Raw genomic sequence first — 55,150 nt, 5'->3', positions numbered from 1 at the left:
TTACGCATCGCTTCAGTGGCATTGGCCGGGTTTACGTTCCCGGCCATAGGTATCCGCATGTTTGGATTGTAGGATCAGGGCGTCTCTCAGGCAGGCTTTGGCACCGTAAACCTGAACTCACTGCCTCGGCCCACTTCACTTTCAGCTTCTATCCGCCCGCCGTGGGCCTGCACGATCCCTTGCGTGATGTACAAACCCAACCCGCTGCCAGTGGGGTTGTTCTCGGTCTGCGTCCAGTAGCGGTCAAACACATGCGGCAACTGTTCAGGCGCAATACCCTCGCCGGAATCGCGCACCGAGAACACGATCTCTTCGCCATTGCTCATGGCGCTGATGCCGATGTTGCCCTGGCGCGGGGTGAACTTGATGGCGTTGCCGATCAGGTTCGACAGCACCTGGAACAGGCGCTCCGGGTCGGCGTGAATCTGCAGGCCGGGCTCGGTGTTGAACGACAGGTCGATGCCTTTCTCCATCGCCAGTGGCGCGAGCAGGGAATAGGCCTCCTCGAACATCTGGCTGACGTCCAGCGCAACCGGTTTGACCACATAACGCCCGGCCTCGATTTTCGAGGTGTCGAGCAAGTCTTCCAGCAGCACGTTCATGCGCCCGGCAGCTTGCTGCATGGTGTCGATGGCCGAGGAAATCCGCCGTGAGGTGTGTGGGCCGTCCGAGCTGAAAGCCTTTTGCATCATGCCGCAGAGCATTGAGATAACCGTCATCGGGTTGCGCAAATCGTGGGACACCACCGCCACCAGCTCATCACGCGCACGCACGGCTTGCTGCTCGCGCAACACTTGGCGGGCCAGGTCGTTTTCCAGGGCGGAGCGGCGCAGGTCGTTGGCGGCAAACAAATCGCCATGGCTCCACTTGGTGGAGATACCGGCCATTTCCACTTTCCAGATTTCAAACGAGGTGCGCGGGCGCAGGCGTAAACCGGCGTCGGAGGTTTCCAGGTTCAGGGGTTTGTTCGGGTCGCCGCTCCAGTTGATGTTCTCTTTCACTTCCGGGCGAAACCACAGCACACCGTTATCCACCGGCTTAGGCAGGCTCATGGCCAACACGCCACTGGCGACTTGCTGGAACTCGGCGGCAGGCGGGTACACCGCCACCAGGTTGTGGCTGGAAAACACCGGTTCGCCGCTGGCTTGCAGCCACTTGTGCAGCGCCCGAATCTGCTCCGGGTGCGGGCAGTTGCCGTAACGGTGCAGCTGTTTGTCTTCAATGATCGCCACGCCGCCCGACAGGGTCAGGTCCATCAGCACTTGCGGCTGTTGGGCCAGGCCGTCGAACACGTTTTGTTCAGAGGCTTTCATCGCGCGATCAAGCAGGGCCAGGGCCTCGACTTTTTCTTCGCGCTGACGGCTGAGGTCCAACGCTTCCATGGCGCTGATCTGCAATGACAACACCTGGCCGATGGTTTGGCAGGCGACACGCAGGTCGTTAGGCACCAGCAGCGGCTCGCGGTTACCGCAACTGATCAGGCCCCAGAGCTTGTCGCCCGCCATCAACGAGATGCTCATGGACGACAACACGCCCATGTTCTGCATGTACTGGCAGTGAATCGGCGACACGCTGCGCAGCGTGGCAAAGCTCAAGTCCAATGGCTGGCCGGTGTCCGGGCGCAGTTTGGGCAGCAGTGGCACCGGCTCGTAGGCGGCATTCGGGATGATGCGCAGCCAGTTGGTGCGGTACAGCTCGCGAGCCTGCTCGGGGATGTCGGACGCGGGGAAGAACAGCCCGTTGAACAGCTCCATGGACGGCGCCGACGCTTCGGCGATCACCTGGCCATGGCCTTCGTCTTCAAAGCGATAGATCAGCACCCGGTCGTAACCGGTCATGGCCTGGATTTCATTCACACTGATTTCGTACAGCGCCTGCAGGGTTTTCGCCGACTGCAGGCGTTGCAGCATTTTGCCCAGGTCACTGGTGCGACCATTCAGGGCGCGCGGTTTGAAATCCTCAAGGCGCGGCTCGAATTCCAGTACCAGCACGTTTTGATGGCGATGCAACAGGCCTTCAAACTCGGCGCCGTTGAGGCTGACGTGCAGCGGCGGCGCATCAAAAAAAGTGTTCTGTTCAGCCATGGCTCGCACGGCTTGGGCGTGTTCTGCGCCAATCAACGTGTGCAGCGGCTGGCCCAGCAGTGTCTGGGGCGCGTGGCCGAATAAAGTGCCTACGTTGGCGCTGACCTGGATGATGTGCAGGTCAGGTTCCGACAGCGTCAGCAACACACCGTGGGGCTGAATTGCGCCCGGAAAGCGAATGGGTTCGTCGGCACAGTTGGCAAGCAGCTCTTCAAAATCGTCGGGTTTCATAGCAGTACCTCCTGGCTGGCGAGCCATTGCTCAAAGCCACTGAATGTCGAACAGGCCGCCGCCACGGCACGCTGTTTGGCGTGCGCATCGAGTGGCTGGCGGCCCAGGTAGTCGAGAAAGTCTTTCCAGCGCCGACCGGTCTCGGCCCCGTAAACATTGAGAAACGCGCCGCCGTTGCTCGCGTCGATGCCCAGCCGTTGGGCCATTTCCCGGCGCAGCACTTGACCGCCCAAGGTGGCGCCTTCGAGCACGTACAGGGCGCCGAGGCAGGCGGCGGGGGCGTCAAAAATGGGCAGTTCGGTGCAGCGGGGCAGGGCACTGATCGCAAGGTCATTCAGGCCGAGGGCGTGCAGGTCGCGCAGCAGCGTGGGCGTTTTCACCCGCAATACGGCGTCGTATCCATCGGCGATCAAGCCGCTGTCGTGCAGTGCCGCTTCGATGGGCGCATAAAAGCCGTAGTACGCCTGGAGCAAGCGCCGATACCAATCGGCATCCAGGTCTTGCGCGAAAAACGGCAGGCGTTTTTCCAGCGCTACATGCAGTAGCCCGGTGCCGTCGCGTAACGCTTCCAGTAATGAGGGCGCACCAAGGTCAGGGGCCTGTGACTGCATTCAATGAGCTCGAACTGTGGGCCTTTCGGCCATGAATGACGCGCGTAAATGGGCGACGATTCTACACAACTCATTGCCGTCAACTGTACGCACAAGGCGAAAAGGCTGACCGACGGATCAGAAAAGTCGCTCCTTGCGTGATTAATGACCACGGGGCAGCGCCTCAAGTTCGCTTTAAGTGATATTGCGGCGCTATCAATGCAGCGAAGAGCCCCGCTGGCTCAGCGCCGTTTGCACGCACTGGACCAAATGTTCGGCACTCCACGGTTTGGGCAAAAACCGCACCGAACCGCCCAGCTGTGCTGCCAACTTGGTATTACCGGAAGTCAGCACCACCGGCACCGACGGCCAGCGATGCGCCACCACCTTGCTCAGGTCGTAGCCGTTGAGCAAACCTGGCATCTGGATATCGCTGACAATCAAATCCACAGGGTCATCGCCGCGTTCCAGGTAAATCATCCCTTCGTCCGCCGAAGGAAACGACGTCACTTGCGCCCCGAAATCCTCCAGCACATCCACCATTAACGAGCGAATAATCTCGTCGTCTTCCAGCACTAAAATCGATGGCTGAGCCATGATCCTTACTCCACCATCAGGGTTCAGTAAGGTGGAGTGGGGAGGGTGTGATTAGGTTCGATTGGATGCGTATGAGGCGATGGATGGTCATTTGGAGGGTCTAGGTTGCGCATCCGCAAGGCATCTTGCACGATACCGGCGCTTACCTGCAAAGGACTGGCCTGATCCCTATTGGCCATCGAACAAGGCCGTCAATCATGAACGCTCCTTCCGCGCTGCTGCTCGACCCAAACCTGGGCAACCGCATGATCAAAGTCGACCACGCCGGCGAGCATGGCGCGATCTGTATTTACAGCGGCCAGCTGTTCATGGCGCGGTTGTTTGCCCCGAGCATGGTCGCCGAACTGAAGGAGTTCTTGTCCCACGAACGCCGCCATCGTGCGGTGTTCCAGGCCGAGTTGCAGCGCCGTGGTTATCGCCGTTGCCGCAGTTATTGGCTCTGCGGGCTGGGCGGGCTGGTGCTGGGGTTGCTCACCGGGCTTTGCGGGCGCAAGGCTATTGTCGCCACCACGGTGGCGGTTGAAAGCGTGGTACTCAAGCACCTGGCCCATCAACTTCACACCTTGCACGACATCGACCCGTTGGCGGTGGCGGCGATTGCTTCCATCGTCGAAGAGGAGCAGCACCACCATGACCACTCGGCCGCGCAGATTGATGTGCGTGACCCGTGGTTCAGGGCGCTCACGCCGGTGGTCACGGCGTGGACCGAAACGGTGATCTGGATGGGCATGCGCTCCTGACAAACAGGCATAATCGCCGCAACAAATGCCGTGGAGCCCACCATGAAGTACGCCTTACTGACCCTCGCCCTGATCCTCAACACCGCACCGGCCTTTGCGGCGGGCGATGCCGAGGCGGGCGGCAAGCTCTTCAGCAAGACCTGCGGCGGTTGCCACAGCATCGGCGAAGGCGCGCGCGGCGGCTTCGGCCCACAGCTTAACGGCATCATCGGCCGCCCCGCCGGCACCACCACGGATTACCAGTACTCCGACGCGATGAAAAACTCCGGCGTGGTCTGGACCCGCGACAAACTCGCCGCCTATATAGAGGCGCCGAAGAAAGTGGTCAGCGGCACGCGCATGATCTTCTGGGGCATCAGTGATCAGGAAAAAATTGAAAACATCCTGGCCTACCTCGAAACCTTCCAGCCCAAATGATCACTCGCGCACGTTTTTAAACAGCATCAACCGCGCACTCTCATGCAACCCGCGCGTCAGCCCCTGCAGGCGTTGAAACTCTTCGGGGTACTGCTCGGCCACATCGTCGCGCGGCGTTGGCGAAGCCAGGTCATGCAGGGTTGGCGAACTGCCGTCGTGTTGCATCTGCAGCAGGAAGTCCTTGGTCACGCCGCCGATAATCGGGAACGTACCCTCGTGCAGCACCAGCGGCACCACACGTTCACCTTCCGGCGCCGGCTGCTGGATGTCGCGACCCATCGCGCCATTGCGAAACGGTACACCCGCCATGCCGGCCACGGTCGGTAGCAAATCCGCCAGGCCCACCGCTTCTTCGATCACCCGCGGTTGCAGGCCCGGCGCGTGGATCAGCATCGGCACATTATTGCTCTCCAGGCCCAGTTGCTCGAAGGCCGGCGCCATGTGCGGGATCTGGCTGATCCGCGTGTTGTGGTCGCCGAAGAACACGAAAATGGTGTTGTCGTACCAGCCACCGGCCTTGGCGATGTCCATCAGGCGGCCAATGTTGAAGTCCAGCAGGCGCACGGCGTTGTATTGCTCGACACTGCGCGAACCGGCGGCCTGGGCTTGTTCCAGGGTTACGTTGCTTAATTCAAACCCGTCGTTGTGCTTGGGGATGGTAAACGGGCGGTGGTTGCCGGAAGTTTGCACGTAGGCGAAGAAGGGTTGGTCCTTGGGCACCGCGCGCAGCAATTGGTCGCCTTCCTTGAACAGGTCCAGGTCGGAGATGCCCCACACATCCACCCGTGGCGAGCGCCAGTGGCTTTCGTCAAACAGCTGCACGCCGTCGATGCTCTGGCGGATCAGCGCATTGATGTTCGCCCAGCCGGCATTGCCGTTGATCATGTAGAACTTCTGGTAGCCCTCGAAGGCATTGATCAACGTATGTTGCCGGGTGATCAGCGGGTTGCGTGTGGCGGTCTCCTGGCGGGTGACATCGGGCACGCCGGTGATGCTCGCCCACACGGTTTTGGCCGTGCCGGTGACGGGCACGTAGAAGTGTTTGAAGAACCAGCTTTGCGTCGCCAGTTTATCCAGGTTCGGCGTGGGGTTCAGCGGGTTGCCGTAGGCACCGACGGCGCTGGTGCCGAGGGATTCGAGCATCACGAAGACCACGTTCGGCGGGCGCTCGCCTTGCAGACGATAGGGCTGCACGCCTTGCTCGCGGATGAAGTTCAGTCGCTGGGGATCGGGTTGGTCAACGCCCAAATACTCGGCAACTTGCGAGTAATGCTCGCGCACCTTGCCTTCATCGAATTGCGATTGGCCGACCTTGAGCGTGTCGTACAAAAACAGCACCGGGTTCAGGCCCACGGCGGCGACCTGGCTGTTGCCGGAAAAGAACGCATCGCTCCAACGCAGCGGCACCGGGTTTTCCAGGTTGAGGTTGGCCACGCGGCCGAGCAGCGCCAGCAGTACGGCGACAACGCCGACCACGGCCACAGAAGCCACCGCCCATTTGCCGATGGGTTTGGCTTCGCGGTCCAGGGTCAATCGTTCCAGGCACACCAATGCCCATACCCACACAGCGACTGCCGCCAGCCAACAGGCAGTTATCCACAGCACCGGGTAGGTTTCCCACACCATCTGCTGAGAAATCTGCGCGTCTTGCACGTAGCGCAATACCGTGGCGTTGATACGCACACCGAGGTAGGCGTAGTGGCCGAAGTCGATGATGTACACCAGGCCGACCACGGCCAGTGCCACCACCAGATAGCCGCGCGCCAGCCAGCGCAGGGCGGGCAGGGTGGTGAGGTTCCAGCGTGGGAACCAGGCCAGCAGCGCCAGCGGCAGCAGGATCAACACCGCCAGGCGCAAGTCGAAACGCAAGCCGATGCCCAGGGTTTCCAGCAGCGCCGGCGTGTTCAAATCCAGACCGGAAAAGCTGATTAAAAACACCAGCCGCAGCGCGGCCAGCAACCCAAACACCAACCCAATAGCGCCCACGCCGTAGCGCAGGCGGCGTGATTGCAACACACCCATCATTGACCTCTACTCAATCTCACAAACACCACCAAGCCAATGTGGGAGCGGGCTTGCCCGCGAAAGCGCTGGTTCAGTGCCACATGTGCTGCCTGACCCAGCGCATTCGCGAGCAAGCCCGCTCCCACAGTTTGAGTTGCATTCATCCAGTGCCCAGCGGATCGCCCCGCCATCATTGACCTCTACTCAATCTCACAAACACCACCAAGCCAATGTGGGAGCGGGCTTGCCCGCGAAAGCGGTGGTTCAGTGCCACATGTGCTGCCTGACCCGCCGCATTCGCGAGCAAGCCCGCTCCCACAGTTTGAGTTGCATTTATCCAGTGGCGAGCGTGTCTGATCGCGCCATCCTTGATCTCGACTCGGTCTCTCAAACATCACAAAGCCAATGTGGGAGCGGGCTTGCTCGCGAAAGCGCTGGTTCAGTCACAGATATGCCGCCTGACCCGCCGCATTCGCGAGCAAGCCCGCTCCCACAGGTTGAATTGCATTAATCCAGCGATTACGCAGTAGCCCGTTAAAAGCGGATCCACCAAGTAATCCCAATAGTTTTCCGAAGCCTTCAGCCGCAGCGCGAACGCCAAGGTGCCCAGCGCCAGCATCCATACTGCCAGCGCATTACGCAGCCACAGCATCAACAAGGCCGCCGCGCCCACCAGCACAATCATCGGCCGAGGGTTAAAGCCCCAGCGGTAGGGGTCGTAATAGGTCAGGCCCATCGTGGCCGGGTACAACAACAGGCTCAGCACGCCAAACAGCACCAGCACTTGCACCTGCTGTGGACGACCAAGCGGCTGCACCACCCCCAATCGACACAGGCTTACCCACGCCAACAACACCAACGTGCTGATCGCCAGGTCATCGGTAAAGCTGCGCACATACGCCGCCAGGGACAGTTCATTCACCGGGATAAAACTCAGCACCACCAACAGCGGCAGCAACCACGGGCGCCACGGCGCGGTAAACCGAAACATGCTCAAGAGTACAAACCCCAGCAGCACAAAACTCAAATGGGCCTGCCACACAGAAACCATCACAGATGCTCCGCCAGCCAGGCTTCGTTGAAGCTGACATGTTTGATAAACGTGTTATTCCACGAGTACACCAAGTGGTACGTGCCGTCCGGGCTGCGGCTGAAATACGGGTATTCGTACTCAAAATCGCAGCCACGTGGTTTGCACACGCGGTAGTCCAGGTTGCTCAAGAAGCGTTGTTCCAGCGGCAGGCGTTTGGCGCCGCTGGAAGCGCGGAAGCCTTCGCCGATGATTTCTTTGTAGGCCTCGTGGGAGAAGGGCTGGCCGAGCGGGTCGGGCGATTGGTCCAGCTCGATCACCGTGCGCCATTGGCTGAACTGCGCGTTGGTGCCGTAGAGGCTGAGCTTGAAGCGCCCGTCCTGCAGGTCGTTGAGGGCGACCAACAAACCGTCGTCCTCGGTGGCCACTGCCGCCAATGATGAATTGGGGTTGGCCGGCTCCAACGGGTACGGCTCGCTCCAGGTTCGCCCGGCATCTTCGGTGCGGCTGGCGAGCACGCGGTGATGGGTTTCGCCGGCGTAGCGCAACATCGCCACGGCGCGCTGGCCGTCCTGCGGCACGATGGTCGGTTGCAGCGAATGCTTGCCACGACTGATGCGGAATTTGTCGATTACCGCGCCGTCCGCGCTCAAGTACAGGTACTCGGCAAACTTGCCCATGAACTCGTGGTACACCGGCAGGCCGATGGAGCCATCGGCATGAAACACCGGCGCGGCACGCACCAAAGTGCTGATGTTGAAGAACGGCGAGGTGACCAATTGTCGAGGCGCCGACCAGTTCACGCCGAGGTCATCGGAGACCATCACGTTGATCGCACTGGTGGCCCAACCGCCGACCGACACCGACACATAAAACATCCACAGGCGCTTGTCCGGCCCCAGCGCAATCACCGGGTTACCGAGTTTGCGAATGTAACGCTGGGTGCCGTCGCGGGTGCTTTCCCGCGTGGCCAGCACGTGTTCGGCGCCCCATTCACCACTGCGTGCATCAAAGCGCGCGGTGCGCACCTGCACGTCCGCAGCGCCTTCGCGCGAGCCTGCAAACCACACGGCCATCAAGTCGCCACCGGGTAGCGCGGTGACGGAAGATGAGTGCACAAAGTCAGTCAGTTGCGAGGACACGAAGCGGCTGGTGTATTGCGGCGCCGTCGCGACCTTCGAGGGTGGCGGGCTCGCTTGGGCAAACGGCGCCAGCACATGGGGCGGATGGCTCAGCCAGGCGGCGATGAATACCCCGAGCAGGCTGCAGATCAGTAGGGCGGAGCGCATAGAGAACCTGTCAGAGAAAAGGATTACTGCGCACGCTCATCCGGCAGGCGCTTCCTGCGACCGGTGAGCATGGATAACGGCAGGTTGTCCTTGACCTGGATACTTTCAAACACGGCGGCCAGCACATGCACACAGACCAGACCCAGCAGCACATTGGCGGCGGTCTCGTGGACTTGCAGCGGCCAGTCGGCGCCCCATAACGCGTCGACTTCCTGCATCAGGAAGCCGCTGATGCCGAGGGTCAGCAGCGCCGACAACATCAACAGCATCACCAGCGCGCCGATAGGCGAATGGCCGAGGCGATGCAGCGCTCGCCCGCTGAACACCGTACGCACATGCGCGCCGAGACGCGCAGGCGTCGGCCAGAAATCCGACCAACGCGCGCTGCGCGGTCCGACAAAACCCCACGCCGCTCGCACCAGCAGCCAGGCCATGGCGTAATAGCCCAGCCACACATGCCAGTCGTCGCCTGCTTCGTTGAAGAAGTAGTTGGCGATAAAGACTCCGGCGATAGACAGATGGAACAGCCTGACCAACGGGTCCCACAGACGCAGGGTTTCGCCTGGCATCAGCCCTTGATCTCAGTCTTCACGGCTTTGCCGGTCACCGGGTCGTGGTAGATCTCGACCTTGCGCTTGTCCTTGTCGAAGCCATAGATTTCGTAGCAGTTGCCGTCGGTGACCTTGAACTTGCTGATCTCATACCCTTCGGCCTTGAGCTTGTCCTGGAAGGCTTTTTCGTCTTGCCACTGCGAGCGCTCGGCGGTGGTGCACTGCGGGCCGGCGAGGGCCATGGGGCTGGCGATAATCAGGGACAGCAGGAGAATTTTGCGCATGGAAAAGCTCTCAGCAGATGTGGGAGATTTCACAGTGCAAAACCAACCTTAGCGCAACCTTAGTTGGCAACGCGCCGTAACATCTTTACTGGAATAGCCCACACTGGAACCCGGCATGATGCCGCCGTTTCCCACAGAGATTCTGCTATGCGCCTACTCCTCGTCGAAGATGATCGTGCCCTCGGCCAGGGCATTCGCGTGGCATTGGGTGCCGAAGGCTACACGCTGGATTGGCTGCACGATGGCCTCAGCGCCTTGCACGCCCTGCGCACTGAAAACTTCGATTTGCTGCTGCTCGACCTCGGCCTGCCACGCCTCGACGGCCTCGACCTGCTGCAGCAACTGCGCGCCGGGCAGCACGACCTGCCGGTGCTGATCCTCACTGCCCGCGATGGCACCGCCGAGCGCATCGCCGGCCTGGATGCTGGCGCCGACGACTACCTGATCAAGCCTTTCGACGTCGAAGAACTCAAAGCCCGCGTGCGCGCCTTGCTGCGCCGCAGCCAGGGCCGCGCGCAACCGATGCTGGAACACGCCGGCGTCAGCCTCGACCCGGCCACCCAGCAAGTGCGCTACCAGGATGAAGACATCATCGTCACGCCGATGGAATACCAACTGCTGCACCAACTGATGGTGCGCCCCGGCAAAGTCGTGACCCGCGAGCGCCTGGCCCGCGCGCTGTATGGCTGGCAGGATCGGGTCGAGAGCAACACCTTGGAAGTGTTGATCCACAACCTGCGCAAAAAGTTATCCACCGAGCTGATCCGCACCGTGCGCGGCGTCGGCTACGTGCTGGCGCTTAAACCATGAGCTCGGTGCGCGCGCGCATCCTCATTCCGGTGCTGGTGTTGATTTTGCTCGGCGACGCGCTGATCAGCTGGCTCGTACTGCGTGACAGCCACCACGAGATTGAAGAAGTCTACGACGCCCAACTCGCCCAAAGTGCGCGCCTGCTGCAAGGCGTACTGCGCCAGCGCGACCCCGGCGAAGCGGATTGGGACCGCCTGTATCAAGCCTTCGACCACGCCATGAGCCGCGTCGGTGAAGGCGGCGTCGCCCACCCGTATGAAACCCGCCTGACCTTCCAGGTGTGGCGCAGCGACGGCGAGTTGTTGGTGCGCTCCGCCGAAGCACCCGTACTGACGGCACCGCCGACCACCCTTGGCGCCCACGACATCATCGACAACGGCAACGACTGGTGCGCCTTCCTCCTCGCCGACCCGCAACAGGGTTTGCTGATTTGGGTGGGCGAGCGTGATGACGTTCGCCAGGACCTGATCGAACGCATCGTGCGCCACACCCTCTGGCCCACCCTGATCGGCGTGCCGCTGCTGGCCGTGCTGATCTGGCTGACCATCGGCTGGGGCCTCAAACCGCTGCGCGCCATGGTGCTGTCGATTCGTGGGCGCAACACCGACACCTTGCAACCACTGCACCTCAAGCCGCTGCCGAGTGACTTGGAACCCATGCAAACCGCGCTGAACCGGCTGTTGGTGCAGATGGATGATTTGCTCGAGCGGGAGCGGCGCTTCATCGCTGACGCCGCCCACGAACTGCGCACGCCGCTGGCGATCCTGCGCATTCACGCGCAAAACGCCCAAAGCGCCGCCACTGAAGAGCAACGGCGCGAAGCCTTGGATTTTCTGGTGAGTGGCGTGGACCGCGCAACGCGCATTGGCAGCCAATTGCTGACCATGGCGCGCATCGAGCCGCAACTGAACAACCCCGTGTGCCAGCGTGTGCAACTGACGGAACTGGTGCGCGAAGAACTCGCTGAGCTGACGCCGCTGGCGATGGAAAAGGGCGTGGAGCTGGTGCTGGAAGGCCAAGAGCAATGTTGGGTGCAAACCGAGCCGGTCGCCCTGGCGATTGCGTTGCAGAACCTGGTGACCAATGCACTCAACTTTTCCCCGGCCGGTAGTGAAGTACGGGTGGTGATTGGTGCCGATTACTTGAGTGTGGAAGACCAAGGCCCGGGGATTGATGAAGCGGAGCTGGGGCGCTTGTTCGAGCGGTTTTACAGCCGTGACAACGCCAATGGCGCGGGGTTGGGGTTGGCGATTGTGGAGATGATTGTGGGCAAGATTGGCTGCCGGCTGACGCTGCACAACCTGGAGCGAGGCGGCTTGTGCGCGCGTTTGGTATTCAACCAAGCCTGATGCGTGTGAAAAATGTAGGGCCCGAACTGTGGGAGTTGTCGAGCCCCAGCGAGGCTACGATGGCATCACCTCCGTGCACCTGCCCAACCCAAGCGCCCGCATCGCTGCTCCGTTACACAACATTCGTTTAAACTCCGCTCCAGCCATCAAACCCACCCTCGATAAGGACATCCCCCGTGAAGCGAATCGCGCTGCTTTCTCTCGCCTTGGCCCTGTGCGCCTGCCAATCCAACCAGCGCGACTCATCGCCCACCTTGCTCAAGGACGGCATCCAACTGCGCCAAAAAACCGTGGCCGTGGATGCAGACCACGCCAAAGTCGTGATGAAAGCCTACGGCGGCACCGCCCCCGTGGAATTCGCGGTGCGCCGCGAAGGCGACGCCGACCAACGCATGGAAACACTCGGCACCGTGATGGACACCGGCGAAGGCCGGGTTTTCAACTGGATCGCCAAACTCAACCAGACGGTCGCCAGTGCCGGGTTCAAGCGTTTTCCACAGTTGGAAATTCAGGCCGATCCAGGCAAGAAATTGACCGTATCCAGCACCGCCAGAGCCTCGCGACCGGGTATTTACTCAGTTTGCGGGCCGGTGTTCAGCAACTTCGTGCCGGAGCGGGCGAAGGTGTATCTGGTGGAGTTTCAGTTCAAAGGGGATAGGTGTGTGCAGCAGGTATTTGATGTGACGGATCCGGCGAATCGGGTGGTGGTTGAGGGGGCGGGGAGTGAGGGGAAGGCGGGGTGAGGTTTAGCTTTTATGTGGTGGAGCCTGCGGGAATACCACACCGTTGAAGGTGTGGGTGCAGCAGTTGCAAAATGGCGTCATCTGTTCGGGCGTTAACTGCGGGTTGACCTTTTGAAGCAGGCCAGCAGCGTCGACGAACAAGCCGCTGTAGTAGGTAGATTCACCGATTGCCACATACTCGTCCTTGTCGACTTCATGTAACGCGACCATCCAGAACACCGGCTCAGGCCGATCCAACCGGGCGTTGGCTTCGCTGAAAACCTTGTCCCACGGCTGACCGACTTTGGACAGGAGAAAGCGAAATAGCGGTGTGTAGTCAAAACCGTGTCGTTGATGGCTGTGCATTGAACCGCGAGTGGACAGTGTGTTTTTTTCACTTTTGGAGTGTCGTTCATGGCGGTAAGCGCGACAGCTACCGTGGCGCACGCCATGGGTTCGGGTGTTGACTGAGCGATAGAGGAGGGGCTTTTTCATTGCATCAGAACGCCTTCTTGGGCTGCTTTGGAGGTGGCGGCCAAGCGCCTTGGTAGCGGAAGGAAATTTGGTAGTCGAAAAGGTTGGGCTCTATTGCATGCTGGAAATACGGCTGAAGTATGCCTATCCAGCGGGGCAGCACGTTGAATACTCCGGCAAAAATCTGTGGTTCCTCGTGCAGGTCGAGTGAGCAAAGAATGCTCTCCTCATCATCGATGTCCGCCGAGTATTCATCCGCTTTTAAGTCATCGCTGAGCTTTTCGTACCAGTACAGTTCAATTTTCATAACCATTTTTGAAGACCCTACTTCCTTGTGCGAAGAAGTGAGCCTACGAGGGGGAATCAATGGCTGATATTGGCCATGTTCGACTATGAGCGTGGGAAAAGTCACCCGGGCATTAAAGGTCCCGGAGCGAGTAGTTTAGGTTGCTCGCATCACAACCTACGTGCGAGTAGGAACGTTCTGATTTTCATCAGGAGCCATCTTCCGCATCAAAGCGTTTGATACGGTCGCGAGCCAAATACGCGATGGATACGCCGAATGCTCACGTTCAACACGCTGTGGAAAAATCATCCTGAAATCTTCGGAGACGCTGCGCCCTGCCGAACCAATGGCGCCAAGAACTTCAGCGACCAATGCGCGATCAACCTGGGTGTGGCCCTTCGCAGATCCGGCGCCGACCTCAGCAAATTAAGTGGCGTGCGCTATTGTTGGCAGCACCCCAAGAGCGAAGGTCACATACTGGCGGCAGAGGAAATGGCCAAGGCTCTAAGCCGCGCGAACGTCTCTGGTTTACAGCGTGTGCAGAAGGTAAAGCCCGAAGACTTCGAGGATGTGCTGGCAGGACAGCAAGGCATCATTTTCTTCAAAGACTTTTGGCGTCGGGGAAGCGAGACGTTTGGAAATCGCAGTGGTGACCACATCGATCTGTGGAATGGGCGGCGGTTGACGGATTGGCTGAGTTACCCGCGTATTCAGTTGGGGTTCTCGATTGAGGGTACGTTCTCGGATTATCACGAGTCCAGGGAGATTTGGTTTTGGAAGGTTTTATGAAGGTTTTGAAAGGCGTGGTGTTTGTGGTTTTGGTGGTTGCGGTGGCGGTTGGGGTGTTTAACGGAGTCTTTGTGGTGGCCTCGGTTTATTTCGGGCCGTTTTATGAGGGGGACGCGGAGCAGAGTCGGAATTTTGGGATCTGGTTGGTGGGGAATGGGGTGGTTGTTTTGGTTGCTGCGGTGGGTGGGGTGGTTTGGTATTGCAGGTATTTGCGGAGGGGGCAGGTATGAGGTTTCAGATGTTTAGGGCTGTAGTTCAATTAGGTATGTTGGGAAGGCAGCGGCGGCTCCGGTTCAGCCGCATAAGGGGGCTGAAGAAGCAGCGGGCGGATGAGAGTCAGAAGGCCATGGAGTCGTTAGCTTTGCAAGCGCAAGTACTAAGAATGGGGTATGAATAGCAGAGTTTGTATTCTCTTGTGGATCATTAAAACATTGAGTGCGGGCACATCAATAACGAACCTCTGACGCGAGGTCTGGGAGTTTGGCAGCTAGTTGCATCAAGCATTGCTAGAGCATTTTGGCTTCGTGGGTCATGAATTCTGAAAAAAACCGTTCCATCCGTAAAATTCAAGCTCTTTGGGCATTTCCATCAAGGCGTTAATAGCCTCCAAAAAGGCGTCCCAGTTTCGACCGTATCAGCCGGGGAAGTTGAGTTCGTTGCCCTGTAGTTTTTATGGGAAATGAATTTGCCCGTTTTCTGACTTTGTTTAGTAGGCCTCGCCAATTTTCTTCACTGCATAAGCTTTAGGGCCTTTTTTTTCTATTTCTAAAATGAATTCAACTTTGTCTCCCTTGGTCAGATTTTTATCTTCATCGCAAATGTCATCGTAGTAAAAAAATACGTCTTTACCCTCTGCTCTTCGAATGAAACCGTAGCCCTTGAATGGATCGAATGTTGTTACAATGCCGTGGATTGGATTTTTTTTGTGCTCCACTATATCTATTCCCATATTTCTGATTTGGTTGGCATGCTTGAAAAACGTGCCTTGAGGGTTTTTCTAAGGGTTTTAGCTGTCGCTTTGTCTGTGCGGCCTAAAATTCCGAGTCTATAAATTACCTTGTTGTAGGCGTCGATCACACCCGGCCTTACATGTGATGATGTGCTTTTGCGTATTAGTTTCTCAGTCTCAAATATTAGTTGTGATTTTTGACGGTCGTCATATAGGGGGAGAACTAATGATAGTTTAGATCTTAGAGCTTTGGCCTGAGAGTGTTTTAATCGTGTTAATCTGGCCACTTGTCCAGAAACTCTGTTCCATAGCTCATGATAAGAGTCTGAGTAACGATCGGTTTCGTGTTCTTTCTCGCAAATGAAAACTAAGTGTCTGATATGCCTTCGATCTTCTCTACGAACCTTAGGGACTCCATGACCAACCCATACGCCCGTAACCTCGTATTTAGCCTTTAGGTCATCTGAACGTTCAATTCTCGTCTTTTTTGAATTGAGGCGAAGCCCATGTTTTTTGAAAATTGCAGCAACTTCAATAATTAGTTTTGTTGACGTGTTTTGGTCGAGGTGTTGCTTTGAAGATATTGTTACGTCGTCCAGAAGGCGAGTGTAGGTGAAACCTTTACTTCGAAGTCTGCTTACTATTGAATATTCAGAGTTGTGAAGTATCAGGTTTGCCACATAGCTTGATGTGCATGCTCCCTGAGGGACTCTGCCGTTTAAAGTTACGAGCTGCGTGAGTAGTGAGCTAACATCTTCGGGGAATTTGAAAAAATATTTGAATACGTCGAGAACGCTGCTTTGTTTTATGTTGTTGTAGAAGTCTTTTATGTCGAGGCTGATTAAATGCTTGGAGCCTGCGTGTAGTTTGCTGTTTTCAATATAGTCTCGAGGGTCGTCAGCATCTTTAATTCCGCCTTGGAGATAGTGGGGGAAAATCACGTCCTCGAAGATTCTGGAGTTAATTCTTTTTTGTATTTTTTTAATTCAAACTTCGGATTGTATACAGTTCGTTCTTTGCCCTTCTTTGAGGTGATTAAGAATTCTGTATACGAGGAGGTGGTGTCGGCGGCGAGATCTTTTAATAAGGACGGTATCACACCTAAGCATTTTGCTAGTGCTTCAACTGAGCCTATAGAAGATGAGGTGTAGTAAGGCCGATCCTTCGCCATTGTTTATCCCGTTTAAAGCAAAAAAGAAGAGAGTCAGTTATTCTAGAAATTTACCCCCCCAAAAAAGCGGAGATAAAAATCCTTAAAACCCAGCCTAGGACCGCTGAAACAGTCAATCCAGAAGCTACATTTGAGCCAATTCTTTTCGAAGCAGGCCTATCTCTAGGGTCTGCCCGAATGCCCTTCTTTTTGGTAGTCACGTTGATAGTTACATTTACGGTAAGCATTTGTATGTTTTCCTTCTGCTACGCAGGAAGCGAATGCCTCCTGTCAGCCAGACCAAAGAGAAAACTTATCAACACAGGAAATATTAATATTGGCTCAAATGGACTCTCAACTTTTACGCCAGACAACCGTCGCTCCATGCAGCCGTTGAGCGCTTAAAGAGCGCGTTCGGAGCGTGCGGGAGGGCGGGGGGCCGGTCTTGATCCCATGTGGGATCGCCAAAACTGAGGCATCGATTTCCCTGTAACGTGACTTTAAAGAGCGGAGCAGACGAGACTCATCTGCGACTTGGATAGTATTGAGGCGAAATCGTGAAGTCAACGCGAGTTGAGCTCTTTATTGAATTTATTTTTGAGATGGGTGTCTCGTCATGTGGCGTGTATTTATCTTGACGTTGAGAGCGCTTTTGGCGTATGTGATTTGTGTGTTTGTTGAGTGTTGCTTTTTAGTCTTTTTAATAAGAGTGACTTAATGAAAGGAAGCGGATTGCCAATAATGAGTTTTTAATTCAATGTGTTACGTTTGCCCAGCTTTGGATGCTTTGGTTATTGGGGATGCGTAGCGATTTTGTGAATTTTCTCGTCACAAACCTCTGCTTTCTGCATTTACTCATTGCGTCTACCTTTGCAGCCGTCACTGCAAATTCAGTGACCGGGCCTGATAACCCGTGGAACAATAGGCGCTGAAGCGTCTCCAGCACCATGCCGGCGCTTTTTTTGCGTCCGCACATCCGTGTTATGGCGGCTGTGCGCGGGAGGCCTTCGGGCCTGCCGGGTTCCTATTGTCCCGGTTTATCAGCCTGCGCACAGCTGCCACCCTTTCGCCTGATAACGAATGTGGCAGCTTCTCGACATTAGGAGCCAAATCCATGAGCGTTTCTGACAGGTCATACCCTCGCAATATCGCAATTCACACCTCCACACAACCCGGAGGTGCCCAATGATCAACCCACCCCTCAACAAAACCCTCGGCATCATCACCTTCTCCACCTGCGGCCAACAGCCCAACCTCCACCGCCTATTCCGCGTCAATTCCGGCGTACCCATTCGCGACGCCCTGGAACATGCTTCCGAACTACTTCACTGCTCCAAAATGCTCGCGCTGGATGCCGCCATGGACAAGAGCGCGGACCGTTATGCCTGGGCAGCGCATTATTTGGGTGAGATGGCTAAGGCGGTGGTGGATGATTTGGCGAATGGGATGTTGCCGAATGGGGTGATGGAGGAGGGTGAGGCTGTTGGTGTGTAGGCGGGTTAGGTGATGGTGTTTGGGCTGGCGTCTTCGCAGCGATGCGGCGACCCGACAAGCCAGCTCCCACATTTTGATCTTGGTACATCCGTGTAAATCGTTTAGCAGTAAAAGAGACCTTGGGACGCCAAGGTCTTTTTTTTGCCTGCAATTCAGGCCAGCAGGTGCTTGGAAATGATCCGCGAAATTTCCACAATCGAAGTCTTCCCGGTGAACTCAAACTTCACTTTCCCCAGCGATGAAAAGTATATCTCCAGCTCCGAGTCCAGATCAAACGTGCCGGACGTTTCCACTGAGTACGCGACGATGTTTTTGTACGGCAGCGAGGTGAAGTCCTTTTTGCTGCCGGTAATGCCCTGCACGTTCACCGCGATGATGCGTTTGGTGGTGAAGACCACGCCGTCGCGCATGGCTTTGTAGGCGTCGATCACTTCTTCACCGTCGAGCAGCAGGGCCGAGACGCGTTCGGCGTATTCGTTGTTTTGTTTGAGTTTGAAGAAGCCTTTGTTGTTGAAGTCGATCATGTGCCTGTCCTTGGGTGAATGGGGCGGTATGCGCCGGCGTGTGTGTATGACGTTTTGCTCGTGGATCTGTATCTAACGGGCTGCTGTTCAGCGCCTTACCATGGCGCCCAGCACACTATTCAAGGAGCGACACCATGCCCGAACTGTCCAGCTGGCTTGCTTATGGCCTGATCTCACTCGGCATGGTGCTCACGCCCGGGCCGAACATGATTTACCTCATTTCCCGTTCGATTTGCCAGGGCCGCACGGCCGGGTTGATTTCGCTGGGCGGTGTTGCGTTGGGTTTCCTTGTTTATATGTTTTGCGCGGCGTTGGGCATTACCGCATTGGTGATGGCGGTGCCCTTTGCGTACGACGCGCTGCGCCTCGGTGGTGCGTTGTATCTGGTGTACCTGGCCTGGCAGGCGGTCAAGCCGGGTGGCCGTTCGCCCTTTCAGGTTCGCGATTTGCCCCAGGACAGCCCGCGCAAGCTGTTCATGATGGGCTTTGTGACCAACCTGCTGAACCCCAAGGTGGCGGTGATGTATTTGTCATTGTTGCCGCAGTTCATTGACCCGAACGGCCATGGCAGTGTGCTGACGCAGTCGCTGATCCTGGGCTTTACGCAGATTGCTATCAGCGTGAGCGTTAACTCGGTGATTGCCATCATGGCGGGCTCCATCGCGGTGTTCTTTGTCACCCGGCCGAGTTGGCAGGTGGTGCAGCGTTGGGTGATGGGCTCGGTGTTGATGGGGCTGGCCGTGCGTATGGCGGCTGAAGGGCGGCGCTAAGTGGGTGGTCGCAACACGGCGTTTGGTTCCGTGCTCAGCGGGCCATGACGTTGACGATCACATGGAGGATGAAGGCAGGGCCGTAGCAGGGCTGGCCGTGTTCATCCTCGATCCGCCAGATCGACGTGACGGTGCAGGTTTCCTTGGGCGCGGCGAATTCCACGGTGATGTGCACCGGCTGGCCAGGCAGGGTTTCTGCGATGGCAATTTCGTTATTCAGGCTGCGTAGGTGTGTGTCCATCACCACTTCCAATGGCGCGCCCGTGGCGGTGCGCCGGGCGATGACGTATTCGCCGTCTACCCGCACCAACTTTCGGCCGCGCCAGGGGCGAGTGCCAAGGTTCTGGAGCTCCCAGGTTTTCTGAAAAACTTCGCCGGGCAGCACCACGGTTTGATCGGGCGTGGTGACGTCTGCATTGAAGACGGCGATATCACTCGGGTCATTCAGGCTGATAGCGCGGTTGGTGGTGGCCAGTGAGTTGGCGTCAGCCGGAGCGCCTGCGAGGTCGGCGAAGTAGCGGAACAGCAACAGCGGAGAAACCTGCAGCGCCTTGGCGAGTTTGATCAGCGTGCGTACGGATGGGTCTTGGGAAGCACCGCCTGCCAATCCGTAGAGGTAGGTTCTGGAAATGCCGGCTTCCTTGGCCAGAACGGTCATGGATTTACCCAGTTCCCGGCTGCGTCGTACGACCAGCGCTCGGAGGGTGTCGCGCGTCTTGATGCTCATAGTCGATTACTCATCCCCAGTCCTTGGTGAAGGTCGTTACGTTGTTCGCCAAAAAGGACAACCTGCTCGCCGCAACGGGTAGTGGCCCATGCACACTCGCACCCTGCTAGCGACGTTGTGAAGGACATGGATAGTCCGCGTTTTGATTGGCTATATCCAGTGTCGCGGTTTCTCGCATGCTTGCGACCTCGTGTTTGTTGCATTCCTTTACAACTATCTCTGGATATAGCTATGAAACAGATAAAAGCGTGCTGTGAATCCATTGCTCGATCAGGCTTTGGCACCCTGCAGATTTCAGATGCGATGCAGCAGGACTACAAAAAGATCATTGATGGGTACTCGGGCATTTCCCAAACCACCAAGCAATCATTTTCCTTTGCCGAAGACACTGACGGTTTTTTCCCTTTTGGCGCTGAATATTCGAGTATCGAAGACCACCCGGACTTGTGTGAGCGCTTCTGTTACTGGCCCGCGCATGCGTCGAAGCGAATGGATCTGGAATTCACCCAAAGCCCGTTCTTTACCGCGGTGGATAGTTTTGAGCGCCAGATCAGCGAGCTCGCCCAAGGATTAATGGACGGCATTTGTGCAGAGTTTGGCGTTGCGCCATTAGCACCCTTGCGGTTGGCGTCTTATATCCAACTCTGTGTATACGGTGCTCAGGCCACAAACGGCGCGCGTCAATTTGCTCAGGACCCTCATGAAGATGGGCACATGCTGTCGTTTATCAAGCCTACTCGTGAAGGGCTGGTCTTGGTCAAGGGCGGTTCGTTAGAGCCGGTAAGGCTTCTGGAAGGCGAGATTGCAGTGCTGGCAGGCTCCTTGCTCACCGAGCTTTCCGATCAGTCCATTCCGGCTGCCTATCATGCTGTGCTGGCACCTAAACAGCCGGTCGCCAGAAGCTCATTGATTTACTTTGCAAATCCGAGCCCGGAGCAGCTGCCAACCAGCTTTTTCCGCCGCAAACCCATTGACCTGAACGGCGCCGTCAACGCGCGTCATACCGGTTTCGGCAATCAGCCTATCCAACTTCTTTAATCGCCGTGCGGGTTCGAACATTCCATGTTTCCACACTTCAACGCCCTGTACCTCGAAGGCTTGCTCCTGGGCATCGGACTGTTCGCGGCCCCCGGCCCAAAAGACACCTTGGTGATCCGCCAAGGTGTCGGCCGTGGTCCCATCTGGTGGGTGGTCGCTATTTGTGTGCTGGCCGATGTCCTCCTGATCGCTATCGGCGTCACGGGGTTAGGGTCTGTACTGGAAAGTTGGCCGGCGGTGATGGCGCTATTGCTCTTGTCTGGCGCGGCCTATCTGTTGTGGTTCGGTGGCCAACGCTTGCTGGCCTGCATCCACAACCAGTCCATGCCGGACACTCAAGGCGGCAATTCACAACGCGGGCTGTTACGCACGGCGATGGTGCTCGGCTTTGCCAACCCCTATGCCTGGCTGGATACGGTGGTGCTGATCGGCTCTATCGGCGCGGCCAAACCTGCGGGCCAGCAAGCGCTGTTCGCGACAGGCGCGATGACAGCGTCGTTGGTGTGGTTTGTGCTGTTGGCGCTGGGATGCCAGCGTTTGACCTGGCTGTTTCGCGCACCCGTGGTGTGGCGATGTTTGGACGCTGGCGTTGCAGTGCTGATGGTTTACCTGGCCGGCATGTTGATCGTTGATTCACTGGATATCTTTCAGATAGCCCTGGAGGGTGGTCAGCGGCGGGCTTAGCTCATCAAGGCTGCGGACCTGCTGCACAGCGGCGGCCAGCTTATGCAGCTCGCGCCCGAGTACGGTGTCGGCACCGCCTAAAGTAGTCATTGCCTGGGCAATGCATTCGTTAAGTTTGCGTTGAATCGTGGCCAAATCCCCTTGGCGCACCAACAACCCGAACACCTCGCGCTCATACCCATCCATGACCAGATCGTCCCGCAGAATCGGGCTCGCGCCTTCGGTCTCATGCACCAGCTTGAGAGCAAAAAGCGCAACAGCTTCCAGCGTCAATTCCATGGTCCCGGCTCCTCAACGTCTGCGTTCGCCTGTGTTTACTCACTTTTCTACAGACGAAAAAAAAGACCTTGAATTTCAAGGTCTTTCTTTAAGATGGTGCCCCGAGGGAGACTCGAACTCCCACTCCTTTCGAAAACGGATTTTGAATCCGCCGCGTCTACCAATTCCGCCATCAGGGCTCAATGGCGGCGAAGTATAGAGATGAGATTACCGTTGGTCAATCACGTTTCATGGTCTATTTTCACTATTTCCGCTAGACTTCCCGGCCCTGCTAGACGAACCCCATCATGCGCGTTGCTGACTTTACTTTTGAGCTCCCTGATTCGCTGATCGCTCGCCACCCTTTGGCCGAGCGTCGCGCCAGTCGACTGCTGACCCTGGACGGGGTCAGCGGTGCCCTCGCACACCGTCAATTCACTGATTTGCTTGAGCATTTGCGCCCAGGCGATTTGATGGTGTTTAACAATACCCGGGTGATTCCGGCACGGCTGTTTGGCCAGAAAGCGTCCGGCGGCAAGCTGGAAATTCTGGTGGAGCGGGTGCTGGACAGCCATCGCGTGCTGGCCCATGTGCGCTCCAGCAAGTCGCCGAAACCGGGTTCGAGCATCTTGATCGATGGCGGTGGCGAGGCCGAGATGGTCGCGCGCCATGACGCGTTGTTCGAGCTCAGGTTCGCCGAAGAGGTGTTGCCGCTGCTGGAGCGCGTCGGCCATATGCCGCTGCCTCCTTATATAGACCGCCCCGACGAAGACGCGGACCGCGAGCGCTATCAGACGGTGTACTCGCAGCGCCTCGGCGCTGTGGCCGCGCCGACTGCGGGCCTGCATTTCGATCAGCCGCTGCTGGACGCGATTGCCGCCAAGGGCGTCGAAAGCGCCTATGTGACCCTGCACGTGGGGGCCGGCACGTTTCAGCCGGTGCGTGTGGATAACATCGAAGACCACCATATGCACAGCGAGTGGCTGGAAGTCAGCCAGGAAGTCGTGGATGCCGTTGCTGCGTGCAAGGCGCGCGGCGGTCGTGTTGTTGCTGTCGGCACCACCAGCGTACGTTCGCTGGAGAGTGCGGCGCGTGATGGCGTGCTCAAGCCGTTCAGCGGCGACACCGATATCTTTATCTTCCCAGGCCGGCCGTTCCATGTGGTCGATTGCCTGGTCACCAACTTCCATTTGCCGGAATCCACGCTGTTGATGCTGGTGTCGGCATTTGCCGGTTACCCGGAAACCATGGCCGCTTATCAAGCCGCCATCGCCAACGAGTACCGTTTTTTCAGCTACGGTGATGCGATGTTTATCACCCGTAACCCTGCGCCGACTGCTCCTAAAAAAGCGGGCCCTGAGGAACAATCATGAGTCGTATGTCGTTTGAACTGTTGGCCACGGATGGCAAGGCTCGTCGTGGTCGCCTCACTTTCCCGCGCGGCACCGTCGAAACCCCGGCCTTCATGCCGGTGGGCACCTACGGCACCGTTAAAGGCATGCTGCCGCGTGACATCGTCGCCACCGGCGCCGAGATCATCCTCGGCAACACCTTCCACCTGTGGCTGCGCCCGGGCACGGAAGTGATCAAGAAGCATGGCGACCTGCATGACTTCATGAAGTGGCAAGGCCCGATCCTCACCGACTCCGGTGGTTTCCAGGTGTTCAGCCTGGGCGCCATGCGCAAGATCAAGGAAGAGGGCGTGACCTTCGCCTCGCCGGTTGACGGTTCCAAGGTGTTCATGGGCCCGGAAGAGTCGATGCAGGTGCAGCGCGACCTGGGTTCCGACATCGTGATGATCTTTGACGAATGCACGCCATACCCGGCGGACGAAGACGTCGCGCGTATCTCCATGGAGTTGTCGCTGCGTTGGGCCCAGCGTTCGAAAAACGCCCACGGTGACAACACCGCGGCGCTGTTCGGTATCGTCCAGGGCGGCATGCACGAAAGCCTGCGCAAGCGCTCGCTGGAAGGCTTGGACAAAATCGGCTTTGACGGCCTGGCCATCGGCGGTTTGTCGGTGGGCGAGCCCAAGCACGAAATGATCAAGGTGCTGGATTACCTGCCAGGCCTGATGCCGGCTGACAAACCTCGTTACCTTATGGGCGTTGGCAAACCGGAAGATCTCGTAGAGGGTGTGCGCCGCGGTGTGGACATGTTCGATTGCGTGATGCCAACCCGTAATGCCCGCAATGGGCATCTGTTCATCGATACAGGCGTGCTGAAGATCCGTAACGCGTTCCATCGCCATGATGATTCGCCGCTGGATCCCACCTGTGACTGCTACACCTGCCAGAACTTCTCGCGTGCTTATCTGCACCATCTGGACAAGTGCGGGGAAATGCTGGGTAGCATGTTGAATACCATCCACAATTTGCGTCACTACCAAGTCCTGATGGCTGGTTTGCGCGAGGCTATTCAACAGGGTACATTGGCCGCCTTCGTCGATGCCTTCTATGCCAAGCGCGGGCTCCCTGTGCCGCCCTTGGACTGAGTTTTCCGACCCTAAGATTCACTATTTGCAACTGGAGTGCTAAATGAGCTTTTTTATCTCTAATGCCATGGCTGACGCCGCTGCGCCTGCCGCTGCCGGCCCTATGGGCGGTGGTTTTGAGTGGATTTTCCTGGTCGGCTTCCTGGTCATCTTCTACCTGATGATCTGGCGTCCACAGGCCAAGCGCGCCAAAGAGCAGAAAAACCTGCTGGGCAGCCTGCAAAAAGGCGACGAAGTTGTGACCACTGGCGGCATCGCCGGCAAGATCACCAAGGTTTCCGATGCTTTCGTGGTTCTGGAAGTCTCCGACACCGTAGAAATGAAGTTCCAGAAGGGCGCCATCGCCGCCACGCTGCCAAAAGGCACGCTCAAAGCGATCTGAGTAACAACCTTTACCAATCGACGGGGCGCGCAAGGCGCCCCGCGTTATAAGCGGGCGGCGTGATGCTGAACAAATACCCTCTGTGGAAATACGTACTGATCCTGGCGGTGCTGGCGATCGGTTTTATTTATTCCGCTCCCAATCTTTATCCTGATGACCCTGCGATCCAGATCACTGGCGCCAGCACTTCGCTGCAAGTCAATCAGGCTGACCTGGAACGCGCGAGCAAAGCGCTGACCGACGCGGGCATCCAGGTTAAAGCGGCAACACTGGCGTCTGATGCGAAGGGCGGCTTGCTGCGCCTGACCAAGGCAGAAGACCAATTGCCGGCCAAAGACGTTGTGCGCAAGGCCATGGGTGACGACTACGTTGTTGCGCTGAACCTGGCACAGACCACGCCAAAATGGCTGCGCAGCATTGGCGCGCACCCGATGAAGCTGGGTCTGGACTTGTCCGGTGGTGTGCACTTCCTGCTGGAAGTCGACATGGACAAGGCCCTCGACGCACGCCTGAAGGTCTACGAAGGCGACGTGAAGAGCCTGCTGCGTAAAGAGAAGGTGCGTTATCGCAGCCTGCCGCAGCTCAACGGTGCCATCCAGCTGGGCTTCTCTGACGAAGCTACCCGCGAACAGGCCCGTGCGCTGGTGCGCAAGAACTTCAACGATTTCGACATCGTACCGGCTGACCTGAACGGCCAACCTGTACTGCGTCTGGCGATGACCCCGGCCAAGCTGGCGGAAATCCGCGAATACTCCATCAAGCAGAACTTGACCACGGTACGTAACCGCGTCAACGAGCTGGGTGTGGCCGAGCCGATCGTTCAGCGTCAGGGTGCCAACCGCATCGTGGTTGAACTGCCGGGCGTACAGGACACCGCTGAAGCCAAGCGTATCCTGGGTAAAACCGCCAACCTGGAATTCCGTCTGGCTGCTGAGCCGGGGGCTTCCCGCGCGACTGCCGAAGAATTCGAGTTCCGTGAAGGTAACCGTCCTCCAGCGTTGATCGAGCGTGGCTTGATCATCACCGGTGACCAGGTGACCGACGCCAAGGCGGGTTTTGACTCGCAGCACGGCACGCCTGAAGTGAACATCCGTCTGGATGGCCACGGCGGCGACTTGATGAGCCGCGCCACGCGCAGCAACGTCGGCCGCAGCATGGCGGTGATCTTCATCGAGCAACGTCCGGTTACCACTTACACCAAGCAAGTGGTTGACGGCGTCGAGAAAGACGTGCCGGTGCAAACCTTTAAAGAAGAGAAGAAGATCATCAGCCTGGCGACCATCCAGTCGCCGCTGGGTGCTCAATTCCGCATCACTGGCCTGAACGGCCAGGGCGAATCGTCCGAGCTGGCGCTGCTGCTGCGTGCTGGTGGCCTGGCGGCGCCGATGTACTTCGCTGAAGAACGCACCATTGGTCCGAGCCTGGGTGCCGACAACATCACCAAAGGTATCGACGCAGCCTTGTGGGGCATGCTGTTCGTCTCGCTGTTCATCATCGCCATCTACCGCTTCTTCGGCATCATCGCCACCGTGGCCCTGGCGGGCAACATGGTGATGCTGCTGGCCTTGATGTCGCTGCTGGGCGCTACGCTGACCCTGCCAGGCATCGCCGGTATCGTGCTCACCATGGGTATGGCGGTAGACGCCAACGTACTGATCTTCTCGCGTATTCGTGAAGAGATCGCGGCGGGCATGACCGTACAACGTGCAATCAACGAAGGCTTCGGCCGGGCATTTACCGCGATTCTCGACTCCAACTTGACCACTTTGCTGGTCGGCGGGATTCTCTTTGCCATGGGCACCGGCCCGGTCAAAGGTTTTGCGGTGACCATGTCCCTCGGTATCTTTACCTCGATGTTCACGGCCATCATGGTGACCCGCGCAATGGTCAACCTGATCTTTGGCGGGCGTGACTTCAAGAAGTTGTGGATTTAAGGGGCTGCCATGTTACGTACAATCAACTTCATGGGCGTTCGCAACGTTGCGTTCGGCTTCACCATGGTGCTCACCGTTCTGGCGTTGTTCAGCTGGTTCCATAAGGGCCTGAACTACGGCCTGGACTTCACCGGCGGTACGCTCATCGAGCTGACCTACGAGAAGCCCGCCGACGTCACCCTGGTGCGCAATGAGCTGGTCAAGGCCGGCTATCACGAAGCCATCGTGCAGAGCTTTGGTGCCACTACCGACCTGCTGGTGCGTATGCCTGGCGAAGACCCGCAACTGGGTCACCAGGTAGCCGAGGCCTTGCAGAAGGTCGGCGGCGACAACCCGGCGTCGGTCAAGCGCGTTGAGTTCGTTGGCCCGCAGGTGGGTGAAGAGCTGCGCGACCAGGGCGGCCTCGGCATGCTGATGGCGCTGGCCGGCATCATGATCTACCTGGCGTTCCGCTTTCAGTGGAAGTTCGGCGTCGGCGCCATTGTGTCGCTGATCCACGACGTGATCGTGACCGTGGGTATCCTCGCGTACTTCCAGATCACCTTCGACCTGACGGTATTGGCGGCGGTGCTGGCGATCATTGGTTACTCGCTCAACGACACCATCGTGGTATTCGACCGGGTTCGTGAGAACTTCCGCGTACTGCGCAAGGCGTCGTTGATCGAAAACATCAACGTTTCCACCACCCAGACTCTGCTGCGGACCATGGCGACCTCGATCTCCACGTTGCTGGCGATTGCGGCGCTGATGATCTTCGGTGGCGACAACCTGTGGGGCTTCTCCCTGGCGCTGTTCATCGGCGTTCTGGCGGGCACCTACTCGTCGATCTACATCGCCAACGTGGTGCTGATCTGGCTGAACCTCAACAGCGAAGACTTGATCCCTCCTGCCGCTACCGGCAAGGAGGTCGACGACCGCCCTTGATGGGCGTTTGTTGACACGCTGTTACAAAGAAGGCGCGAGTATTGAACTCGCGCCTTTTTTTTTGCTCCAAGGCTGGGTATAGCGCGGATCGTTCGGTCCGTTTGTGATGGTCAGGAGGTTCAACGTGAACAAGTCGTTGCTGGTTGGTGCGGTATTGGGTGCTGTCGGTGTGACTGCCGGGGGTGCTGTTGCCACCTACAGCCTGGTAAAAAGCGGCCCTGAGTATGCGCAAGTGCTGGCGGTACAGCCGGTGAAAACCCAGATTAAAACCCCGCGTGAAGTCTGCAAAGACGTCGCCGTAACTCGGCAGAAGCCTGTGCAGGATCAACACCAAATCGTCGGCACCGTGGTCGGTGCACTGGCTGGTGGCCTGTTGGGTAACCAGGTCGGTGGCGGTAATGGCAAGAAGCTGGCTACGGTAGCCGGTGCGGTCGGTGGCGGTTACGCCGGTAACAAGGTTCAGGAAGGCATGCAGAACCGCGATACCTACACCACCACGCAAACCCGTTGTAACACCGTCAACGACATTAGCGACAAGGTTGTCGGCTATGACGTGCGGTACACCCTGGATGGTAAAGAAGGTTCGGTGCGTATGGACCGTGATCCAGGTGGTCAGATTCCAGTCGACAAAGAAGGTCGTTTGATTCTGGGTCAGAACCAGCAGTAATTCCAAGTCGGGTGCGGTTCAAAATGTGGGAGCGGGCTTGCTCGCGAAGGCGTAGTGTCAATCAACAGATTTATTGACTGACCCACCGCTTTCGCGAGCAAGCCCGCTCCCACATTGGGTATCGGTTGTAGCTGGAATTGCTGTATCGCCCAAATCCCAGGCATAAAAAAAGCACCCCTCGGGGTGCTTTTTTGTGCTTGCTCGCTTAACGCTTCAGCGAAGCCGGCAGGTGCGGCTGGATCGCCGTCAGTACTGCCTTGAAGCATTTGGTGTTGCCGGCAACTACGTGGCCTTTCTCAAGGAAGTCGTGACCACCGGTGAAGTCGCTCACCAGGCCGCCCGCTTCCTGGATCAGCAGGGCGCCTGCAGCCATGTCCCACTCGGACAGGCCCGACTCCCAGAACGCATCGAAACGACCGGCAGCTACGTAAGCCAGGTCCAGGCTTGCCGCGCCAGCGCGACGGATGCCGGCGGTCTGGCCAACCAGGGCGCGGAACATGCCCAGGTAGTTTTCCAGGTTGTCCATCTGGTCGTCACGGAACGGGAAGCCAGTGCCCAACAGGGCGCCGTCGAGGCTGGTGCGGCCGCTTACGCGCAGGCGACGACCGTTCAGCTGGGCGCCACGGCCACGGCTGGCGGTGAATTCTTCCTGGCGAACCGGGTCCAGCACAACAGCGTGTTCCAGACGGCCACGGTATTTGCAGGCAATGCTCACAGCGAAGTGTGGGATGCCGCGCAGGAAGTTGGTGGTGCCGTCCAGTGGGTCGATGATCCACAGGTAGTCTTCGCCTTCGCCGCTGCCTTTGTGCAAACCGGTTTCTTCACCGAGGATGCCGTGGGTAGGGTAGGCCTTGCGCAGAGCGTCGATGATTTTCTGTTCGGCGGCGCGATCCACCTCGGATACATAATCCTTGGCGTCTTTTTCGTCGACCTTGATGGTATCCAGGCGCTCGATGGAGCGGAAGATCAATTCACTGGCGCTGCGGGCGGCGCGCAGCGCGATATTCAGCATGGGCTGCATGGATGTGTCACCTAAGGTTGTTAAAGAAAGCCGAGCATTCTAGCAGAAACTTTCTTCAGGTGAAGGACGACGTTAGCTTTCATGGCATAACCTTAGGCTGTTCTGTAAGATTTGCTCCCCTTTCCCGTGTCCGAGAGCGCCTCCCTTGCTGCAAAACATTCGTGTCGTCTTGGTCAATACCAGTCATCCCGGCAACATCGGCGGGGTGGCGCGAGCCATGAAAAACATGGGGCTGACGCGCCTGGTGCTGGTCGAACCGCGCGTGTTCCCGCACCACGAGGCCGATGCCCGTGCATCCGGCGCCAATGACATCCTGGAAAAAGCCCAGGTCGTCGCCACGTTGGAAGACGCCTTGGTCGGTTGCAATCTGGTGCTCGGCACCAGCGCCCGTGACCGTCGCATTCCCTGGCCACTGCTGGACCCGCGCGAGTGCGGCACCAAGGTGGTGGAAGAGGCCGCCGGCGGTGCTGAAATTGCCTTGGTATTTGGTCGTGAAGACTCCGGCCTGACCAATGAAGAGCTGCAGCGATGTCATTACCACGTGCACATTCCATCAGACCCTGAGTTCAGCTCGCTGAACCTGGGGGCGGCGGTGCAGGTGTTGAGTTATGAAGTGCGCATGGCCTGGCTGGCCGCTGAAGGTCAGCCGAGCAAGGTTGAAAAGGATGAAGTTGCCTCGACCAAAAGTGGCGAGTTGGCCACCATGGACGAGCTCGAGCGATTCTATGAGCACCTGGAGCAAACCCTGGTGGCCATTGAATTCCTTGATCCGGAAAAACCAAGGCACTTGATGGCGCGCCTGCGTCGCCTGTACGGGCGCAGCTCGGTGAGCCGAGCGGAAATGAATATATTGCGTGGCATCCTCACGGAAACCCAAAAAGCGGCCCGTGGCGAGCTTCTTAAGCGGAAGGATTAAAAATGTTCGAGCGTTTGCGAGAAGATATCCAGAGTGTTTTCCACCGTGACCCGGCGGCGCGCAACGCCTTTGAAGTGCTGACCTGCTACCCCGGCATGCACGCGATCTGGATCCATCGTCTGTCCGGCGCGTTGTGGGGCATGGGCTGGAAATGGCTGGCACGGCTGGTGTCGAACTTCGGTCGCTGGCTGACCGGGATCGAGATTCATCCGGGGGCCAAGGTGGGGCGTCGCTTTTTTATCGACCATGGCATGGGCATCGTGATCGGCGAGACCGCTGAGATCGGTGACGATGTGACGCTGTATCAGGGCGTGACCCTGGGCGGCACCAGTTGGAACAAAGGCAAGCGCCATCCAACCCTGGGTGACGGCGTGGTGGTGGGGGCGGGCGCCAAGGTGCTCGGTCCATTTACCGTCGGCGCCGGTGCCAAAGTCGGCTCGAATGCTGTAGTAACCAAGGCAGTGCCGCCTGGCGCCACGGTTGTTGGTATTCCGGGGCGCATCATCGTGAAGCCGGAAGAAGGCGACGAGCAGGAAGCCAAGCGCAAGGCCATGGCTGAAAAGATCGGCTTCGATGCCTACGGCGTCAGCGAAGACATGCCCGACCCCGTGGCGCGCGCCATTGGGCAGTTGCTTGACCACTTGCAAGCGGTCGACGGCAAGCTGGATGGCATGTGTGGTGCGCTGAAAGAGTTGGGCAGCAGCTACTGTGCGAAAGATCTGCCTGAGCTGCGCGAAGAAGACTTCGCAGAGATCAAGAACGAAACCGCCACCAAGGCTGGCTGAGGTCTCGCATTCGCTGCAAACCCCCTGTGGGAGCGGGCTTGCTCGCGAAAGCGGTAGATCAGTCAAGATATACGGCGACTGACACACCGCTTTCGCGAGCAAGCCCGCTCCCACATTTGAACTTCAGTGTGTCAGGCGGTGCTGGTTGTCTGCTGCTGCTGTTCGATCCCACCCCACCCTGCTATGATTCGCGCGCCCTTTTTACGGGTAATCCTGACTAAAGTACTAGGTCTTATAGTTGACTTAAATACTCGGGAATCGCATACTTGCTCCCATTCTGAAACACCTTGGTACTTGTCCATGAGACTGACTACAAAAGGCCGATACGCGGTAACCGCCATGCTGGATCTGGCCTTGCACGCGCAAACTGGGCCGGTGTCCCTGGCCGATATCTCCGAGCGCCAAGGCATTTCCCTGTCCTACCTCGAACAGCTGTTCGCCAAGTTGCGCCGCAGCAACCTGGTTTCCAGCGTCCGTGGGCCGGGTGGCGGCTACCAACTGTCCCGCGACATGCAGGGTATCCAGGTAGCCCAGGTGATCGACGCGGTGAACGAATCCGTCGATGCCACCAAATGCCAGGGTTTGGGTGATTGCCATGCCGGCGACACCTGCCTGACACACCACTTGTGGTGTGACTTGAGCCTGCAGATCCATGAGTTTTTGAGTGGTATCAGCTTGGCTGATCTTGTGACTCGCCGTGAGGTGCAAGAAGTAGCCCAGCGTCAGGACCAGCGCCGTTGCAATACCAAGGCGCCGCGTCTGGACAAGATTGAAGCGTCCGCCGTCGAGTGACAGCCGCAGAGCTAACGGCACGCCAGCCAGCCTGATTTAGGAGAAAGTCCATGAAATTGCCGATTTACCTTGATTACTCAGCGACCACCCCGGTTGATCCGCGTGTCGCGCAAAAGATGAGCGAATGCCTGCTGGTTGACGGAAACTTCGGCAACCCAGCCTCCCGTTCCCACGTGTTCGGCTGGAAAGCCGAGGAAGCGGTCGAGAACGCTCGTCGCCAAGTCGCTGACCTGGTGGGCGCAGACCCGCGTGAAATCGTCTGGACCTCTGGTGCTACTGAGTCCGACAACCTGGCAATCAAGGGCGCGGCGCATTTCTACGCGACCAAAGGCAAACACCTGATCACCACCAAGATTGAGCACAAGGCTGTCCTCGACACCATGCGCCAACTGGAGCGTGAAGGTTTCGAGGTCACCTACCTCGAGCCAACCACCGACGGTATCGTCACCCCGGCGATGATCGAAGCCGCGCTGCGTGAAGACACCATCCTGGTTTCCGTGATTCACGTGAATAACGAAATCGGCACCATCAACGACATAGCGGCCATCGGCGAGTTGACCCGTTCCAAGGGCATCCTGCTGCATGTTGACGCTGCTCAGTCCACCGGCAAGGTCGACATCGACCTGTCGAAGCTGAAAGTCGACCTGATGTCGTTCTCTGCCCACAAGACCTATGGCCCTAAAGGCATTGGTGCCCTCTACGTCAGCCGCAAGCCGCGCGTACGTATCGAAGCCACCATGCACGGCGGCGGTCATGAGCGTGGCATGCGTTCCGGCACCCTGGCGACCCACCAGATCGTCGGCATGGGCGAAGCCTTCCGTGTAGCCAAGGAAGACATGGCTGCCGAAAACATCCGCATCAAGGCCCTCAGCGATCGCTTCTACAAGCAGGTCGAGAACCTTGAAGAGCTGTACATCAACGGCAGCATGACCGCTCGTGTACCGCACAACCTGAATTTGAGCTTCAACTATGTCGAAGGCGAGTCGCTGATCATGGCACTCAAGGACCTGGCGGTTTCGTCCGGTTCGGCCTGCACCTCGGCCTCGCTTGAGCCTTCGTACGTGCTGCGCGCCCTGGGCCGCAACGACGAACTGGCACACAGCTCGATCCGCTTTACGTTCGGCCGCTTCACCACCGAAGAGCAAGTCGACTACGCCGCGCAGAAAGTCTGCGAAGCCGTCAACAAGCTGCGCGTTCTGTCGCCGCTGTGGGACATGTACAAAGACGGTGTCGATATTTCCAAGATCGAGTGGGCGGCACACTAAATATAGAAGCCGCCACCCAAGCTCTGTAAGAACGTGGCGGAAAACGCAGGCGTTTTTACAGGGTTCCAGAGCGGCCCTGATGAGTGAGGATTCAGTACCATGGCTTACAGCGAAAAGGTCATCGACCACTACGAAAACCCGCGCAACGTCGGCAAGATGAACGCGGAAGACCCTGATGTCGGCACTGGCATGGTCGGCGCTCCGGCGTGCGGCGACGTTATGCGCCTGCAGATCAAGGTCAACGACGCTGGCGTTATCGAAGACGCCAAGTTCAAGACTTACGGCTGCGGTTCCGCCATTGCCTCCAGCTCCCTCGCGACCGAGTGGATGAAAGGCAAGACCCTGGATGAGGCTGTCACCATCAGCAACACCCAGCTGGCTGAAGAACTGGCCCTGCCGCCAGTGAAAATCCACTGCTCGGTACTCGCAGAAGACGCCATCAAGGCGGCCGTTCGCGACTACAAGCAGAAGAAAGGCTTGATCTAAGCATTTGGCGACGAGTAAGGAGTCAACGATGGCTATCAGCATGACAGAAGCGGCTGCGCAGCACATTCGCCGCTCCCTGAATGGGCGCGGTAAAGGTGAGGGGATTCGTCTGGGTGTTCGCACCACGGGCTGTTCCGGCCTTGCCTACGTGCTGGAGTTTGTCGACGAGGTGGTTGCGGAAGACCAGGTGTTCGAAAGTCACGGCGAGAAAGTGATCATCGACCCTAAAAGCCTGACCTACCTGGACGGCACCGAGCTCGATTTCGTCAAGGAAGGGTTGAACGAAGGCTTCAAGTTCAACAACCCCAACGTGCGCGGTGAATGTGGCTGCGGCGAAAGCTTCAACATCTGAGGCTATTCGTGGGTACTCCTTGTCATTTCGCTTTATTCGAGCTGCAGCCGAGCTTTCGGCTGGACCTCGAGCAGCTTGCCACGCGCTACCGAGAGTTGGCGCGTGGGGTGCATCCGGACCGCTTTGCTGACGCTTCCGAGCGTGAGCAACGCTTGGCGCTGGAGCGATCAGCCAGCCTCAACGAAGCCTATCAGACGCTGAAAAACCCGCCTAAACGCGCGCGCTACCTGCTCGCGATGAACGGTGGCGAGTTGCCGATTGAAGTCACGGTGCACGACCCGGACTTCCTGATGCAGCAGATGCAGTGGCGCGAAGAACTCGAAGATTTGCAGGACGAGGCCGATGTGGCCGGTGTCGCAGTCTTCAAGCGCCGTCTGAAAGTGGCCCAGGATGAACTCAACGAAAGCTTCGCAGCCTGTTGGGATGATGCAGCGCAACGTGAACAGGCCGAGCGCCTGATGCGGCGCATGCAGTTCCTCGACAAGCTCTCCTACGAAGTGCGCCAGCTAGAAGAGCGCCTCGACGATTAACCCAGTGCTGCCCGTGCACGCCTGATAGACAGATAAGACCTGATTACCATGGCTCTACTGCAGATCGCCGAACCCGGCCAAAGCCCTCAACCGCACCAGCGTCGCCTGGCGGTCGGGATTGACCTGGGCACCACCAATTCCCTGGTCGCCGCCTTGCGCAGCGGCCTGTCCGAGCCGCTGCCCGACGCCGATGGCCAGGTTATCCTGCCGTCCGCCGTGCGCTATCACGCTGATCGCACCGAAGTCGGCGAGTCGGCCAAGCTGGCGGCGTCTACCGATCCTTTGAATACGGTGCTGTCGGTCAAGCGCTTGATGGGTCGTGGTCTGTCCGACGTCAAGCAATTGGGCGACCAGTTGCCGTACCGCTTCGTTGGCGGCGAATCCCATATGCCGTTCATCGACACCGTCCAAGGCCCTAAAAGCCCGGTGGAAGTGTCGGCCGATATCCTCAAGGTGCTGCGCCAGCGTGCGGAAAAGACCTTGGGCGGCGAACTGGTCGGCGCGGTGATTACTGTTCCTGCGTATTTCGACGACGCACAGCGCCAAGCCACCAAAGACGCGGCGAAGCTCGCCGGTCTGAACGTGCTGCGCCTGCTCAACGAACCGACGGCGGCCGCAGTGGCTTACGGGCTGGATCAGCACGCTGAAGGCCTGGTTGCTATTTATGACCTGGGCGGCGGCACCTTCGATATTTCGATCCTGCGCCTGACCGGCGGTGTGTTCGAAGTGCTGGCCACCGGTGGTGATACCGCCTTGGGCGGTGATGACTTCGATCATGCGATTGCCGGCTGGATTATCACCAGCGCCGGTTTGTCTGCTGATTTGGACCCGGGCGAGCAGCGCAACCTGCTGCAAACCGCCTGTGCGGCCAAAGAAGCGCTGACTGATGCCAATTCTGTCGATGTTTCCTACGGTTCCTGGTCGGCGCAACTGACCCGTGAAGCCTTCGATGCGCTAATCGAGCCAATGGTTGCCCGCAGCCTGAAAGCCTGCCGCCGTGCCGTGCGCGATTCCGGCGTAGAGCTGGAAGACGTGGCCGCCGTGGTCATGGTCGGCGGTTCGACGCGCGTCCCACGGGTGCGCGAAGCCGTTGGTGAAGCCTTTGGTCGCCAGCCGCTGACCGAAATCGACCCGGATCAAGTGGTCGCCATCGGCGCCGCGATCCAGGCCGACACCTTGGCCGGCAACAAGCGCGACGGCGGCGAATTGCTGCTGCTCGACGTGATCCCGCTGTCCCTGGGGCTGGAAACCATGGGCGGCCTGATGGAGAAGGTGATTCCGCGCAACACCACCATCCCCGTCGCCCGCGCCCAGGACTTCACCACTTATAAAGATGGCCAGACGGCCATGATGATTCATGTGCTGCAAGGTGAGCGCGAGCTGATCAGCGACTGCCGCTCTCTGGCACGCTTCGAATTGCGCGGTATTCCGGCGATGGTTGCCGGTGCGGCGAAGATTCGCGTGACCTATCAGGTAGACGCCGATGGCCTGCTCAGCGTGGCTGCGCGTGAACTGGCCTCGGGCGTTGAAGCCAGCATTCAGGTCAAGCCGTCCTACGGCCTGACCGACGGCGAAATCGCCAAGATGCTCAAGGATTCGTTCCAATATGCCGGTGACGACAAAGTCGCCCGCGTATTGCGCGAGCAGCAAGTCGACGCCCAGCGCCTGCTTGAAGCCGTGCAGGGTGCCCTGGATGCTGACGGCGAGCGCCTGTTGGACGCCGAAGAGCGCATGGTCATTGATCTGCAGATGCAGGAATTGGCCGAACTGACGAAAGGCACCGATGGCTACGCCATCGAGCAACAGACCAAGCGTCTGTCGCAAGTGACCGATGCTTTTGCCGCCCGTCGCATGGACCAGTCGGTAAAAGCCGCCCTGGCCGGGCGCAATCTGAATGAAATCGAGGAATAATTAATGCCGCAGGTCATTTTTCTGCCACACGCCGAGCATTGCCCGGACGGTATGGTCGTGGAGGCTGAGACCGGCAAGTCCATCCTCGAAGTTGCCCATGACAACCACATCGAGATCGAAAGTGCCTGCGGCGGTGTCTGCGCCTGCACCACCTGCCATTGCGTGATTCGTGAGGGTTTCAACTCTCTGGAAGAAGCCGATGAGCTGGAAGAGGACTTTCTGGACCGCGCCTGGGGCCTGGAAGCGACTTCTCGCCTAAGCTGTCAGGCCAAGGTTGGGACTGAAGACATCACCGTCGAAATTCCGAAATATTCCCTCAACCATGCAGCCGAAGCGCCGCATTGATTCAAGGAAATGTCATGAGCCTGAAATGGGTTGATGTACAAGAAATCGCTATACAACTTGCTGAAGCTCATCCTGAGGTCAATCCTCTTACTGTGAACTTCGTCAAGCTGCGCAACCTCGTAGTGGCGCTGCCGGAATTCGACGATATCCCGGACCGGGGTGGCGAAAAGGTTCTGGAAGCGATTCAGGGTCTGTGGATCGAAGAAGCAGACGACTGAGCCGCCTTTTTACGCAGTTAGGCAATACCCAATAACCCGCGTATAATTCGCGGGTTTAATTTTTCGTAAATTACCGTTTCTGGAGTTACACCATGGCTGTTCAACGTACTTTCTCCATCATCAAGCCTGACGCTGTTGCAAAAAACGTCATCGGCGAGATCACCACTCGTTTCGAAAAAGCCGGCCTGAAGGTTGTAGCTTCGAAACTCAAGCAACTGTCCAAAGCTGAAGCTGAAGGCTTCTACGCTGAGCACAGCGCTCGTGGCTTCTTCGGCGACCTGGTCTCCTTCATGATCTCCGGTCCTGTTGTTGTTCAGGTTCTGGAAGGCGAAAACGCTATCGCTCTGAACCGCGAGCTGATGGGCGCTACCAACCCTAAAGAAGCAGCTGCCGGCACCATCCGTGCTGACTTCGCTGAATCGATCGACGCCAACGCTGTTCACGGTTCGGACTCCGAAGCCGCTGCTGCTCGCGAAATCTCGTACTTTTTCGCTGCTACTGAAGTAACCGCTCGCTAAGCATCGGCTTAAAGAGTGAGGGTGAATCCATGACTACATCGACTGTAAAAACCAACCTGCTGGGTCTGACTCAGCCGGAAATGGAGAAATTCTTCGACTCAATCGGGGAGAAGCGTTTCCGTGCCGGTCAGGTAATGAAGTGGATTCACCACTTTGGCGTCGACGATTTCGACGCCATGACGAACGTCAGCAAGGCCCTGCGCGACAAGCTCAAGGCCATTGCTGAGGTCCGTGGCCCCGAAGTGGTCAGCGAGGACATCTCCAGCGACGGCACCCGTAAGTGGGTGGTGCGCGTGGCGTCCGGCAGCTGCGTCGAGACCGTGTACATTCCCCAGGGCAAACGCGGCACCTTGTGCGTTTCGTCCCAGGCAGGCTGTGCCCTGGACTGCAGTTTCTGCTCCACCGGCAAGCAAGGCTTCAATAGCAACCTCACCGCCGCCGAAGTCATCGGCCAGGTGTGGATTGCCAACAAATCCTTTGGCAGCGTCCCGGCAACCGTCGACCGTGCCATCACCAACGTGGTGATGATGGGCATGGGTGAGCCGCTGCTGAACTTCGACAACGTGGTTGCGGCCATGCACCTGATGATGGACGACCTGGGCTACGGCATCTCCAAGCGCCGTGTGACCCTGTCGACCTCCGGCGTGGTGCCGATGATCGATGAGCTGGCCAAGCACATCGACGTCTCCCTGGCGTTGTCGCTGCACGCACCCAATGACGCATTGCGTAACCAATTGGTGCCGATCAACAAGAAGTATCCGCTTAAGATGCTGCTCGAATCTTGCCAGCGTTACATGGCGACCTTGGGTGAGAAGCGTGTGTTGACCATTGAGTACACCATGCTCAAGGACATCAACGACAAGGTTGAGCACGCCGTCGAGATGATCGAGCTGCTCAAGAACACCCCGTGCAAGATCAACCTGATTCCGTTTAACCCGTTTCCACATTCTGGCTACGAGCGGCCGAGCAACAACGCCATCCGCCGTTTCCAGGATCAACTCCACCAGGCGGGCTACAACGTCACCGTACGCACCACCCGTGGTGAGGACATCGACGCCGCGTGTGGCCAATTGGTAGGGCAGGTGATGGACCGCACCCGCCGCAGCGAACGTTATATCGCCGTGCGCGAACTTAACGCCGCCGAAGATTTGCCGCAAATTGCTGTGAATCGAATCTGAGAGAGGACCTCTATGCCCTTGCGCCTTGCGCTGCTTTTACTGTTTACCGGCCTCGTGGCCGGTTGTGTTTCATCGGGCCACGACAGCCCTTTGCACACTGATAAAGGCCGTGATGAGGCGCGAGTTGCCTATGTGCAGCTGGGCTTGGGTTACCTGCGCCAAGGGATGAGCGAGCAGGCCAAGGTGCCGTTGAAAAAGGCCCTTGAGCTGGACGGCGACGATGCCGACGCGAATGCAGCGCTGGCCCTGGTGTTCCAGGCGCAGGCCGAGCCTGCGTTGGCCGATGAATATTTCCACAAGGCCTTGGCCGCGCGTCCTGCCGACCCTCGGCTGCTGAACAATTACGGCAGCTTCCTGTTCGAGCAGAAACGTTATGACCAGGCTTCCCGTTATTTCCAGCAAGCCTCCGCCGATGCCCTCTACCCGGAGCGGTCGCGGGTGTTCGAGAACCTTGGGGTCACCTCGATGCGCCTCGGCCAGCGCGACAGCGCGCGCCAACAGCTGGAAAAAGCCCTGCATTTGAACAGTCGTCAGCCACGCGCGTTGCTCGAAATGGCTGAGTTGTCTTACGAAGACAGGCATTATGTGCCGGCACGTGACTATTACGAGCGTTTTAGCCTGCTCAGCGGGCAAAATGCACGTAGTCTATTGCTCGGTGTGCGCCTGGCGACGGTTCATGAAGAACGCGACACGGCCGCACGATTTGGCCAGCAACTCGAACGACTCTATCCCGGTACGCCGGAATATCAGCAATACCTGTCGGAGCAATGATGAAAGCGGCGCACCCGGAAGTTGTAGCAGCTAATCGCGTAAACCCAGGCGAGACCTTGCGTCAGGCCCGCGAAAGCAATGGCTGGTCGCTGGCAGAAGTGGCCCTCAAGCTCAATTTGACCACGACATCGCTGGGCAACCTGGAAGCCGGCGCGTTCGACAAGCTGCCTGGGCATACCTTCGCCCGCGGCTATATCCGCGCCTATGCCAAGTTGCTGGGCATTGACCAGACCGTACTGGTACAGGAATTCGACCAATTCACCGGCACCGACTCCCAGGGCAGCAATGTGCATGGCCTGGGTCGCATCGAAGAGCCGGTGCGGGTTTCCCACACGATTTTGCGAATTGTCAGCCTGTTGTTGCTGATCGCCGTGATCGGCGGTGGTTTTGTCTGGTGGCAAGACCAGGCCTCCCAGCGCAGCAAGGACCTGACCAGCAACGCCATGGAGCACGTCGAAGTCGAAAGCGCCGACGGCACCACCCAGATCCATCCGCTGGATGAGCCGGAAGACCAGGCCGTTGCTGAAGGTCAGGCCGCGCCTGAGACGCCGACCACTGCCGAGCAGCCAGCGCCCGAAGCTGCCACTGCACCCGCTGCTACCGCCGCCGTACCGGCGCCGGCTACTCCGGCCGCCCCAACTGCCCAGGCCCATACGCCTGCAACTGCGGCACAGGCTCCTGCGACCACCGCGCCAGTCGCTCCGGCAGCGCCAGCGGTTTCGCCACCGACCACGCCTGCGTTGATCGCCGGTGACGGGCATATCCAGATTACTTTCATCGCTGACTGCTGGACGCAAGTCACCGATGGCAACGGCAAAGTGCTGTTCAGCGGTTTGAAGCGTAAGGGAGATACGCTTGACCAAGGCGGCAAGCCTCCTTTGACGCTGCGTCTGGGCTTTGCCCGTGGCGCGCAAGTGGTCTACAACGGCCAGCCTGTGGACGTAGCGCCGTTCACCAGTGGCGAGACCGCTCGCCTCAAGTTGGGACAATAGTCATGCACGGCGAATCTCCAATCAAACGTCGCGTATCGCGCAAGATCTGGGTCGGCTCGGTGCCGGTGGGTGGCGATGCCCCCATCGCAGTGCAGAGCATGACCAACAGCGACACCAATGATGTGGCCGCCACCGTCGCCCAGATCAACCGTCTGGAAGCGGCCGGCGTGGACATCGTGCGGGTTTCCGTGCCGGACATGGACGCTGCCGAAGCCTTTGGTCGCATCAAGCAACTGGTCAAGGTGCCGCTGGTTGCAGACATCCACTTCGACTACAAGATCGCCTTGCGCGTGGCCGAACTGGGCGTCGATTGCCTGCGCATCAACCCGGGCAACATCGGTCGCGAAGACCGTGTGCGCGCGGTGGTGGATGCTGCCCGTGATCGCGGCATTCCAATCCGCATCGGCGTTAACGCCGGTTCCCTGGAAAAAGACCTGCAAAAGAAATACGGCGAACCGACCCCGGCCGCGCTGGTTGAATCGGCGCTGCGCCACGTTGAACACCTTGAACGCCTGAATTTCCAGGACTTCAAGGTCAGCGTAAAGGCGTCCGACGTGTTCATGGCGGTAGAAGCCTACCGCCTGCTGGCCAAGGAAATCGTACAGCCGCTGCACTTGGGTATCACTGAAGCGGGCGGTTTGCGCTCAGGCACAGTGAAATCTGCGGTGGGTCTCGGTATGCTGCTCGCCGAAGGGATTGGCGATACTATCCGCATCTCCCTGGCGGCAGACCCGGTAGAGGAAGTGAAGGTCGGTTACGACATTCTCAAATCCCTGCATTTGCGTTCCCGTGGCATCAACTTCATTGCTTGCCCGAGCTGCTCGCGGCAGAACTTCGACGTGGTGAAAACCATGAACGAGCTGGAAGGGCGCCTCGAAGACCTGCTGGTGCCGCTGGATGTTGCGGTGATCGGTTGCGTGGTCAACGGCCCGGGTGAAGCCAAAGAGGCGCACATCGGCTTGACCGGCGGTACACCGAACCTGATTTACATCGACGGCAAGCCGTCGCAGAAGTTGACGAATGACAATCTGGTGGATGAGCTCGAAAGACTGATCCGCGAGAAAGCGGCCGAGAAGGTCGCGGCTGACGCAGCGCTGATCGCGCGCGGCTAAGAACGAATTTAAGGATTAGATGTGAGCAAGTCTCTGCAAGCCATTCGTGGCATGAACGACATCCTGCCGGAGCAGACGCCACTGTGGCGCTACTTCGAGAACACGGTCGCGCGCCTGTTGGATAACTACGGTTACAAACAGATCCGCATGCCGATCGTCGAGTTCACCGAGCTGTTCAAGCGCTCCATCGGTGAAGTGACCGACATCGTCGAAAAAGAGATGTACACCTTCGAAGACCGCAACGGCGATTCCCTGACCCTGCGTCCGGAAGGCACTGCCGCCTGCGTGCGCGCTGTCCTTGAGCATGGCCTCACCGGTGGTGGCCAGCCGCAGAAGCTGTGGTACATCGGCCCGATGTTCCGCCACGAGCGCCCGCAGAAAGGTCGTTATCGCCAGTTCCACCAGATCGGCCTGGAAGTGTTCAACCTCGACGGTCCGGACATCGACGCCGAGCTGATCGTGTTGACCTGGCGCCTGTGGGGCCTGCTGGGCATCCGCGACGCGGTCAAACTTGAGCTCAACAGCCTGGGCACCAGCGAATCCCGGGGCCGCTACCGAGAAGCCTTGGTCGAATACCTGTCGGCCCATCTGGACAAGTTGGATGAAGACAGCCAGCGCCGTCTGAAGACCAACCCGTTGCGCGTGCTTGATACCAAGAACGCCGACACCCAGGCCGTACTGGTCGACGCGCCGAAAATGGCCGACTACCTGGACGACGAATCGCGCATCCACTTCGAAGGCCTCAAGGCTCGACTGGATGCGGCCGGCATTCCGTACGTGATCAACCCGAAGCTGGTCCGTGGCCTCGATTACTACAGCAAGACCGTATTCGAGTGGGTCACCGACAAGCTCGGCGCCCAGGGCACCGTGTGTGCCGGTGGCCGTTACGACGGCCTGGTCGAGCAAATGGGCGGCAAGCCGACCACGGGCGTGGGTTTTGCCATGGGCATCGAGCGGCTGATTCTGCTGCTGGAGACCCTTGAGCAAGTCCCGGAAGAAATCTCCCGTCAGGTGGACGTGTATCTTTGCGCCTTTGGCGAGGCCGCCGAACTGGCTGCCTTGGCCTTGAGTGAAAAAGTCCGCGACCAACTGCCGAACCTGCGCCTGCAGATTAATGCCGGCGCCGGCAGCTTCAAGAGCCAGTTCAAGAAGGCCGACAAGAGTGGTGCGCTGTATGCACTGATCCTTGGCGATGACGAACTGGCCCAGCAAGTGATAGGTTTCAAACCCCTGCGTGGCCAGGGCGAGCAACAGAACATTGCCTTTGATGCGCTCGCCGCGCACTTGGCCACCTGCGTCGTGCAGGGTTGAAGCTGTCGAACAGCCGAATTTAGCGATTAAGGAGTATTGGGGTGTCGAGTACTGATGATGAGCAGCTGGCCGAGTTCAAGGACTGGTGGCAGCGTAACGGCAAGCCCCTGGTTACCGGCGGTCTGCTGGCTTTAGTGGTGGTGTTCGGCTGGCAAGCCTGGCACAAGTATCAGGCCAACCAGTCCCAAGGCGCCTCGATCCTCTATCAGCAATTGCTGGAAACCACGCTGACGCCGGACGGCAAGCCTGATCCTGCCCAAGTGGCGGACCTGGCCGGCAAGCTGAAAAGCGAATTCGGCGGTAGCACCTACGCCCAATACGGCAGCCTGTTCGTCGCGAAAGTCGCGGTCGACACCGGCAAGCTGGATGACGCCGCGACCGAACTGAAGGCCATCGCCGACAAGCCGACCAACCCGACCCTGGGTGAAATCGCACGTCAGCGTCTGGCGCAGGTGTTGGCGGCACAGAACAAGGCTGACGAAGCACTCAAACTGCTCGACGGCGATGCTGACAAGGCATTTGTGGCCACTCGTGAAGAGCTCAAGGGCGACCTGTTGGTCCAATTGGGTCGTACCGACGAAGCCCATGCTGCGTACCAAAAAGCCAAGGCGGCGCTGTCTGATGAAGCGGCGGTCGGTGGCTTACAAATCAAGCTGGACGACTTGGCCAAAGGGGATGCGTGACGTGATCCGTTGGAAACATGCAGCATTGCTGGCTCTGGCCGTTCTGGCCGCGGGTTGCAGCAGCAACAGTAAAAAAGAACTGCCTCCTGCCGAGCTGACCAGCTTCAAGGAAGAAGTGGTCCTGCAAAAGCAGTGGAGCCGCTCCGTGGGTGATGGCCAGGGCGACCTGTACAACCTGTTGCAGCCGGCGATCGACGGCGACAACATCGTGGCCACTGACTCCACTGGCGTGATCATTGCCATGGATCGCATGAATGGCGACGTGAAGTGGAAGAAAGACCTCGAGCTGCCGGTTTCCGGTGGCGTGGGTGTCGGCTACGGCATGGTGCTGGTCGGTACGCTCAAAGGCGACGTAGTTGCTCTGGACTCGGCAACGGGTGAAGAGAAATGGCGCTCTCGCGTGACCAGTGAAGTGCTCTCGGCGCCTGCCACCAACGGCGACATCGTTGTGGTGCAGACCCAGGATGACCGTGTGATCGGTCTGGACGCCGCTACCGGCAACCAGCGCTGGTTGTACGACAGCACCCCGGCGGTGCTGACCTTGCGCGGCACCAGTGGTCCGATTGTGACCAATAACCTGGCCGTTGCAGGCCTGTCGACCGGTAAAGTGGTCGCCCTGGATACCCAGAACGGCGTGCCGGCCTGGGAAACCCGTGTGGCCATCCCTCAAGGTCGTTCCGAACTGGATCGCGTTGTGGACATCGACGGCGGCTTGCTGCTGTCGGGCGAAACTATCTACGTCGCCACCTACCAGGGCCGCGTTGCGGCGCTGGACCTGCAAAGCGGCCGCATCAACTGGCAGCGTGATGCTTCCAGCTATGCCGGTGTCGCCCAAGGGTTTGGCAGCGTCTACGTAAGCCTGGCGTCCGGCACCGTTGAAAGTGTCGACGAGCGTTCCACCACTGCACTGTGGAGCAACGACTCCCTGGCCCGCCGTCAGCTGTCGGCACCGGAAGTGTTCTCCAGCTACGTAGCGGTAGGTGACTTCGAAGGTTACCTGCATCTGCTGAGCCAGGTGGACGGTCGTTTTGTCGGCCGCGAACGTATTGACAGTGACGGCCTGCGTGCCCGTCCGCTGGTTGTGGGTAACATGCTTTACGTGTATGGCAACAGCGGCAAGCTGGAAGCCCTGACCATCAAGTAAAGAACTATGCTTGGGGTAAAACCCAGGCGGCCCCGCTTCGGCGGGGCATGCGGCATTTGAATATGCTGCCCCGAGCACCAGCCGCTGCCTTGCAGCGGCTTTTGTATTTTCTGAAATAACGAAGTGGAGAGCCGCATGGTTCCCGTAATCGCCCTGGTGGGCCGACCTAACGTCGGCAAGTCCACCTTGTTCAACCGCCTGACCAGGACTCGCGACGCCATCGTCGGCGACTTGTCCGGTCTGACCCGTGATCGCCAATACGGTGAGGCAAAGTGGCAAGGGCGCTCCTACATTATTGTCGACACCGGTGGTATCTCCGGTGACGAGCATGGCATGGACGAAAAGATGGCCGAGCAGTCGCTGCTCGCTATCGAAGAAGCCGATGTCGTGTTGTTCCTGGTGGATGCCCGCGCGGGCTACACCGCTGCCGACCAGATGATTGGCGAGCACCTGCGCAAGCGCAACAAGCGTTCCTACCTGGTCGCCAACAAGATCGATAACATCGATCCTGAGGCAGCCCGTGCCGAATTCAGCCCGATGGGCCTGGGCGATGCGATTCCGGTCGCCGGTGCTCACGGTCGCGGCATCACCCAGATGCTGGAAATCGCCCTGCGCGACTTCCCCAAGGATGACGTCGAGGAAGAAGAGGGCGAAGAGGAGATCGTTGCCGAAGGTGAGGAAGCCAAGCGCATTCCTGGCCCGAGCGAAAAAGACGGTATCAAGATCGCCATCATCGGCCGCCCGAACGTGGGTAAGTCGACCCTGGTTAACCGTATGCTCGGTGAAGACCGGGTCATCGTGTATGACCAACCCGGCACCACCCGCGACAGCATCTACATCCCGTTCGAGCGTAACGACGAGAAGTACACGCTGATCGACACCGCTGGTGTGCGCAAGCGCGGCAAGATCCACGAGGAAGTTGAAAAGTTCTCGGTGGTCAAAACCCTGCAAGCGATCAAAGACGCCAACGTGGTGATCTTCGTGATGGACGCCCGCGAAGGCGTGGTGGACCACGACCTCAACTTGCTGGGCTTTGCCCTGGAAGCCGGTCGCGCCCTGGTGATCGCGATCAACAAGTGGGACGGCATGACGCCGAGCGAGCGCGATTTCGTCAAGATCGAGCTGCAGCGTCGTCTGTTCTTCGTTGAGTTCGCCGATATCCACTTTATCTCGGCACTGCACGGTACTGGCGTGGGCAACCTCTACGCGTCCGTACAGAACTCGTTCAAGTCTGCGGTCACCCGCTGGCCGACCAACCGTCTGACCCAGATCCTCGAAGACGCTGTTGGCGAGCACGCGCCGCCGATGGTCAACAACCGCCGGATCAAACTGCGTTACGCCCACTTGGGTGGTGCCAACCCGCCGATTATCGTGATCCACGGTAACCAGATCGAGAAGGTGCCGAAGTCCTATGTGCGTTACCTGGAAAACACCTACCGCCGTGTCTTGAAACTGGTCGGTACGCCGATCCGTATCGAGTTCAAAGGTGGCGAGAACCCGTACGAAGGCAACAAGAACACCTTGACTGACCGTCAGGTGAACAAGAAGCGTCGTTTGATGACTCACCACAAGAAGGCCGACAAGAAGCGCCGCGACAAGAAATAATCGCCGCTTCACGCTGTAAGCTGCACGTTGTAAGAGAGGGCTCCTTTGGAGCCCTTTTTTGTGCGCGACGGTTTGTGCCTTGACCCCGCGCGGCCGGCAGCTTAAAACTTGGGGCTCACCTGCAGGGGCCTCCGATGATCACCAGCAAGCTGCCGAATGTCGGCACGACCATTTTCACCACCATGTCGCAACTCGCTGCCGAGACCGGCGCACTCAACCTGTCCCAGGGCTTTCCCGATTTCAATGGCCCGCAGGCGTTGCTGGATGCGGTAGGCAAACATATCGCCCTCGGCCATAACCAATACGCGCCGATGACTGGCCTGCCCGTGCTGCGCCAACAAGTGGCGGCCAAGATCGCCCGCAGTTATGGCGCCACGGTGAATGCCGACAGCGAGGTGACCATCACCCCTGGCGCCACTGAGGCGATTTTCTGCGCGATTCAGGCCGTGATTCGCAACGGTGATGAAGTCATCGTCTTCGACCCCAGCTACGACAGCTATGAGCCCTCGGTCGACCTGGCTGGTGGCCGCTGCGTGCACGTGCAACTGAGTCTGCAAGGCTTTGCGCTGGACTTCGAAAGGCTCAAGGCCGCGCTCTCACCGCGCACGCGCATGATCATCCTCAACACGCCGCATAACCCGACCGGTGCGCTGATCAGTCGGGCCGAACTGGACCAATTGGCCGAACTGATCCGCGACCGTGATATCTACCTGGTCAGCGACGAGGTCTATGAACACCTGGTGTTCGACGGCGTGCCCCATGTCAGCGTGCTGGCCCACGAAGAGCTGTATCAGCGTGCGTTCGTGGTCAGCTCCTTCGGCAAGACCTACCACGTCACCGGCTGGAAAACCGGCTACGTGGTCGCACCACCGGCGCTCACCGCTGAACTGCGCAAGGTGCATCAATATGTCAACTTCTGCGGTGTGACCCCTTTGCAGTACGCTTTGGCGGACTTCATGGCCGAACACCCGGAGCACGTCGAAGAACTGCCGGCCTTTTACCAGGCCAAACGCGACCTGTTCTGCGACCTGCTGGCGCCGTCGCGTTTCAGCTTTACGCGGGTGACCGGCACTTACTTCCAACTGGTGGATTACTCACAGATTCGCCCGGACCTGGATGACGTCGCCATGTCACTGTGGATGACCCGCGAACACGGCGTGGCGACGATTCCGGTCTCGGTGTTCTACCAGCACCCACCCCAAGGCCAGCGCCTGGTGCGCCTGTGCTTTGCCAAACGCGAGGAGACGCTGCAACAAGCGGCGGAGAAACTATGCGTGATTTGAGTGCACTGCCCGACCTGAACATTGCCCTGGTCCAGACCAGCCTGGTGTGGCATGACCGTCAGGCCAACCTGGAGCATTTCGAACTGCTGCTGGAGCAGGCCAAGGGTGCCGATCTGATTGTATTGCCGGAGATGTTCACCACCGGCTTCTCGATGGAATCGGCCCTGCTCGCCGAGCGGGAACATGGCCCCACCCATGAGTGGCTGCAGGCCCAGGCGGCGAAATACAACGCTGTGATCACCGGCAGTGTGATCATCCAGGCCGCCGACGGCAGCCATCGCAACCGCCTGCTGTGGGCGCGGCCGGACGGCGAAGTGTTGCATTACGACAAACGCCACCTGTTCCGGATGGCGGGTGAGCACGACCACTACACACCGGGTGAGCGCCAGGTGCAGTTCGAATTGAAGGGCTGGCGTATTCGGCCGTTGATTTGCTACGACCTGCGCTTTCCGGTGTGGAGTCGAGATGCTCAGGACACGGATTTGCTGTTGTATACCGCCAACTGGCCGGGTGCGCGGCGTCAGCACTGGAACCGCCTATTGCCGGCGCGGGCCATCGAGAACCTGTGTTACGTGGCGGCGGTGAATCGGGTCGGTACGGATGGCAAGGGCTTTGCCTACACGGGAGACAGCCAGGTGCTGGATTTCCAGGGTGAGACTTTGCTCAGTGCCGGGGAGGCGGATGGGGTGTTTCAGGTGTGCCTGGAGGCGGCAGAACTGGCGGCGTATCGCAGCAAGTTCCCGGCGAACCTGGATGCCGACAGGTTTGAGTTTGTCTGACAGACCGCTATCGCAGGCAAGCCAGCTCCCACAGAAGAATGCATTCCAAATGTGGGAGCGGGCTTGCCCGCGAAGAGGCCATCAGCATCACCGCTGATCCAAAGCAAAAAAGGCCCCTGGATTCTCACCCAGGGGCCTTTTGCATTTCAGCGGTAAGTGTTTACGCCGCCTTCGCTTCCTGCTGGCTCAACGAGCGGTTCAGCGCACTGAACAACGCCTTGAAGCTGGCCGTGGTGATGTTTTCATCAATGCCCACGCCATGCACCGGACGCTCGCCATTCACGCGCAGCTCGATGTAGGCCGCTGCCTTGGCGTTGGTGCCGGCACCGATGGCATGCTCGTTGTAGTCCATGATCTCCACGCCAATTGGCAGGCCGGCTACCAGCGCTTCCAGGGCGCCGTTGCCTTTGCCTTTCCAGTGCAGGTTGGTTTCGCCCTGGCCTTTGCCCGAGACTTCCACCTCGACAAAGCTGTTGCCGTTCTCTTCCTGCAGGCGATGGCTGACCAGCGCGTACGGCGTGTTGGCTTGCAGGTATTCACGCTGCAGCAAGGCGTAGATCTGCGGCGCAGTCATCTCCAGGCCCACGCGGTCGGTTTCGGCCTGTACCACTTGGCTGAACTCGATCTGCATGCGGCGCGGCAGGCTGATGTCGTATTCCTGCTCCAGCAGGTAGGCGATGCCGCCTTTGCCCGACTGGCTGTTCACCCGAATCACCGCCTCGTAGCTGCGGCCAATGTCGGCCGGGTCGATCGGCAAGTACGGCACTTCCCACAGCGCATCGTCTTTCTGCTGGGAGAAGCCCTTGCGGATCGCGTCCTGGTGGGAACCGGAGAACGCGGTGTGCACCAGGTCGCCGACGTACGGGTGACGTGGGTGCACTTGAATCTGGTTGCACTCTTCGACGACTTTGCGCACGCCGTCGATGTCGGAGAAGTCCAGCTGTGGGTCGAGGCCCTGGGTGTACATGTTCAGTGCCACGGTGACCAGGTCGACGTTACCAGTGCGCTCACCGTTGCCGAACAGGCAGCCTTCGACACGGTCGGCGCCGGCCATCAGGCCCAGCTCGGTGGCGGCCACGCCGGTGCCACGGTCGTTGTGGGTGTGCAGGCTGATGATCACGCTGTCACGACGGTTGATATGGCGGCCGAACCATTCGATCTGGTCGGCATAAATGTTCGGCGTGGCGCATTCAACGGTGGCTGGCAGGTTGAGGATCATCTTGTGCTCAGGCGTCGGGTTCCACACCTCGATCACCGCGTCACACACTTCCTTGGCGAACTCCAGCTCGGTGGCGCTGAAAGTTTCCGGGGAGTATTCGAAGGTCCACTGGGTTTCCGGCTGCTGGGCGGCGTATTTGACGAACAGCTTGGCGGCGTTGACCGCGATGGCCTTGATGCCGTCCTTGTCCTGGTTGAACACGATGCGGCGGAACGACGGCGAGGTCGCATTGTACAAGTGCACGATGGCCTTTTTGGCGCCGCGCAGGGATTCAAAGGTGCGTGCGATCAAGTCTTCACGGCCCTGGGTCAGCACCTGGATGGTGGTGTCCTCGGGGATGTGATTGTCTTCGATCAGGGTGCGTACGAAGTCGAAGTCAGTTTGCGAAGCCGCCGGGAACGAGGCTTCGATTTCCTTCACGCCGACCGCAACCAGGGTCTTCCAGAAGCGCAGCTTTTTCACCGCGTCCATCGGCTCGATCAGCGACTGGTTGCCATCACGCAGGTCGGAGCTGCACCAGATCGGCGCCTCGGTGATGGTTTTCGACGGCCAGGTGCGGTCCGGGATATCGATAGTCGGGAACGCGCGGTACTTCGAAGACGGGTCTTTGAGCATGCTCATCGGGAAATCCTTTGTTGTAGGGGCCGAGAAAAGGCGGCCTGCCGTAGAACTGTTTTTAGGGATAAAGCAGGAAGACGAGGCAGATCGATTCAGCCTGGCAGTCGTGCGCTGACAAGGCACAGGCTGCGGTGCTGGCGGAGCTGAATGAGGGTGTGAGAGGTTTTCATAAGCTCAACCCTAACCGCCGGGGTGAAAGATGGCAAGCAGTCGAGAAAAATTGAGATAAGTTCTGCTATTGGCGCTGGAAACGAGATCTTATGGTGTTGAATTGGCTGGAGACTCGTTTTAATTGCGCGCCCTTGATTGGGCGCGCAATCGCTTCACTCAGGGCTGGAACGCGCCGATAAAGATCGCCGGGTCGACCCGCGCGTCGTTGAGGCTGATGTTCCAATGCATATGCGGCCCGGTCGCCCGGCCGGTCGAACCGACCTTGCCTACCACCGCACCGCGTGCCAGTTGGTCACCGACCTTCACGTCGATCTTCGACATATGGCAGAACATGCTGATAAAGCCCTGGCCATGGTCGACGAACACGGTGTTGCCGTTGAAGAAGTAATTGCCGGTCAGGATGACTTTGCCTGCCGCCGGAGTCTTGATTGGCGTGCCGGCACCGACGGCGAAGTCCAGGCCCGAATGCGGGTTGCGTTCCTCGCCGTTAAAGAAGCGGCGCACGCCAAACTTGCTCGACAGCGGCCCGTTGACCGGCTTGTCCAATAGCAGGTTGCTCGGCGTGTTCGGGCTGAAACTGCGGTAAGCCTTGAGCTGCACCGCCAGTTCGCCCTCGATGCGCTTGAGCTGTGCCGGGTCCGGGTTGACCTGGCTTTTGTTCTTCAACGTGATGTGTTGTTCGGGGTACTTCTTGAAACCCACCACAAACGGCAGGCTTTGCCCGCCACTGGTGATGCGCTGGGTGCCGGGCTTAACCGTCAGCGGAATCCCGACAATCGCCAGCCAGTTGTTCTGTTCCTTGACGACCAGCACCGGCCTGTTCTGATAGGTGGCTTTTGGCGCCGCGGCTGAAACGCCGAGGTCGACCACTGCAACGCCACCCGGCACCGGCTTGTTCAACAGCCGAGTGATGTAGCTGTCGGCATGGGCGTTGAAGGTGAGGCACAACAGCATCAGCAGGCTAAATAGACGAGGCATCAATCAATCCAATAACGAAAGGGTGACGGGCGTCAGGTGGTTATCTTCCACCCGCACCTGCAATTGGCCTTCACCGAGGCGCGCGGTCAGGCGCTGGCCGGTGTGGGTTTGCGCGGCATTGCGAATCGCCTGGCCGCGCTCATCCAGCAAGATGCTGTAACCACGGCCCAGGGTCGCCAGCGGGCTGACCACTTGCAGCGTCTGCACCTGGCTTTGCAGTTGCAGGCGGCGCGCCTTGAGGCCTTCGCGCATGGCGCGCGGCAGGCGTTCGGCGAGGCTGTCCAGGCGCTGGCGCAGCAGGGCCAACTGACGGCCGGGGTGCTGACCGGCGAGACGGGTTTCCAGGCGGATCAGGCGTTCGCGGCGGGTATTGAGGCTGCGCTCGAAGGCGCGGCGCATGCGCATGTCCAGGTCATCCAGGCGCTGGGCCTGCTGGCGCAGACGCTCGCCGGGGTGGCGCAGACGGCGGGCCATGCCTTCCAGGCGCAGACGGTCATGACTCAGGCGATTGCGCATCAGCATCACCAGGCGGCGATGCAGGTTTTCGACTTGGCGCACCAGGTGGCTGGCGTCGGGGGCGAGCAACTCGGCGGCCGCCGATGGCGTTGGCGCACGCACGTCGGCAACGAAGTCGCAAATCGACACATCGGTTTCATGCCCGACGGCGCTGACAATCGGCGTAACGCAGGCATCGACTGCACGCGCCACCGCTTCTTCGTTGAAGCACCACAGGTCTTCCAGCGAGCCGCCGCCACGGGCCAGGATCAGCGCGTCGAAACCACGTGCGTCGGCCAACTTTAGCGCACGCACGATCTGCGACACGGCTTCGCGGCCTTGTACGGCTGTGGGGATCAATGTCAGCTCAACGTTCGGCGCTCTGCGGCCGAACACGCTGATGATGTCGCGGATCACCGCGCCCGTCGGCGAGCTGATAATGCCAATGCGTCGAGGATGGGCCGGTAGCGGCACCTTGCGCTCGGCGCTGAACAGGCCTTCGGCGCTGAGCTTTTCCTTCAAGGCATCGAAGGCCAGGCGCAGCGCACCATCACCGGCAGGCTCCACGGTGTCGAGGATCAACTGGTAGTCGCCACGGCCCTCGAACAGCGAGACCTTGCCGCGCACCTTCACCGCCAGGCCATCCTTCAACGCCTGGCGCACCCGCGCGGCATTGTTGCGGAACAGCGCGCAACGCACCTGGGCACCGCTGTCCTTGAGGGTGAAATACACATGGCCGGAGGCCGGGCGGGCGAGGTTGGAGATCTCGCCTTCGACCCAGATATTGGTGAACACGTCTTCCAGCAACACCCGCGCGCGGCCGTTGAGCTGGCTGACAGTCAGGACTTCGCGGTCCAGGCCCAGGCGGGCAAACGGGTCTTTAATCATGAGGAGCGATCTTTAATCATGGGCGGCAGTTTATAGGCATTCGTGCAAGGTTTGGCAGAATTGCTCGACCAGCGCGCTCGGCGTCTGCGCGCAAGCCAGGGCCACGGTGCTGAGGCAGTCCGGGTCGGCCAGAGGCAAAAAGTGCACGTTGGCGGGCGCAATGTCCTGCATGGATTTTGGTAACAAGGCAATACCGAAACCGGCCTGGATCAGTTGCAACTGCGTGGTCTTGCGCGACATCACCCGCGCCGCCTTGGGGAAGAATCCCGCGCGCATGCACAATTCGGCTGACAGATAACTCAAACCACCGCGCTGCGGATGGGGAATCGAGATAAACGCTTCGTCTTTGAGTTGCGCCAACTCCACCGGCGTGTTGCTGCGTGCCAGCGGGTGATTCGGCGGCACCGCCAGCAGCAATTTCTCACTGTATATCGGCACCACCCGCACGCCCTCGCGTTGGCGCAGCACCGGCAAGCGCAACAGCCCGACGTCGAGGCGACCGTCGGCAATCTCCTCAAGCTGCGCTTCGGAAGACAGTTTGACGATGTCCATCGACACACCGGGGCAGCGCTCCAGCCAGGTGCTGATGCCTTGCAGCAAAGCGCCGCTCATCGGCACGGTGCTCGAATGGCTCAGGCGCAGTGTGCCCAATTGCCCATTGCCGACTTGGGTGGCCATTTCGCTGGCCTTGAGCAACTCACTCAACAGGTTGCGCGCCCTGGGGTAGAAGGCTTCACCGGCCGCCGTCAGCCGGGGCTGGCGCGCGGTGCGTTCGAACAGCGGGGTGTGCAGCTGGGTTTCCAGCTCTTTTATCTGCCGGCTCAACGCTGATTGCGCCACAAACAGGCGTTCGGCCGCAGCGCTGAAGCTGCCGCTGTCGGCGATTTCGACAAAGTAGCGCAATTGGCGAGTGGAGATCACGCGTCATGCCTTTTCGAGATGGGTAGAGGGCTTTGATGATATTAGTCGCAACACTCGCTCATCGCTAAAGTGATTACCAACTCTTTCAAGGAAGTGCCCATGAGCCCGGTTGAGCTGATGAGTCAGTGGTCGTTTGGCGGCGTTGATTGGCTGGTGATCGGCCTCGGCATCGTCGTGGCGTACATCGTGTTTGGTATCGCAGGCTTTGGTACGGCGCTGGTCGCGGGGCCGATCCTGATTGTGTTTATGCCCCTGTCGAAGATCATCCCGCTGCTGGTGCTGCTGGATTTTGTCGCCGCCTTTGGCAACCTGCTGCAATCGCGGCGGGACGTGAACAAGCCCGAGCTGTGGCGATTGCTGCCGTGCATGGCAATCGGTTGCACGCTGGGCGTGGTGTTTTTGCTTAACCTGCATTCGGACCTGTTGTTGCTATTAATGGGGTTGTTTATCAGTGCCTACGCGATTTACAGCCTGGCGGTGAAAGCGCGGCCAACGCAACTGGCGGCGGCCTGGTCGATTCCCATGGGCACCGTCGGCGGGTTGTTTGGTGCGCTGTTTGGCAGTGGCGGCTTTTTATATGCGATCTACCTGAACAGCCGTTTGCCCAAGGAGGCGGCGCGGGCAACCCAGAGTGCGTTGATCAGTTGCAGCACGGTGGTGCGCTTGAGCCTGTTCCTGATCGCCGGGGTTTACGCGGATTTGCCGCTGCTGATGTTGGCGCTGTGCTTGTTGCCGGCGATGGCCTTGGGGCTGTGGGTGGGGCGCAGGCTGACGATGCGTATGTCGCGTGAGGCCTTTGTGCGGTTGGTGACGTGGTTGGTGTTGGCCAGTGGGATTGCGTTGATCGGGCGGTACTTGAGCACTTGACCTGATTTCTTCAGGGATTAAGCTGCCAGCCTTCAGGGCCTCTTCGCGAGCAAGCCCGCTCCCACATTTTGAATGTATTCACAAATCAAAATGTGGGAGCGGGCTTGCTCGCGAAGGCGCCAGACGCCACACCGCAGGGCTCCCCGCACCATGAACTCCCAAAGCATCCTTGTTCCGAAAATCTCCACCTTGCCCGTCCACGAACCCCGCGCGCGGGCGATCGTGCGTTGGCTGGTGCGCAAGAACATCATCAAGGAAGAACTGACCACTTGCGGGCGCACCGGCAACCGCATGGCCTATGCCCTGGCCGATGGCGCCCGCGCCGTGGTGCTGCACCCGGAGGCCCTGCCGTTCAATGAGCCGATCAATGGCTTGGAGATCATCTACAAGCGCTGCATCTACACGCCGGCCAAAGGCTTTCTCGAAGAGGCCGGCTGCCCGGAATGCCTCAAGGAAGTCGGCGAGGCGCTGTTCGAAAGCCTGGAAGACTGGATGCCCGGCCACACCGACAACTTCACCTGCCCGCTGTGTGGGCACGAAGATGACATCAACGGGTTTCTGTTCCTGCAGGAATGCGGGTTTTCCAACCTGGGGTTCATCTTCAACAACTGGGCGGAGGCGGGGTTCAAGCAGAGCTTTATCGACGAATTTGCCGACTGGCTGGACCAGAAGATGAGTTGGGTCAAAGTCGAGCTTTAATCCGATCGTCCGATCGTTCCCGCGCTCCTGCGTCCGATCGTTCCCACGCTCTGCG

The 55,150-nt window shown here is 58.9% G+C and carries 60 protein-coding genes and 1 tRNA gene; 40 read left to right on the top strand and 21 right to left on the bottom strand.

Annotated features, from left to right (window positions below; all coding sequences use genetic code 11):
• Positions 1-86: 86 nt before the first annotated feature.
• From HX783_RS13020 to HX783_RS13010, 3 genes are all read right to left on the bottom strand, one after another.
• A complete protein-coding gene (locus HX783_RS13020) occupies positions 87-2,315 on the bottom strand; it encodes an ATP-binding protein (protein WP_177017115.1) in 2,229 nt (742 codons plus the stop codon).
• On the bottom strand, positions 2,312-2,926 hold the full coding sequence (locus HX783_RS13015) for a biliverdin-producing heme oxygenase (RefSeq protein WP_177017114.1): 615 nt from the start codon (positions 2,924-2,926) through the stop codon (positions 2,312-2,314). Before HX783_RS13015 ends, HX783_RS13020 begins: the two co-directional genes overlap by 4 nt.
• Before the next feature lie 195 nt (positions 2,927-3,121).
• Complete coding sequence (locus HX783_RS13010; RefSeq protein ID WP_159959734.1) at positions 3,122-3,502, bottom strand: response regulator; 381 nt, start codon at positions 3,500-3,502, stop codon at positions 3,122-3,124.
• A 197-nt stretch (positions 3,503-3,699) separates the two neighbouring features.
• Between HX783_RS13010 and HX783_RS13005 the strand changes: the two genes are divergently transcribed.
• A complete protein-coding gene (locus HX783_RS13005) occupies positions 3,700-4,242 on the top strand; it encodes a demethoxyubiquinone hydroxylase family protein (RefSeq protein ID WP_256347150.1) in 543 nt (180 codons plus the stop codon).
• A gap of 42 nt (positions 4,243-4,284) precedes the next feature.
• Positions 4,285-4,659, top strand: a complete 375-nt coding sequence (locus HX783_RS13000) for a cytochrome c family protein (protein WP_159959732.1) — start codon at positions 4,285-4,287, stop codon at positions 4,657-4,659.
• Here HX783_RS13000 and HX783_RS12995 read toward each other — a convergent pair whose 3' ends face one another.
• The 5 genes from HX783_RS12995 to HX783_RS12975 all read right to left on the bottom strand — a co-directional run bounded on the left by HX783_RS12995 (position 4,660) and on the right by HX783_RS12975 (position 9,817).
• Positions 4,660-6,681, bottom strand: coding sequence for an LTA synthase family protein (locus tag HX783_RS12995; RefSeq protein WP_177017113.1), 2,022 nt, complete (start codon positions 6,679-6,681; stop codon positions 4,660-4,662).
• Positions 6,682-7,102: 421 nt separating this feature from the next.
• Complete coding sequence (locus tag HX783_RS12990) at positions 7,103-7,714, bottom strand: hypothetical protein (protein ID WP_177017112.1); 612 nt, start codon at positions 7,712-7,714, stop codon at positions 7,103-7,105.
• Entirely contained in the window at positions 7,714-8,982 is a 1,269-nt protein-coding gene (locus HX783_RS12985) for an exo-alpha-sialidase (protein WP_159959725.1), read from the bottom strand. Before HX783_RS12985 ends, HX783_RS12990 begins: the two co-directional genes overlap by 1 nt.
• A gap of 23 nt (positions 8,983-9,005) precedes the next feature.
• On the bottom strand, positions 9,006-9,551 hold the full coding sequence (locus tag HX783_RS12980; RefSeq protein WP_177017111.1) for a cytochrome b/b6 domain-containing protein: 546 nt from the start codon (positions 9,549-9,551) through the stop codon (positions 9,006-9,008).
• The gene (locus tag HX783_RS12975; protein WP_159959721.1) at positions 9,551-9,817 is read right to left on the bottom strand and encodes a PepSY domain-containing protein; all 267 of its coding nucleotides are present in this window, start codon (positions 9,815-9,817) and stop codon (positions 9,551-9,553) included. Before HX783_RS12975 ends, HX783_RS12980 begins: the two co-directional genes overlap by 1 nt.
• Before the next feature lie 147 nt (positions 9,818-9,964).
• On the opposite strand from HX783_RS12975, the gene HX783_RS12970 reads away from it, so the two are divergent.
• The 3 genes from HX783_RS12970 (at position 9,965) to HX783_RS12960 (ending at position 12,719) form a co-directional block, all read left to right on the top strand.
• Positions 9,965-10,627, top strand: coding sequence for a response regulator (locus HX783_RS12970; protein WP_177017110.1), 663 nt, complete (start codon positions 9,965-9,967; stop codon positions 10,625-10,627).
• Positions 10,624-11,976 carry a sensor histidine kinase gene (locus HX783_RS12965; protein WP_177017109.1) on the top strand — a complete coding sequence of 451 codons (1,353 nt, stop codon included), beginning with the start codon at positions 10,624-10,626 and terminating at the stop codon, positions 11,974-11,976. Before HX783_RS12970 ends, HX783_RS12965 begins: the two co-directional genes overlap by 4 nt.
• A 176-nt stretch (positions 11,977-12,152) precedes the next feature.
• Positions 12,153-12,719 (top strand): hypothetical protein, encoded by a 567-nt coding sequence (locus HX783_RS12960; protein WP_159959715.1) that lies wholly within the window; start codon positions 12,153-12,155, stop codon positions 12,717-12,719.
• A gap of 3 nt (positions 12,720-12,722) precedes the next feature.
• Here HX783_RS12960 and HX783_RS12955 read toward each other — a convergent pair whose 3' ends face one another.
• The gene (locus tag HX783_RS12955) at positions 12,723-13,193 is read right to left on the bottom strand and encodes a hypothetical protein (protein WP_177017108.1); all 471 of its coding nucleotides are present in this window, start codon (positions 13,191-13,193) and stop codon (positions 12,723-12,725) included.
• 4 nt (positions 13,194-13,197) lie between these two features.
• On the bottom strand, positions 13,198-13,485 hold the full coding sequence (locus tag HX783_RS12950) for a colicin E3-like toxin immunity protein (RefSeq protein ID WP_177017107.1): 288 nt from the start codon (positions 13,483-13,485) through the stop codon (positions 13,198-13,200).
• Between the two features lie 249 nt (positions 13,486-13,734).
• On the opposite strand from HX783_RS12950, the gene HX783_RS12945 reads away from it, so the two are divergent.
• Together HX783_RS12945 and HX783_RS12940 are read left to right on the top strand one after the other, a co-directional pair.
• Positions 13,735-14,247, top strand: a complete 513-nt coding sequence (locus HX783_RS12945; protein ID WP_177017106.1) for a type VI secretion system amidase effector protein Tae4 — start codon at positions 13,735-13,737, stop codon at positions 14,245-14,247.
• Positions 14,244-14,477 carry a hypothetical protein gene (locus tag HX783_RS12940; RefSeq protein ID WP_177017105.1) on the top strand — a complete coding sequence of 78 codons (234 nt, stop codon included), beginning with the start codon at positions 14,244-14,246 and terminating at the stop codon, positions 14,475-14,477. Before HX783_RS12945 ends, HX783_RS12940 begins: the two co-directional genes overlap by 4 nt.
• Positions 14,478-14,953: 476 nt before the next feature.
• Here HX783_RS12940 and HX783_RS12935 read toward each other — a convergent pair whose 3' ends face one another.
• Both HX783_RS12935 and HX783_RS12930 read right to left on the bottom strand, forming a co-directional pair.
• Positions 14,954-15,181 carry a retron Se72 family effector protein gene (locus HX783_RS12935; RefSeq protein WP_371317673.1) on the bottom strand — a complete coding sequence of 76 codons (228 nt, stop codon included), beginning with the start codon at positions 15,179-15,181 and terminating at the stop codon, positions 14,954-14,956.
• Between the two features lie 5 nt (positions 15,182-15,186).
• Positions 15,187-16,137, bottom strand: coding sequence for a reverse transcriptase family protein (locus HX783_RS12930; protein WP_371317672.1), 951 nt, complete (start codon positions 16,135-16,137; stop codon positions 15,187-15,189).
• A 1,394-nt stretch (positions 16,138-17,531) separates the two neighbouring features.
• On the opposite strand from HX783_RS12930, the gene HX783_RS12925 reads away from it, so the two are divergent.
• Positions 17,532-17,840 carry a DUF3077 domain-containing protein gene (locus tag HX783_RS12925; protein WP_177017103.1) on the top strand — a complete coding sequence of 103 codons (309 nt, stop codon included), beginning with the start codon at positions 17,532-17,534 and terminating at the stop codon, positions 17,838-17,840.
• A 152-nt stretch (positions 17,841-17,992) separates the two neighbouring features.
• Here HX783_RS12925 and HX783_RS12920 read toward each other — a convergent pair whose 3' ends face one another.
• Entirely contained in the window at positions 17,993-18,364 is a 372-nt protein-coding gene (locus tag HX783_RS12920; RefSeq protein WP_177017102.1) for a PH domain-containing protein, read from the bottom strand.
• Between the two features lie 134 nt (positions 18,365-18,498).
• Here HX783_RS12920 and HX783_RS12915 point away from each other — a divergent pair, with 134 nt between their 5' ends.
• Positions 18,499-19,134 (top strand): LysE family translocator, encoded by a 636-nt coding sequence (locus HX783_RS12915; protein ID WP_177017101.1) that lies wholly within the window; start codon positions 18,499-18,501, stop codon positions 19,132-19,134.
• 34 nt (positions 19,135-19,168) lie between these two features.
• Here HX783_RS12915 and HX783_RS12910 read toward each other — a convergent pair whose 3' ends face one another.
• A complete protein-coding gene (locus HX783_RS12910) occupies positions 19,169-19,861 on the bottom strand; it encodes an NBR1-Ig-like domain-containing protein (RefSeq protein ID WP_177017100.1) in 693 nt (230 codons plus the stop codon).
• 231 nt (positions 19,862-20,092) lie between these two features.
• Between HX783_RS12910 and HX783_RS12905 the strand changes: the two genes are divergently transcribed.
• Together HX783_RS12905 and HX783_RS12900 are read left to right on the top strand one after the other, a co-directional pair.
• Complete coding sequence (locus tag HX783_RS12905) at positions 20,093-20,899, top strand: 2OG-Fe(II) oxygenase family protein (protein ID WP_177017099.1); 807 nt, start codon at positions 20,093-20,095, stop codon at positions 20,897-20,899.
• A 24-nt stretch (positions 20,900-20,923) separates the two neighbouring features.
• A complete protein-coding gene (locus HX783_RS12900) occupies positions 20,924-21,583 on the top strand; it encodes a LysE/ArgO family amino acid transporter (RefSeq protein ID WP_177017098.1) in 660 nt (219 codons plus the stop codon).
• On the opposite strand, the gene HX783_RS12895 is transcribed toward HX783_RS12900, so the two are convergent.
• Positions 21,533-21,862 (bottom strand): hypothetical protein, encoded by a 330-nt coding sequence (locus tag HX783_RS12895; protein ID WP_177017097.1) that lies wholly within the window; start codon positions 21,860-21,862, stop codon positions 21,533-21,535. The two genes, HX783_RS12900 and HX783_RS12895, sit on opposite strands and share 51 nt — an antisense overlap.
• A gap of 94 nt (positions 21,863-21,956) precedes the next feature.
• Positions 21,957-22,041 (bottom strand) — tRNA-Leu (locus tag HX783_RS12890).
• Positions 22,042-22,149: 108 nt separating this feature from the next.
• Between HX783_RS12890 and queA the strand changes: the two genes are divergently transcribed.
• From queA to HX783_RS12860, 6 genes are all read left to right on the top strand, one after another.
• A complete protein-coding gene (gene queA, locus HX783_RS12885; RefSeq protein ID WP_177017096.1) occupies positions 22,150-23,214 on the top strand; it encodes a tRNA preQ1(34) S-adenosylmethionine ribosyltransferase-isomerase QueA in 1,065 nt (354 codons plus the stop codon).
• A 5-nt stretch (positions 23,215-23,219) separates the two neighbouring features.
• Positions 23,220-24,335 carry a tRNA guanosine(34) transglycosylase Tgt gene (gene tgt, locus HX783_RS12880; RefSeq protein ID WP_003175976.1) on the top strand — a complete coding sequence of 372 codons (1,116 nt, stop codon included), beginning with the start codon at positions 23,220-23,222 and terminating at the stop codon, positions 24,333-24,335.
• A gap of 43 nt (positions 24,336-24,378) precedes the next feature.
• Entirely contained in the window at positions 24,379-24,717 is a 339-nt protein-coding gene (gene yajC, locus HX783_RS12875; protein ID WP_003175975.1) for a preprotein translocase subunit YajC, read from the top strand.
• 62 nt (positions 24,718-24,779) lie between these two features.
• Positions 24,780-26,651: a protein translocase subunit SecD gene (secD, locus tag HX783_RS12870; RefSeq protein ID WP_159959681.1), complete on the top strand. Its 1,872-nt coding sequence runs from the start codon at positions 24,780-24,782 to the stop codon at positions 26,649-26,651.
• 9 nt (positions 26,652-26,660) lie between these two features.
• Positions 26,661-27,575, top strand: coding sequence for a protein translocase subunit SecF (gene secF / locus HX783_RS12865; protein WP_159959679.1), 915 nt, complete (start codon positions 26,661-26,663; stop codon positions 27,573-27,575).
• Positions 27,576-27,699: 124 nt separating this feature from the next.
• Positions 27,700-28,242, top strand: a complete 543-nt coding sequence (locus tag HX783_RS12860) for a glycine zipper 2TM domain-containing protein (protein WP_053257883.1) — start codon at positions 27,700-27,702, stop codon at positions 28,240-28,242.
• Positions 28,243-28,447: 205 nt separating this feature from the next.
• Here HX783_RS12860 and suhB read toward each other — a convergent pair whose 3' ends face one another.
• A complete protein-coding gene (gene suhB / locus HX783_RS12855; RefSeq protein ID WP_003175971.1) occupies positions 28,448-29,263 on the bottom strand; it encodes an inositol-phosphate phosphatase in 816 nt (271 codons plus the stop codon).
• A gap of 145 nt (positions 29,264-29,408) precedes the next feature.
• Between suhB and trmJ the strand changes: the two genes are divergently transcribed.
• From trmJ to HX783_RS12750, 21 genes are all read left to right on the top strand, one after another.
• Positions 29,409-30,179, top strand: coding sequence for a tRNA (cytosine(32)/uridine(32)-2'-O)-methyltransferase TrmJ (gene trmJ / locus HX783_RS12850; RefSeq protein WP_003210307.1), 771 nt, complete (start codon positions 29,409-29,411; stop codon positions 30,177-30,179).
• A gap of 2 nt (positions 30,180-30,181) precedes the next feature.
• Complete coding sequence (cysE, locus tag HX783_RS12845) at positions 30,182-30,964, top strand: serine O-acetyltransferase (RefSeq protein ID WP_177017095.1); 783 nt, start codon at positions 30,182-30,184, stop codon at positions 30,962-30,964.
• Positions 30,965-31,264: 300 nt separating this feature from the next.
• Positions 31,265-31,756: a Fe-S cluster assembly transcriptional regulator IscR gene (gene iscR, locus HX783_RS12840; RefSeq protein WP_003194020.1), complete on the top strand. Its 492-nt coding sequence runs from the start codon at positions 31,265-31,267 to the stop codon at positions 31,754-31,756.
• Positions 31,757-31,806: 50 nt separating this feature from the next.
• Positions 31,807-33,021: an IscS subfamily cysteine desulfurase gene (locus tag HX783_RS12835; protein WP_017135944.1), complete on the top strand. Its 1,215-nt coding sequence runs from the start codon at positions 31,807-31,809 to the stop codon at positions 33,019-33,021.
• Between the two features lie 99 nt (positions 33,022-33,120).
• Positions 33,121-33,507 (top strand): Fe-S cluster assembly scaffold IscU, encoded by a 387-nt coding sequence (gene iscU / locus HX783_RS12830; protein ID WP_003175965.1) that lies wholly within the window; start codon positions 33,121-33,123, stop codon positions 33,505-33,507.
• A 28-nt stretch (positions 33,508-33,535) separates the two neighbouring features.
• Positions 33,536-33,859 (top strand): iron-sulfur cluster assembly protein IscA, encoded by a 324-nt coding sequence (iscA, locus tag HX783_RS12825; RefSeq protein ID WP_003175963.1) that lies wholly within the window; start codon positions 33,536-33,538, stop codon positions 33,857-33,859.
• 8 nt (positions 33,860-33,867) lie between these two features.
• Complete coding sequence (gene hscB, locus HX783_RS12820) at positions 33,868-34,389, top strand: co-chaperone HscB (RefSeq protein ID WP_177017094.1); 522 nt, start codon at positions 33,868-33,870, stop codon at positions 34,387-34,389.
• A gap of 48 nt (positions 34,390-34,437) precedes the next feature.
• Positions 34,438-36,300 carry a Fe-S protein assembly chaperone HscA gene (gene hscA, locus HX783_RS12815; RefSeq protein ID WP_177017093.1) on the top strand — a complete coding sequence of 621 codons (1,863 nt, stop codon included), beginning with the start codon at positions 34,438-34,440 and terminating at the stop codon, positions 36,298-36,300.
• Between the two features lie 3 nt (positions 36,301-36,303).
• Positions 36,304-36,645 (top strand): ISC system 2Fe-2S type ferredoxin, encoded by a 342-nt coding sequence (gene fdx / locus HX783_RS12810; RefSeq protein ID WP_015885743.1) that lies wholly within the window; start codon positions 36,304-36,306, stop codon positions 36,643-36,645.
• A 14-nt stretch (positions 36,646-36,659) separates the two neighbouring features.
• Positions 36,660-36,863 (top strand): Fe-S cluster assembly protein IscX, encoded by a 204-nt coding sequence (iscX, locus tag HX783_RS12805; RefSeq protein ID WP_177017092.1) that lies wholly within the window; start codon positions 36,660-36,662, stop codon positions 36,861-36,863.
• Between the two features lie 92 nt (positions 36,864-36,955).
• Positions 36,956-37,381: a nucleoside-diphosphate kinase gene (gene ndk, locus HX783_RS12800; RefSeq protein WP_083356869.1), complete on the top strand. Its 426-nt coding sequence runs from the start codon at positions 36,956-36,958 to the stop codon at positions 37,379-37,381.
• Positions 37,382-37,410: 29 nt separating this feature from the next.
• A complete protein-coding gene (gene rlmN / locus HX783_RS12795) occupies positions 37,411-38,559 on the top strand; it encodes a 23S rRNA (adenine(2503)-C(2))-methyltransferase RlmN (RefSeq protein WP_177017091.1) in 1,149 nt (382 codons plus the stop codon).
• A gap of 12 nt (positions 38,560-38,571) precedes the next feature.
• Positions 38,572-39,330, top strand: a complete 759-nt coding sequence (pilW, locus tag HX783_RS12790) for a type IV pilus biogenesis/stability protein PilW (protein WP_177017090.1) — start codon at positions 38,572-38,574, stop codon at positions 39,328-39,330.
• Positions 39,330-40,322, top strand: coding sequence for a RodZ family helix-turn-helix domain-containing protein (locus HX783_RS12785; RefSeq protein WP_177017089.1), 993 nt, complete (start codon positions 39,330-39,332; stop codon positions 40,320-40,322). Before pilW ends, HX783_RS12785 begins: the two co-directional genes overlap by 1 nt.
• Positions 40,323-40,324: 2 nt before the next feature.
• Entirely contained in the window at positions 40,325-41,434 is a 1,110-nt protein-coding gene (ispG, locus tag HX783_RS12780; RefSeq protein ID WP_025859271.1) for a flavodoxin-dependent (E)-4-hydroxy-3-methylbut-2-enyl-diphosphate synthase, read from the top strand.
• A gap of 21 nt (positions 41,435-41,455) precedes the next feature.
• The gene (hisS, locus tag HX783_RS12775; protein WP_177017088.1) at positions 41,456-42,745 is read left to right on the top strand and encodes a histidine--tRNA ligase; all 1,290 of its coding nucleotides are present in this window, start codon (positions 41,456-41,458) and stop codon (positions 42,743-42,745) included.
• A 41-nt stretch (positions 42,746-42,786) separates the two neighbouring features.
• Positions 42,787-43,428 (top strand): tetratricopeptide repeat protein, encoded by a 642-nt coding sequence (locus tag HX783_RS12770; RefSeq protein WP_159959663.1) that lies wholly within the window; start codon positions 42,787-42,789, stop codon positions 43,426-43,428.
• Entirely contained in the window at positions 43,421-44,572 is a 1,152-nt protein-coding gene (gene bamB, locus HX783_RS12765; protein WP_159959661.1) for an outer membrane protein assembly factor BamB, read from the top strand. The genes HX783_RS12770 and bamB overlap by 8 nt, the downstream gene beginning before the upstream one ends.
• 135 nt (positions 44,573-44,707) lie before the next feature.
• Positions 44,708-46,177, top strand: coding sequence for a ribosome biogenesis GTPase Der (gene der / locus HX783_RS12760; RefSeq protein ID WP_005791167.1), 1,470 nt, complete (start codon positions 44,708-44,710; stop codon positions 46,175-46,177).
• A 134-nt stretch (positions 46,178-46,311) separates the two neighbouring features.
• The gene (locus HX783_RS12755; RefSeq protein ID WP_159959659.1) at positions 46,312-47,460 is read left to right on the top strand and encodes a pyridoxal phosphate-dependent aminotransferase; all 1,149 of its coding nucleotides are present in this window, start codon (positions 46,312-46,314) and stop codon (positions 47,458-47,460) included.
• Positions 47,448-48,239, top strand: a complete 792-nt coding sequence (locus HX783_RS12750) for an amidohydrolase (protein ID WP_177017087.1) — start codon at positions 47,448-47,450, stop codon at positions 48,237-48,239. The genes HX783_RS12755 and HX783_RS12750 overlap by 13 nt, the downstream gene beginning before the upstream one ends.
• Before the next feature lie 160 nt (positions 48,240-48,399).
• Here the strand turns inward: HX783_RS12750 and leuA are convergent, their stop codons facing one another.
• The 4 genes from leuA to HX783_RS12730 all read right to left on the bottom strand — a co-directional run bounded on the left by leuA (position 48,400) and on the right by HX783_RS12730 (position 53,529).
• Entirely contained in the window at positions 48,400-50,079 is a 1,680-nt protein-coding gene (leuA, locus tag HX783_RS12745) for a 2-isopropylmalate synthase (protein ID WP_016977678.1), read from the bottom strand.
• Between the two features lie 324 nt (positions 50,080-50,403).
• Positions 50,404-51,225, bottom strand: coding sequence for a peptidoglycan DD-metalloendopeptidase family protein (locus HX783_RS12740; protein WP_177017086.1), 822 nt, complete (start codon positions 51,223-51,225; stop codon positions 50,404-50,406).
• Positions 51,226-51,228: 3 nt separating this feature from the next.
• Positions 51,229-52,608 carry an exodeoxyribonuclease VII large subunit gene (gene xseA, locus HX783_RS12735; protein WP_069551702.1) on the bottom strand — a complete coding sequence of 460 codons (1,380 nt, stop codon included), beginning with the start codon at positions 52,606-52,608 and terminating at the stop codon, positions 51,229-51,231.
• A 30-nt stretch (positions 52,609-52,638) separates the two neighbouring features.
• Positions 52,639-53,529, bottom strand: coding sequence for a LysR family transcriptional regulator (locus HX783_RS12730; RefSeq protein WP_177017085.1), 891 nt, complete (start codon positions 53,527-53,529; stop codon positions 52,639-52,641).
• Between the two features lie 99 nt (positions 53,530-53,628).
• Here HX783_RS12730 and HX783_RS12725 point away from each other — a divergent pair, with 99 nt between their 5' ends.
• Together HX783_RS12725 and HX783_RS12720 are read left to right on the top strand one after the other, a co-directional pair.
• Entirely contained in the window at positions 53,629-54,396 is a 768-nt protein-coding gene (locus tag HX783_RS12725; RefSeq protein ID WP_177017084.1) for a sulfite exporter TauE/SafE family protein, read from the top strand.
• A 150-nt stretch (positions 54,397-54,546) separates the two neighbouring features.
• Positions 54,547-55,095 (top strand): hypothetical protein, encoded by a 549-nt coding sequence (locus HX783_RS12720; protein ID WP_015885727.1) that lies wholly within the window; start codon positions 54,547-54,549, stop codon positions 55,093-55,095.
• Positions 55,096-55,150 lie beyond the last annotated feature (55 nt).

This window comes from Pseudomonas sp. D2002, from assembly GCF_013385735.1.
GTDB lineage: Bacteria > Pseudomonadota > Gammaproteobacteria > Pseudomonadales > Pseudomonadaceae > Aquipseudomonas.
Note: the sequence above shows the minus strand (reverse complement) of the source record. Positions and strands in the feature narration are given on the sequence as shown.

Excerpts from the sequence above, each read along its gene's own strand:
- HX783_RS13020 (WP_177017115.1), bottom strand. The coding sequence starts at position 2,315 with ATGAAACCCGACGATTTTGAAGAGCTGCTTGCCAACTGTGCCGACGAA.
- HX783_RS13015 (WP_177017114.1), bottom strand. The coding sequence starts at position 2,926 with ATGCAGTCACAGGCCCCTGACCTTGGTGCGCCCTCATTACTGGAAGCG.
- HX783_RS13010 (WP_159959734.1), bottom strand. The coding sequence starts at position 3,502 with ATGGCTCAGCCATCGATTTTAGTGCTGGAAGACGACGAGATTATTCGC.
- HX783_RS13005 (WP_256347150.1), top strand. The coding sequence starts at position 3,700 with ATGAACGCTCCTTCCGCGCTGCTGCTCGACCCAAACCTGGGCAACCGC.
- HX783_RS13000 (WP_159959732.1), top strand. The coding sequence starts at position 4,285 with ATGAAGTACGCCTTACTGACCCTCGCCCTGATCCTCAACACCGCACCG.
- HX783_RS12995 (WP_177017113.1), bottom strand. The coding sequence starts at position 6,681 with ATGGGTGTGTTGCAATCACGCCGCCTGCGCTACGGCGTGGGCGCTATT.
- HX783_RS12990 (WP_177017112.1), bottom strand. The coding sequence starts at position 7,714 with ATGGTTTCTGTGTGGCAGGCCCATTTGAGTTTTGTGCTGCTGGGGTTT.
- HX783_RS12985 (WP_159959725.1), bottom strand. The coding sequence starts at position 8,982 with ATGCGCTCCGCCCTACTGATCTGCAGCCTGCTCGGGGTATTCATCGCC.
- HX783_RS12980 (WP_177017111.1), bottom strand. The coding sequence starts at position 9,551 with ATGCCAGGCGAAACCCTGCGTCTGTGGGACCCGTTGGTCAGGCTGTTC.
- HX783_RS12975 (WP_159959721.1), bottom strand. The coding sequence starts at position 9,817 with ATGCGCAAAATTCTCCTGCTGTCCCTGATTATCGCCAGCCCCATGGCC.
- HX783_RS12970 (WP_177017110.1), top strand. The coding sequence starts at position 9,965 with ATGCGCCTACTCCTCGTCGAAGATGATCGTGCCCTCGGCCAGGGCATT.
- HX783_RS12965 (WP_177017109.1), top strand. The coding sequence starts at position 10,624 with ATGAGCTCGGTGCGCGCGCGCATCCTCATTCCGGTGCTGGTGTTGATT.
- HX783_RS12955 (WP_177017108.1), bottom strand. The coding sequence starts at position 13,193 with ATGAAAAAGCCCCTCCTCTATCGCTCAGTCAACACCCGAACCCATGGC.
- HX783_RS12950 (WP_177017107.1), bottom strand. The coding sequence starts at position 13,485 with ATGGTTATGAAAATTGAACTGTACTGGTACGAAAAGCTCAGCGATGAC.
- HX783_RS12945 (WP_177017106.1), top strand. The coding sequence starts at position 13,735 with ATGCTCACGTTCAACACGCTGTGGAAAAATCATCCTGAAATCTTCGGA.
- HX783_RS12940 (WP_177017105.1), top strand. The coding sequence starts at position 14,244 with ATGAAGGTTTTGAAAGGCGTGGTGTTTGTGGTTTTGGTGGTTGCGGTG.
- HX783_RS12925 (WP_177017103.1), top strand. The coding sequence starts at position 17,532 with ATGATCAACCCACCCCTCAACAAAACCCTCGGCATCATCACCTTCTCC.
- HX783_RS12920 (WP_177017102.1), bottom strand. The coding sequence starts at position 18,364 with ATGATCGACTTCAACAACAAAGGCTTCTTCAAACTCAAACAAAACAAC.
- HX783_RS12915 (WP_177017101.1), top strand. The coding sequence starts at position 18,499 with ATGCCCGAACTGTCCAGCTGGCTTGCTTATGGCCTGATCTCACTCGGC.
- HX783_RS12910 (WP_177017100.1), bottom strand. The coding sequence starts at position 19,861 with ATGAGCATCAAGACGCGCGACACCCTCCGAGCGCTGGTCGTACGACGC.
- HX783_RS12905 (WP_177017099.1), top strand. The coding sequence starts at position 20,093 with ATGAAACAGATAAAAGCGTGCTGTGAATCCATTGCTCGATCAGGCTTT.
- HX783_RS12900 (WP_177017098.1), top strand. The coding sequence starts at position 20,924 with ATGTTTCCACACTTCAACGCCCTGTACCTCGAAGGCTTGCTCCTGGGC.
- HX783_RS12895 (WP_177017097.1), bottom strand. The coding sequence starts at position 21,862 with ATGGAATTGACGCTGGAAGCTGTTGCGCTTTTTGCTCTCAAGCTGGTG.
- queA (WP_177017096.1), top strand. The coding sequence starts at position 22,150 with ATGCGCGTTGCTGACTTTACTTTTGAGCTCCCTGATTCGCTGATCGCT.
- tgt (WP_003175976.1), top strand. The coding sequence starts at position 23,220 with ATGTCGTTTGAACTGTTGGCCACGGATGGCAAGGCTCGTCGTGGTCGC.
- yajC (WP_003175975.1), top strand. The coding sequence starts at position 24,379 with ATGAGCTTTTTTATCTCTAATGCCATGGCTGACGCCGCTGCGCCTGCC.
- secD (WP_159959681.1), top strand. The coding sequence starts at position 24,780 with ATGCTGAACAAATACCCTCTGTGGAAATACGTACTGATCCTGGCGGTG.
- secF (WP_159959679.1), top strand. The coding sequence starts at position 26,661 with ATGTTACGTACAATCAACTTCATGGGCGTTCGCAACGTTGCGTTCGGC.
- suhB (WP_003175971.1), bottom strand. The coding sequence starts at position 29,263 with ATGCAGCCCATGCTGAATATCGCGCTGCGCGCCGCCCGCAGCGCCAGT.
- cysE (WP_177017095.1), top strand. The coding sequence starts at position 30,182 with ATGTTCGAGCGTTTGCGAGAAGATATCCAGAGTGTTTTCCACCGTGAC.
- iscR (WP_003194020.1), top strand. The coding sequence starts at position 31,265 with ATGAGACTGACTACAAAAGGCCGATACGCGGTAACCGCCATGCTGGAT.
- HX783_RS12835 (WP_017135944.1), top strand. The coding sequence starts at position 31,807 with ATGAAATTGCCGATTTACCTTGATTACTCAGCGACCACCCCGGTTGAT.
- iscU (WP_003175965.1), top strand. The coding sequence starts at position 33,121 with ATGGCTTACAGCGAAAAGGTCATCGACCACTACGAAAACCCGCGCAAC.
- iscA (WP_003175963.1), top strand. The coding sequence starts at position 33,536 with ATGGCTATCAGCATGACAGAAGCGGCTGCGCAGCACATTCGCCGCTCC.
- hscA (WP_177017093.1), top strand. The coding sequence starts at position 34,438 with ATGGCTCTACTGCAGATCGCCGAACCCGGCCAAAGCCCTCAACCGCAC.
- fdx (WP_015885743.1), top strand. The coding sequence starts at position 36,304 with ATGCCGCAGGTCATTTTTCTGCCACACGCCGAGCATTGCCCGGACGGT.
- iscX (WP_177017092.1), top strand. The coding sequence starts at position 36,660 with ATGAGCCTGAAATGGGTTGATGTACAAGAAATCGCTATACAACTTGCT.
- ndk (WP_083356869.1), top strand. The coding sequence starts at position 36,956 with ATGGCTGTTCAACGTACTTTCTCCATCATCAAGCCTGACGCTGTTGCA.
- rlmN (WP_177017091.1), top strand. The coding sequence starts at position 37,411 with ATGACTACATCGACTGTAAAAACCAACCTGCTGGGTCTGACTCAGCCG.
- pilW (WP_177017090.1), top strand. The coding sequence starts at position 38,572 with ATGCCCTTGCGCCTTGCGCTGCTTTTACTGTTTACCGGCCTCGTGGCC.
- HX783_RS12785 (WP_177017089.1), top strand. The coding sequence starts at position 39,330 with ATGAAAGCGGCGCACCCGGAAGTTGTAGCAGCTAATCGCGTAAACCCA.
- ispG (WP_025859271.1), top strand. The coding sequence starts at position 40,325 with ATGCACGGCGAATCTCCAATCAAACGTCGCGTATCGCGCAAGATCTGG.
- bamB (WP_159959661.1), top strand. The coding sequence starts at position 43,421 with ATGCGTGACGTGATCCGTTGGAAACATGCAGCATTGCTGGCTCTGGCC.
- der (WP_005791167.1), top strand. The coding sequence starts at position 44,708 with ATGGTTCCCGTAATCGCCCTGGTGGGCCGACCTAACGTCGGCAAGTCC.
- HX783_RS12755 (WP_159959659.1), top strand. The coding sequence starts at position 46,312 with ATGATCACCAGCAAGCTGCCGAATGTCGGCACGACCATTTTCACCACC.
- HX783_RS12750 (WP_177017087.1), top strand. The coding sequence starts at position 47,448 with ATGCGTGATTTGAGTGCACTGCCCGACCTGAACATTGCCCTGGTCCAG.
- leuA (WP_016977678.1), bottom strand. The coding sequence starts at position 50,079 with ATGAGCATGCTCAAAGACCCGTCTTCGAAGTACCGCGCGTTCCCGACT.
- HX783_RS12740 (WP_177017086.1), bottom strand. The coding sequence starts at position 51,225 with ATGCCTCGTCTATTTAGCCTGCTGATGCTGTTGTGCCTCACCTTCAAC.
- xseA (WP_069551702.1), bottom strand. The coding sequence starts at position 52,608 with ATGATTAAAGACCCGTTTGCCCGCCTGGGCCTGGACCGCGAAGTCCTG.
- HX783_RS12725 (WP_177017084.1), top strand. The coding sequence starts at position 53,629 with ATGAGCCCGGTTGAGCTGATGAGTCAGTGGTCGTTTGGCGGCGTTGAT.
- HX783_RS12720 (WP_015885727.1), top strand. The coding sequence starts at position 54,547 with ATGAACTCCCAAAGCATCCTTGTTCCGAAAATCTCCACCTTGCCCGTC.